The organism is Mycobacterium bourgelatii (genome assembly GCF_010723575.1).
Taxonomy (GTDB): domain Bacteria; phylum Actinomycetota; class Actinomycetes; order Mycobacteriales; family Mycobacteriaceae; genus Mycobacterium; species Mycobacterium bourgelatii.
The window spans coordinates 974,269-1,029,492 of the sequence record NZ_BLKZ01000002.1 but is presented as its reverse complement, the minus strand read 5'-3'; the positions used below and the strand labels follow the sequence as shown (position 1 = coordinate 1,029,492).

At 65.3% G+C, this 55,224-nt stretch carries 56 protein-coding genes (2 of these 56 cut by a window edge); 15 read left to right on the top strand and 41 right to left on the bottom strand.

All coding sequences use genetic code 11. The features are described 5' to 3' along the window. The 10 genes from G6N68_RS29770 to fadD5 form a co-directional block, all read right to left on the bottom strand. Positions 1-409 carry the 5' portion of an Rv1363c family protein gene (locus tag G6N68_RS29770; protein ID WP_163719797.1) on the bottom strand. Its footprint begins 374 nt before the window's first position, so 409 of the gene's 783 nt are visible here — the first part of the coding sequence; it begins with the start codon at positions 407-409; its stop codon lies off the left edge, out of view. Further along, positions 379-1,968, bottom strand: coding sequence for a virulence factor Mce family protein (locus G6N68_RS29765; protein ID WP_163719796.1), 1,590 nt, complete (start codon positions 1,966-1,968; stop codon positions 379-381). The genes G6N68_RS29770 and G6N68_RS29765 overlap by 31 nt, the downstream gene beginning before the upstream one ends. Beyond that, a complete protein-coding gene (locus G6N68_RS29760) occupies positions 1,962-3,128 on the bottom strand; it encodes a virulence factor Mce family protein (RefSeq protein WP_163719794.1) in 1,167 nt (388 codons plus the stop codon). The genes G6N68_RS29765 and G6N68_RS29760 overlap by 7 nt, the downstream gene beginning before the upstream one ends. Continuing rightward, complete coding sequence (locus G6N68_RS29755) at positions 3,128-4,741, bottom strand: virulence factor Mce family protein (protein WP_163719792.1); 1,614 nt, start codon at positions 4,739-4,741, stop codon at positions 3,128-3,130. Before G6N68_RS29755 ends, G6N68_RS29760 begins: the two co-directional genes overlap by 1 nt. After that, positions 4,738-6,303, bottom strand: coding sequence for a virulence factor Mce family protein (locus G6N68_RS29750; RefSeq protein ID WP_163719790.1), 1,566 nt, complete (start codon positions 6,301-6,303; stop codon positions 4,738-4,740). The genes G6N68_RS29755 and G6N68_RS29750 overlap by 4 nt, the downstream gene beginning before the upstream one ends. Next, positions 6,300-7,340, bottom strand: a complete 1,041-nt coding sequence (locus tag G6N68_RS29745; RefSeq protein ID WP_163719788.1) for a virulence factor Mce family protein — start codon at positions 7,338-7,340, stop codon at positions 6,300-6,302. Before G6N68_RS29745 ends, G6N68_RS29750 begins: the two co-directional genes overlap by 4 nt. Then, positions 7,337-8,662 (bottom strand): MCE family protein, encoded by a 1,326-nt coding sequence (locus tag G6N68_RS29740; RefSeq protein ID WP_163719786.1) that lies wholly within the window; start codon positions 8,660-8,662, stop codon positions 7,337-7,339. The genes G6N68_RS29745 and G6N68_RS29740 overlap by 4 nt, the downstream gene beginning before the upstream one ends. A gap of 4 nt (positions 8,663-8,666) precedes the next feature. Further along, a complete protein-coding gene (locus G6N68_RS29735) occupies positions 8,667-9,536 on the bottom strand; it encodes an MlaE family ABC transporter permease (RefSeq protein ID WP_163719784.1) in 870 nt (289 codons plus the stop codon). Between the two features lies 1 nt (position 9,537). Then, entirely contained in the window at positions 9,538-10,275 is a 738-nt protein-coding gene (locus G6N68_RS29730; RefSeq protein ID WP_276014398.1) for an MlaE family ABC transporter permease, read from the bottom strand. A gap of 287 nt (positions 10,276-10,562) precedes the next feature. Next, complete coding sequence (gene fadD5 / locus G6N68_RS29725) at positions 10,563-12,209, bottom strand: fatty-acid--CoA ligase FadD5 (protein WP_163719783.1); 1,647 nt, start codon at positions 12,207-12,209, stop codon at positions 10,563-10,565. A gap of 147 nt (positions 12,210-12,356) precedes the next feature. On the opposite strand from fadD5, the gene G6N68_RS29720 reads away from it, so the two are divergent. After that, positions 12,357-13,049, top strand: a complete 693-nt coding sequence (locus G6N68_RS29720; protein WP_205351554.1) for a GntR family transcriptional regulator — start codon at positions 12,357-12,359, stop codon at positions 13,047-13,049. 26 nt (positions 13,050-13,075) lie between these two features. Here the strand turns inward: G6N68_RS29720 and G6N68_RS29715 are convergent, their stop codons facing one another. Both G6N68_RS29715 and G6N68_RS29710 read right to left on the bottom strand, forming a co-directional pair. Further along, positions 13,076-13,516, bottom strand: coding sequence for an SRPBCC family protein (locus G6N68_RS29715; protein WP_163719781.1), 441 nt, complete (start codon positions 13,514-13,516; stop codon positions 13,076-13,078). 55 nt (positions 13,517-13,571) lie between these two features. After that, positions 13,572-14,042 (bottom strand): acyl-CoA thioesterase, encoded by a 471-nt coding sequence (locus G6N68_RS29710; protein WP_163719778.1) that lies wholly within the window; start codon positions 14,040-14,042, stop codon positions 13,572-13,574. A 14-nt stretch (positions 14,043-14,056) separates the two neighbouring features. On the opposite strand from G6N68_RS29710, the gene G6N68_RS29705 reads away from it, so the two are divergent. Further along, a complete protein-coding gene (locus G6N68_RS29705) occupies positions 14,057-15,190 on the top strand; it encodes an alcohol dehydrogenase catalytic domain-containing protein (protein ID WP_163719776.1) in 1,134 nt (377 codons plus the stop codon). On the opposite strand, the gene G6N68_RS29700 is transcribed toward G6N68_RS29705, so the two are convergent. The 10 genes from G6N68_RS29700 to G6N68_RS29655 all read right to left on the bottom strand — a co-directional run bounded on the left by G6N68_RS29700 (position 15,177) and on the right by G6N68_RS29655 (position 23,077). Further along, positions 15,177-16,109 carry an alpha/beta hydrolase gene (locus tag G6N68_RS29700; protein ID WP_163719774.1) on the bottom strand — a complete coding sequence of 311 codons (933 nt, stop codon included), beginning with the start codon at positions 16,107-16,109 and terminating at the stop codon, positions 15,177-15,179. The two genes, G6N68_RS29705 and G6N68_RS29700, sit on opposite strands and share 14 nt — an antisense overlap. Beyond that, the gene (locus G6N68_RS29695) at positions 16,106-16,822 is read right to left on the bottom strand and encodes an SDR family NAD(P)-dependent oxidoreductase (RefSeq protein WP_163719772.1); all 717 of its coding nucleotides are present in this window, start codon (positions 16,820-16,822) and stop codon (positions 16,106-16,108) included. The genes G6N68_RS29700 and G6N68_RS29695 overlap by 4 nt, the downstream gene beginning before the upstream one ends. Then, positions 16,822-17,217, bottom strand: coding sequence for a nuclear transport factor 2 family protein (locus tag G6N68_RS29690; RefSeq protein ID WP_163719770.1), 396 nt, complete (start codon positions 17,215-17,217; stop codon positions 16,822-16,824). The genes G6N68_RS29695 and G6N68_RS29690 overlap by 1 nt, the downstream gene beginning before the upstream one ends. Beyond that, positions 17,214-17,954, bottom strand: coding sequence for an HpcH/HpaI aldolase family protein (locus G6N68_RS29685; RefSeq protein ID WP_163719768.1), 741 nt, complete (start codon positions 17,952-17,954; stop codon positions 17,214-17,216). Before G6N68_RS29685 ends, G6N68_RS29690 begins: the two co-directional genes overlap by 4 nt. Beyond that, positions 17,951-18,919 (bottom strand): zinc-binding dehydrogenase, encoded by a 969-nt coding sequence (locus G6N68_RS29680; RefSeq protein WP_163719767.1) that lies wholly within the window; start codon positions 18,917-18,919, stop codon positions 17,951-17,953. The genes G6N68_RS29685 and G6N68_RS29680 overlap by 4 nt, the downstream gene beginning before the upstream one ends. 1 nt (position 18,920) lies before the next feature. Further along, on the bottom strand, positions 18,921-20,093 hold the full coding sequence (locus G6N68_RS29675; protein ID WP_163720083.1) for a cytochrome P450: 1,173 nt from the start codon (positions 20,091-20,093) through the stop codon (positions 18,921-18,923). A 56-nt stretch (positions 20,094-20,149) separates the two neighbouring features. Beyond that, positions 20,150-20,854, bottom strand: a complete 705-nt coding sequence (locus tag G6N68_RS29670; RefSeq protein ID WP_163719765.1) for an NIPSNAP family protein — start codon at positions 20,852-20,854, stop codon at positions 20,150-20,152. Beyond that, a complete protein-coding gene (locus G6N68_RS29665) occupies positions 20,851-21,375 on the bottom strand; it encodes a hypothetical protein (protein ID WP_163719763.1) in 525 nt (174 codons plus the stop codon). Before G6N68_RS29665 ends, G6N68_RS29670 begins: the two co-directional genes overlap by 4 nt. Positions 21,376-21,473: 98 nt before the next feature. Further along, on the bottom strand, positions 21,474-22,643 hold the full coding sequence (locus tag G6N68_RS29660) for a CaiB/BaiF CoA transferase family protein (protein WP_163719761.1): 1,170 nt from the start codon (positions 22,641-22,643) through the stop codon (positions 21,474-21,476). Continuing rightward, complete coding sequence (locus G6N68_RS29655) at positions 22,643-23,077, bottom strand: DUF2834 domain-containing protein (protein ID WP_240355996.1); 435 nt, start codon at positions 23,075-23,077, stop codon at positions 22,643-22,645. The genes G6N68_RS29660 and G6N68_RS29655 overlap by 1 nt, the downstream gene beginning before the upstream one ends. Positions 23,078-23,538: 461 nt before the next feature. Between G6N68_RS29655 and G6N68_RS29650 the strand changes: the two genes are divergently transcribed. Both G6N68_RS29650 and G6N68_RS29645 read left to right on the top strand, forming a co-directional pair. Continuing rightward, positions 23,539-24,192 (top strand): hypothetical protein, encoded by a 654-nt coding sequence (locus tag G6N68_RS29650; protein ID WP_163719759.1) that lies wholly within the window; start codon positions 23,539-23,541, stop codon positions 24,190-24,192. A 105-nt stretch (positions 24,193-24,297) separates the two neighbouring features. Next, a complete protein-coding gene (locus G6N68_RS29645; RefSeq protein ID WP_163719757.1) occupies positions 24,298-24,957 on the top strand; it encodes a DUF427 domain-containing protein in 660 nt (219 codons plus the stop codon). Here the strand turns inward: G6N68_RS29645 and G6N68_RS29640 are convergent. The 3 genes from G6N68_RS29640 to G6N68_RS29630 are packed head-to-tail and all read right to left on the bottom strand — an operon-like array spanning position 24,933 to position 27,910. After that, positions 24,933-26,093 carry an acyl-CoA dehydrogenase family protein gene (locus G6N68_RS29640; RefSeq protein ID WP_163719755.1) on the bottom strand — a complete coding sequence of 387 codons (1,161 nt, stop codon included), beginning with the start codon at positions 26,091-26,093 and terminating at the stop codon, positions 24,933-24,935. The two genes, G6N68_RS29645 and G6N68_RS29640, sit on opposite strands and share 25 nt — an antisense overlap. Next, positions 26,094-27,014, bottom strand: coding sequence for an LLM class F420-dependent oxidoreductase (locus G6N68_RS29635; RefSeq protein ID WP_163719753.1), 921 nt, complete (start codon positions 27,012-27,014; stop codon positions 26,094-26,096). Between the two features lie 5 nt (positions 27,015-27,019). Continuing rightward, entirely contained in the window at positions 27,020-27,910 is an 891-nt protein-coding gene (locus tag G6N68_RS29630) for an acyl-CoA thioesterase (RefSeq protein ID WP_163720079.1), read from the bottom strand. A gap of 130 nt (positions 27,911-28,040) precedes the next feature. On the opposite strand from G6N68_RS29630, the gene G6N68_RS29625 reads away from it, so the two are divergent. From G6N68_RS29625 to G6N68_RS29615, 3 genes are read left to right on the top strand one after another with little or no spacing between them, the layout of a single operon-like run. Then, a complete protein-coding gene (locus G6N68_RS29625; protein WP_163720077.1) occupies positions 28,041-28,871 on the top strand; it encodes an SMP-30/gluconolactonase/LRE family protein in 831 nt (276 codons plus the stop codon). Positions 28,872-28,891: 20 nt separating this feature from the next. After that, complete coding sequence (locus G6N68_RS29620) at positions 28,892-29,716, top strand: thioesterase family protein (protein ID WP_163719751.1); 825 nt, start codon at positions 28,892-28,894, stop codon at positions 29,714-29,716. After that, entirely contained in the window at positions 29,713-30,261 is a 549-nt protein-coding gene (locus G6N68_RS29615) for a TetR/AcrR family transcriptional regulator (RefSeq protein WP_163719749.1), read from the top strand. The genes G6N68_RS29620 and G6N68_RS29615 overlap by 4 nt, the downstream gene beginning before the upstream one ends. A 7-nt stretch (positions 30,262-30,268) precedes the next feature. Here G6N68_RS29615 and G6N68_RS29610 read toward each other — a convergent pair whose 3' ends face one another. The 3 genes from G6N68_RS29610 to G6N68_RS29600 are packed head-to-tail and all read right to left on the bottom strand — an operon-like array spanning position 30,269 to position 33,504. Next, positions 30,269-31,594: an FAD-binding oxidoreductase gene (locus tag G6N68_RS29610; RefSeq protein WP_163719747.1), complete on the bottom strand. Its 1,326-nt coding sequence runs from the start codon at positions 31,592-31,594 to the stop codon at positions 30,269-30,271. Between the two features lie 24 nt (positions 31,595-31,618). Next, entirely contained in the window at positions 31,619-32,368 is a 750-nt protein-coding gene (locus G6N68_RS29605; RefSeq protein WP_163719745.1) for a glucose 1-dehydrogenase, read from the bottom strand. 35 nt (positions 32,369-32,403) lie between these two features. After that, positions 32,404-33,504 (bottom strand): NAD(P)H-dependent amine dehydrogenase family protein, encoded by a 1,101-nt coding sequence (locus G6N68_RS29600; protein ID WP_163719743.1) that lies wholly within the window; start codon positions 33,502-33,504, stop codon positions 32,404-32,406. Between the two features lie 89 nt (positions 33,505-33,593). Here G6N68_RS29600 and G6N68_RS29595 point away from each other — a divergent pair, with 89 nt between their 5' ends. Together G6N68_RS29595 and G6N68_RS29590 are read left to right on the top strand one after the other, a co-directional pair. Continuing rightward, positions 33,594-34,505 carry an alpha/beta hydrolase gene (locus G6N68_RS29595; RefSeq protein ID WP_163719742.1) on the top strand — a complete coding sequence of 304 codons (912 nt, stop codon included), beginning with the start codon at positions 33,594-33,596 and terminating at the stop codon, positions 34,503-34,505. Between the two features lie 102 nt (positions 34,506-34,607). Then, entirely contained in the window at positions 34,608-36,122 is a 1,515-nt protein-coding gene (locus tag G6N68_RS29590) for a PE family protein (RefSeq protein ID WP_163719740.1), read from the top strand. 11 nt (positions 36,123-36,133) lie between these two features. Here the strand turns inward: G6N68_RS29590 and G6N68_RS29585 are convergent, their stop codons facing one another. Further along, positions 36,134-36,757: a TetR/AcrR family transcriptional regulator gene (locus G6N68_RS29585; RefSeq protein WP_163719738.1), complete on the bottom strand. Its 624-nt coding sequence runs from the start codon at positions 36,755-36,757 to the stop codon at positions 36,134-36,136. 145 nt (positions 36,758-36,902) lie between these two features. Here G6N68_RS29585 and G6N68_RS29580 point away from each other — a divergent pair, with 145 nt between their 5' ends. Beyond that, positions 36,903-37,028 (top strand): hypothetical protein, encoded by a 126-nt coding sequence (locus G6N68_RS29580; protein WP_163719736.1) that lies wholly within the window; start codon positions 36,903-36,905, stop codon positions 37,026-37,028. Positions 37,029-37,076: 48 nt separating this feature from the next. On the opposite strand, the gene G6N68_RS29575 is transcribed toward G6N68_RS29580, so the two are convergent. The 4 genes from G6N68_RS29575 to G6N68_RS29560 are packed head-to-tail and all read right to left on the bottom strand — an operon-like array spanning position 37,077 to position 40,443. After that, positions 37,077-38,501: an NAD(P)(+) transhydrogenase (Re/Si-specific) subunit beta gene (locus tag G6N68_RS29575; protein WP_163719734.1), complete on the bottom strand. Its 1,425-nt coding sequence runs from the start codon at positions 38,499-38,501 to the stop codon at positions 37,077-37,079. Next, positions 38,498-38,836, bottom strand: coding sequence for an NAD(P) transhydrogenase subunit alpha part 2 (locus tag G6N68_RS29570; protein ID WP_163719732.1), 339 nt, complete (start codon positions 38,834-38,836; stop codon positions 38,498-38,500). Before G6N68_RS29570 ends, G6N68_RS29575 begins: the two co-directional genes overlap by 4 nt. A gap of 2 nt (positions 38,837-38,838) precedes the next feature. Next, a complete protein-coding gene (locus G6N68_RS29565) occupies positions 38,839-39,948 on the bottom strand; it encodes a Re/Si-specific NAD(P)(+) transhydrogenase subunit alpha (RefSeq protein ID WP_163719731.1) in 1,110 nt (369 codons plus the stop codon). A gap of 33 nt (positions 39,949-39,981) precedes the next feature. Then, on the bottom strand, positions 39,982-40,443 hold the full coding sequence (locus G6N68_RS29560) for a nuclear transport factor 2 family protein (RefSeq protein ID WP_163719729.1): 462 nt from the start codon (positions 40,441-40,443) through the stop codon (positions 39,982-39,984). A gap of 133 nt (positions 40,444-40,576) precedes the next feature. Between G6N68_RS29560 and G6N68_RS29555 the strand changes: the two genes are divergently transcribed. The 4 genes from G6N68_RS29555 to G6N68_RS29540 all read left to right on the top strand — a co-directional run bounded on the left by G6N68_RS29555 (position 40,577) and on the right by G6N68_RS29540 (position 46,326). Continuing rightward, a complete protein-coding gene (locus G6N68_RS29555; RefSeq protein WP_163720075.1) occupies positions 40,577-41,788 on the top strand; it encodes an acyl-CoA dehydrogenase family protein in 1,212 nt (403 codons plus the stop codon). 1 nt (position 41,789) lies between these two features. Further along, the gene (locus tag G6N68_RS29550; protein ID WP_163719727.1) at positions 41,790-42,623 is read left to right on the top strand and encodes a tyrosine-protein phosphatase; all 834 of its coding nucleotides are present in this window, start codon (positions 41,790-41,792) and stop codon (positions 42,621-42,623) included. Positions 42,624-42,756: 133 nt separating this feature from the next. After that, the gene (locus tag G6N68_RS29545; protein ID WP_205351553.1) at positions 42,757-44,421 is read left to right on the top strand and encodes a PE family protein; all 1,665 of its coding nucleotides are present in this window, start codon (positions 42,757-42,759) and stop codon (positions 44,419-44,421) included. A 177-nt stretch (positions 44,422-44,598) separates the two neighbouring features. Next, the gene (locus G6N68_RS29540) at positions 44,599-46,326 is read left to right on the top strand and encodes a PE-PPE domain-containing protein (RefSeq protein ID WP_163719725.1); all 1,728 of its coding nucleotides are present in this window, start codon (positions 44,599-44,601) and stop codon (positions 46,324-46,326) included. 22 nt (positions 46,327-46,348) lie between these two features. Here G6N68_RS29540 and G6N68_RS29535 read toward each other — a convergent pair whose 3' ends face one another. From G6N68_RS29535 to G6N68_RS29500, 8 genes are all read right to left on the bottom strand, one after another. After that, positions 46,349-47,317, bottom strand: coding sequence for an NADPH:quinone oxidoreductase family protein (locus G6N68_RS29535; RefSeq protein WP_163719723.1), 969 nt, complete (start codon positions 47,315-47,317; stop codon positions 46,349-46,351). A gap of 27 nt (positions 47,318-47,344) precedes the next feature. Next, complete coding sequence (locus G6N68_RS29530; protein ID WP_163719721.1) at positions 47,345-48,205, bottom strand: SDR family oxidoreductase; 861 nt, start codon at positions 48,203-48,205, stop codon at positions 47,345-47,347. A gap of 93 nt (positions 48,206-48,298) precedes the next feature. Next, positions 48,299-49,744, bottom strand: a complete 1,446-nt coding sequence (locus G6N68_RS29525) for an aldehyde dehydrogenase family protein (protein ID WP_163719719.1) — start codon at positions 49,742-49,744, stop codon at positions 48,299-48,301. A 120-nt stretch (positions 49,745-49,864) separates the two neighbouring features. Continuing rightward, on the bottom strand, positions 49,865-50,737 hold the full coding sequence (locus G6N68_RS29520) for an SAM-dependent methyltransferase (protein ID WP_240356039.1): 873 nt from the start codon (positions 50,735-50,737) through the stop codon (positions 49,865-49,867). A 59-nt stretch (positions 50,738-50,796) separates the two neighbouring features. Next, positions 50,797-51,738, bottom strand: a complete 942-nt coding sequence (locus tag G6N68_RS29515) for a class I SAM-dependent methyltransferase (protein ID WP_163719714.1) — start codon at positions 51,736-51,738, stop codon at positions 50,797-50,799. Between the two features lie 41 nt (positions 51,739-51,779). Next, positions 51,780-52,754, bottom strand: coding sequence for a class I SAM-dependent methyltransferase (locus G6N68_RS29510; protein ID WP_163719712.1), 975 nt, complete (start codon positions 52,752-52,754; stop codon positions 51,780-51,782). Between the two features lie 78 nt (positions 52,755-52,832). Beyond that, positions 52,833-53,468, bottom strand: a complete 636-nt coding sequence (locus G6N68_RS29505) for a TetR/AcrR family transcriptional regulator (protein WP_163719710.1) — start codon at positions 53,466-53,468, stop codon at positions 52,833-52,835. Further along, positions 53,468-54,433, bottom strand: a complete 966-nt coding sequence (locus G6N68_RS29500; RefSeq protein ID WP_163719708.1) for a pirin family protein — start codon at positions 54,431-54,433, stop codon at positions 53,468-53,470. The genes G6N68_RS29505 and G6N68_RS29500 overlap by 1 nt, the downstream gene beginning before the upstream one ends. Before the next feature lie 77 nt (positions 54,434-54,510). Here G6N68_RS29500 and G6N68_RS29495 point away from each other — a divergent pair, with 77 nt between their 5' ends. Next, on the top strand, positions 54,511-55,224 hold the 5' portion of the coding sequence (locus G6N68_RS29495; protein ID WP_240355994.1) for a chloride channel protein. Its footprint extends 705 nt past the window's final position; 714 of the gene's 1,419 nt are visible here — the first part of the coding sequence; its start codon is at positions 54,511-54,513; its stop codon lies beyond the right edge, outside the window.

The window sequence follows — 55,224 nt, the reverse complement described above, 5'->3', positions numbered from 1 at the left end:
TACGCGCAATCTCCTGGCTCTCCAGGTGGTACCGCAGCGCCAGGTAGCCGCCCGCGCTGATGCCGCCGGCAATCAGGAAGAGCGCGATGCAGACGGCGACCAACCACCCCCGGCCCAGCCGCGACGGCGGACGCTGCACACCGTCGTCGCGAGCTTCGGTCTCGACCTCGGTTTCAGAGTCGGTTTCGGGTCCAGAACTTTCGGCGTCTTCGGTCGATGCCTCGGACTCGTCAGCAGCCACCGCATCGGCCTCAGACTCGGTCGAATCTGAGGCCGTCGTGGCCTCTGCCTCAGTGCTGGTCTGCTCGGTTTGCGCCTCAGATTCGGTGGAATCCTCAGCGTTCACCTGGTCGCGCAACGAATCATCGGCGATGGGGTTCAGCCGGCCGGTGCCAGCATCTCCTTCCATCCATCGTCTCCTGTTTTGGTCGAGTTTTCGACGGAGTACTTAATTCCGTCGGGCCCTACCAGTTCACCGCTTTGGGGACTGTAGACGGCCGTGGGCGGTCCCGGAGTGTAGACACACGGGTTGGGCTGTTGGCCGTTGCACTGCACGCTACCTGACCCGGGTCGCTGTAGTGGGTCACTGATGGGCGGTGGCGTCGTTCCGCCGGGCGGCAGTTTGTCTGCCGGCAGCGGGTTCAGGCCATTGTTGACCGACGGCGCCGGGATCACCGAGCCCGGGCGCACCGACTGGTCACACCGCGCCGCAGGTGCGGGGCAGGTCAGGAGCTGGTTGGGGTCGCCGAACCAGGGGTTGGTGCCGGCGGGCACGTACGGGTTGGGGTCACGGCACTCCCGCGGTGTCGCCGCACGCTTGCCCGGCACATCGACACACGGGATGTTGCGCGACCCACGCACGCTGTTGGCCGGTGTGTCCATCGGAATCTTGCAGTACGTGCCCTTGGGCAGTGGCTGCATCGTGGTGTCGGCAAATGATCGCCACTGCTCTGCCGGGATGAAGCCGGTCAGACACGGCGGCGGTTGGTTGATCGCCAGTGCCATGTCGAGCGCGGCCTGGTTCGGGAACGGCGCGGCCACCGTCTGCGCGATCGCGGCACCCTGCGGGAGGAACACCAGCACCTGCTCGAGACCCGCGTTGTACTTCTTGAGCAGGTCGAACACGATGGCCAGGTTCGCCAACGTCTGGGGCAGCGAGTCCCGCACGTCGTTGAAGACCTCGTTGACCTGGTCGGCGGTCGGTGCGGCCTGCTGCAGGATGCTCCGCAGGTTCTGGTCGCGCTCCGCGGTCTGTGCGGCCAACACGTTCAGGTTGCGGGCCCAGCGCGAGATCGCGTCACCCGAGTCGACCTGGCTCTGCAGGACCGGCCCGGAGTGCTGGATGATGTCGTTGATGTCGTTGATCTGGTTGTGGAAGTCGCCCACGATCGCCTGAGTGGCGTCCGTCAGCCGTTGCAGGGCGGGCCCCAATCCGCCGACGGCTTGGGCGGTTTCGTCGAGCAGCTGGGGGATCTTCTCCTTGGGCAGTACCCGAAGACCCTCGTTCGCCGTGTCCAGTGCGGGACCGATTTCACTCGGCACCGTGTTGCGGCACGATTTTCCATCGCCGCAGCCGATGTTCGAGCCCGCTCTGTAGTACTGCTTCGGGTTTCCGCGTGAGACAAGGTCCAGGTACTGCTCACCGACCGCCGACACGGAGTGCACGTTGGCCGTGGCATCGATCGGAATCTTGTACCGGCTGTCGATGCTCAACGTCGCCCGAGCACCCTGCCGGGTGGGCTCCACGTTGGTGACCTTGCCAATCGTGACACCGCGATAGGTCACGTTGGCCGTCGGGTACAGACCGCCCGAGGCGGGCAGGTCAGCGGTGAGTTCGTACCGGCCAATGGTCAACGGCTCGGGCAACAGCGTCGGGATCTGCAGGTAGTAGACGCCCAGCACCAGCAGCGAGATCACGGTCAAGCCGCCGAACATAAGCAGCTGCCGTTTGATAAAGGGAGTTAGCAATTCCTGTCGCCCCTCTCGACAAACGGCCCGCCTGGCGCGTTCGCCGGGCTAGACGTGTACCGGACGTCCGGGATCATCGTCTCGGGGTCGCGGCCGAACGATTGCTCGATCGCACGCAGGGCGCCCTGGAAGCCGGTGCCGGTCAGCACCGCGTTGTCCATGGCACTGAGCGTGACGTCAAGCGTTGCGGAGACGTTCTGGTAGTCGCCACGGAAGATTTTCGGAACCGCGTCGATGTCGAACGGCTGGGTAAGGATCAGCTTCAGCGCACCAATCAGGTATGGCGAACCCTTGCTGAGCTCCTTCAGCGGGCACTGCAGCGCCGCGAGGGAGGTGTGCAGGCCGGACTGCGCCTCACCCAGGTACTGTGCGGTCACCTGGCTCAGGTCTCCGACCGCGTTGGCGGCGTTGACCAGCAGGTTCTGCGTGTCGGCGAAGTGCTTGAGCAGCGGCGGGAAGTCGGTCAGGACCCGGTCCAGCACGTCCGCCCGCTGGCCGACGTAGACCAGCAATCGGTTGGTGGAGTCGATCGCGTGGGTGATGTCATCGCGTTGCTGGTTGAGCTGGTCGGTGAAGGTGTCCAGCCTCCGGAGGAAGCCGCGGATCTGGTCACCCCGCTTGTAGAAGATGTTGTAGACCTCGTTCTGCAGCACCTCCAAGTTGGGGACGCCGCCACCGCGCAGAATCAGGGCGACACTCGCCAACGTCTGCTCGGTGTTGGGGTAGGCGGACGAGTTCTTCAGCGGGATGGTGTCGCCGTTCTTGAGCGCTGGGCCCTCGGCCGGCGAAATCAGCTCGATGTGCTGCGAACCCAGCAAACTGGTCTGCCCGATCTTGGCGAGGGTGTCCTTCTTCAACACCACGCCCTTGTCGATGCCCAGCGTCAGGGTCGCAACCCAGTTCTTCAGCTCGATGTGGCGGATGGAGCCGACCGGGACGTCGGCGACCATCACCTTGCTGTTGCCGTTGATGGCGAGGGTGTCGGGAACCTGCACATAAAGGATGTAGGAACCCTCGCCACTGCCCGGACCGCCCGGAATCGTCACGTTGGAGATGCCGCGCCAGCCACACGAGCTCGACAGGATCGCGACCATCAGCAGCACCAGCGCCTGCCAACTGCGGCGACGCAGCGCACCACCTATCACGTTCAGCACGCCCATCACTGGCCTCCTGCCTCAGCGGGCAACGGTGCGCCCACTGCCGCGGGCGGCGGGGGACCCGGAGCTGCGGGCGTCGGGGGGACGGGACCCGGGAGCACGCCCGGCCCGGGCGGCGGTGGCGGGATCGGAACCTGCGGAGCGTTCAGACCAATCGGCGGCAACACCGGGTATTGGTCGTAGGCGTTCGGCGGCCCGGGCGGCGTCTGCAGCGTCGACTGCACCGGCTCGATGTCGGGCCCGCCCATCAACTCGTCCAACGACTCGGGAGTCAACAGACCCGCCGTGATCGGACCGACCTGGACGCCCTGCATACCCGGGGCCACGATCCAGCCGGTCTGGGTGTTCTTGTGCGACAACGGAGTGTCCGGCACCCAGATACCCGGCACGGTCGTGTCCTTGTATCCGGGCGGCGGCTGCAACCGCGGCTCGGAGTAGGCAACGTCCTTCGGCAACACCGACGCCAGGTTGAAGGTGTTCAGACCGAACGGGAAGTAGTTGAACTTGATCGCGTCCAGGATCGGCGCCAGGTATTGGGCGCAGAGCTCGGCGGACTCTTGATACCCCAGTCGGCTAGCGGCCTGAATCGAGCTGCAGACGAACTGCATCGGGTTCGCGAACGCGGTGATCTCCGGAACGGCGACCACCGATCCGTGCGCGGGGTGGTAGATCTGGTTCACGTTGGCCGCGGCGGTCGGAAGAACGTGCAGGGCAGTCTCGATGCCGTTCAACGGCTCGGGCTGCAGCAACGTGTTGGTGACCTCGGCCAGGTTGTTCACGTCGTGCGCGAGCACCTCGCGGTTCTTGTCGAGGAACGGCCGCACGGTCGTCAGCAGGCTGTCGATCTGCTGCAGCGCGTTGGACAGGTCGCGGTCGTTGCTCGCGAGCCGGCCGGTGAGCTCGGCCAGGTTCGAGTTCAGCGCCACGAACTGCTGGTCGTCCTGATGTAGCGCATTGACGAACAGCGCCAGGCTCTTCACCACCGCAAAGAAGTCACCGCGTCCCTCGTTGAGCGCGGTCAACGCGCTCGACAAAGACTCCAGCGTGGCGTTGAGCTGCTTGCCCTTGCCCTGCAGTCCGTTCGCGAAGGACTCGATGACCTCGCCGAAGGGGCCGGTCGGCTGTTCCTTGGTTGGACCGAGCTTGTCGATGATGTCGGTGATGCTGTTGCGCAGCTCGTCCCACTCCACCGGAACCCTGGTGCGGCTGATGTCGATCACCGCGCCGTCCTGCAGTGTCGGGCCACCTTTATATGGGGGCTCGAGTTGCAGGGTGCGGGATGCAACCAGGGTCGGGTTGAGAATCCACGCCTCGGCGTTGGCCGGCACCTTGTACTTGTTCTCGTAGTGGAAGGTGACCTTCATCTTGTCGCCGGCGGGCTCGATCTTGTCGACGCGGCCCACCTGCAGCCCCATGATCAGGACCTTGTCACCCGGGTACAGGGCGTTGGCGGCCGAGAAGTACGCCGTAACGGTGTTGTTGGTCAGCTTCTTGTACAGGGTGAAGCCAGCCCACGCTGCGACGAGCCCGACGATCACCAGCAGGATGCCGATGACCACCGTTGCCCGTGACAACCTCGGCATGCGGATGTTGCGAACGTCAAAGATGGTGCTCAATTCTGGCTACCTCCCGCCGCACCACTGCCGCCCGTGCCGCCGGGCGTAATGAACGGTGCCGGTAACTGATTGCCGGGCCCAGGGGGCGCCGGCGGTCCCGGCGGCAGGCCCGGTGCGAACGTCGACGGTGGCGGAACCGGACCCGCCGGTCCCAACGGCTCCGTGCGGGCACCCGGTGGCGCGTCCGGCGGCAGCGGCACCGGTGTACCCGGTACGTCCGGAGCCGGTTCGCCCGGCCGCCCGGCGATCGGGATACCCGGTGTCGGCGGCAGGCCGTTCGGGTTGGGTGGCGAGACCTCCATGTTGTCCAGCGGTGCCGGGAAGAACGGACCACCGAAGGGGCCTTGCAGCGCCCCGGCGCAGGGCAGTGGGTCGCCCGGCCGTGGCAACGCACCGGCCGCTGGGGTGTAGGAGCACGGCGATCCGGGCGGGATGGCCGGTCCCGGGTGATCCGGGGTGCCTTCCAGCACGCGCGGCGCAGGCGGCGGCGCGCCATTGGGGAACCGGGTGCCGTTGGGGTCGGGGAAGCGGTATTCCGGCAGGCCGGCGCTACGCCAGAACTGCTCCGGGTCCAGGCCGCGCTTCTTGAACGCCGCGTCGATGAACGGCTGCATGACCTGTCCCGGGGCGAGGTTGTGAATGACGACCTTGAAGAAGGGCCCGGAGCTGATGGCCTCGTTCAGCGACGGCAGGAACCCGCCGACCATGACGAGCCCGTTGGCCAGGTCGTCCTTGCGCTCGACCAGCAGGTCACTGACGGTGCGCAGCTGTTCCAGCACGTGGTTGAGGTTCGGGTTGTCGTTGATCAGGCCCTGCACCTGCTGTGAGAACGAGGCGATGTTGCCCAGCAGTGCGTTGATTGCCTGTCCGCGCTCGTTGAACGCGGCGATCAGTGTTTTCGCGTTGACCAACAGCCGGTCCACCTGGCTGGCACGGTCGCCGAGGACGCTGGCCACCTGGTTGGCCTGGGCCAGCAGGTGCTTGATCTCCTCGTCGCGCTTGCCGATGGTGTCGGAGAACCTCTCGACACCACGCAGCGCATCGCTCAGGTGCGGGTAGGTCTGATCGATCGTCTCGGACAGCACGTGCAGCGACCGCTTCACGGCGTCGATGTCCCAGCCGGTGGCCGCCTTGGTGACGTCGAAGAAGGCGTCGTAGATCTGGTACGGAGTGGTGCTCTGCCCCAGCGGCAACATGCCGTTCGGTCGCAACGGCTGGTTGCCGCGGGTGTCGATCTCAAGGACCTTTTTGCCCAGGATCGTGTCCGTGCGGATCGCCAACCGACTTTCGGTGCCGATGGTGTTGCCACCGATCGAGAACTTGACCACGATGTGGTCGCCTTCGATCGACATTGCCTCGACCTTGCCGACCTCGAAGCCGGCGATCCGGACCTTGTCGCCCTTGTTGAGGCCACCGGTGTCTTTGAACTGCCCGTAGTAGTACGGCTTGGCGAACAGCATCGGAACACTGGTGAAGCTCTGGCCGACCCCGACGACCAACAGGGTCACCAGGATGCCCATCAGACCGATGTGGAGCCGATTTGGGGGTTCTAGCGTTCTCATTGCGGTGCGCACCTACCCGTGGGCTGAGAGAAGAGCCGGACCGTTCGCACCGGACCGCCGGGTTGCAATCCGTTGATCTTGAGGCTGATGTCGCAGGAGTAGAAGTTGACGAAGTCCCCGTAGGAGCCGATCGCCCGCCCGATCATGTTCAAGGCGGTCGGCACCTTGTGCAGGAAGTCGTTCAGTTGTTCACTCTGGTCGATCAGCGGCTGCTGGATGGGGTCCAGGTAGTTGATCGCCTTGTGCAGCAGCGCACGGTCCTCGGCCAGCAGATCCGCCACTGTTCCCGCGGCATTGCTGATGTGAGCCGTACCCCCCGCCAACTCGTTGTCGTGGTTCTTCAATCCCGTGATCAGCACCTCGAGGTTGTTGACCGTTTGGTCGAATTCCTTGCGGTGCCGCACGGTGGTGTCCAGGACGGTGTTCAGATTCTTGATCACGTCGCCGATCGCGGCGTCCCGCTCGGCAAGCTGTGAGGTCAGCTGGGCGGTCTGGTCGAGGATGTCGTTGATGGTGCCGCCCTGACCCTGGAACACGGTGATGATCGCCGACGCGATGGTGTTGACCTTGTCCGGGTCCAACGCCTTGAACACCGGCTTGAAACCACCGATCAGCGCATCCAAGTCCAGCGCCGGGGAGGTCCGCGCGAGCGGAATCAGTCCACCGGCCGGCAGGATCTTGTCGAATCCATCGCCCTGGCCGCGCTTGAGCTCCACGTAGCGGTTGCCGATCAGGTCCAGGTAGCGGATCTGAGCGGTCGTCGACTGGTACACGGGTATCGAGCGGTCGACGTCGAACTCCACCCGGACCCGCTTGCCGCCGTCGATCAGCTGTATGTCACTGACCTTGCCGATCTCCACGCCGGAAGCGCGAACGAACTGGCCCTTGCGCAGGCCACTCACATTGCTGAACTCAGCGGCGTAGGTGTTCGTCCGGTCGAAGCGGATCTGCCCGAACACGATGATGATCATCACGCTGAACAGGAGCAGCACCACTGCGAAGATGCTGAGTTTGATTACAGTCCCGGTGATTTTCATGGGTTGATCGTGTTATCCCCTACTTGACGGCCCCAGACGTACTCGATGACGTAGGGCGAACCGACCTCCAAGTGGTTGTACGGAGCGAGGCTGTTCCCGGTGTCCATGACGAGTTCGGGCGCCGGCCAGAAGTCCCGGGTGATCGGCTGCCAACAACCGGGCGCACCACCGGGTCCACCGTGGGCGTTGACGCGGGGCAGGTTCTCCGGCCACACGTACGGGTTCGGCGCGCCGCCGATCAGGCCGGCCGCCAAGCCACCAACCTGCGAAAGCAGGAGGGGCACCAGCGATATCGGGTTGAGCATCATGCCCAGTGCCGACAGCGGCACGGTGTGGCTGTTCAGCGAATAGCCGTTGCCGCCGAGGAATTGGTAGGCCTTGGGTTCGATGTCGTGGTAGTTGCGCAGCGTGCAGAACAACTCGGGGCTGTAGGTGTCCAACAGCTGTGCGGTGGGCACCAGGTCGTTGGCGCCTCGGGCCAGGTACGGCCCGCCGCGCCGGAAGACATCCGCGCCGGTGTTACCGAAGCCAGCGGCCGCCAACAGCGCCTGGTCCAGTTCGTGTTGGTGTTCGTTGAAGGTGCGCGCCGTGGGCACGGAGTTGTTGAGGAACTCGAACAAGTCCGGCGCGGCGTCGGCGTACACGTCGCCGAGAGCGGCCAACTGTTGAATGTCGCGACGCGCCTGCGGCATCTGCGGGTTTATGTCGTCCAGGATCTTGTTGCCGTTGACGATCGATTCCCCGAACCGGTCGCCGAGGCCGGACAGCGCTTGCGCTGCCGCGCTCAGCGTCAAGTTCAGCTTGACCGGGTCGACCTTCTCCGAGATCTCGGTGAGGGTCTGGAACAGCGTATTGATTTCGGTGGTGATGCCCGTGGCGTTGATCGTGCTGTGCGCCTTGAGATGTCCGCGGGAGATGTCCTCGCCCTGCTCATTTCTGGGCGTCGTCAGGGACACGTACTTGCCGCCGAACACCGTGGTCGCCTTGATCTGAGCGTCGACATTCTCCGGGATGATGTCGAGGTATCGCGGATACACGTCGAGGCTGAATTTGGCGGCCGGCTTGCCGTCGGGTCCGGGCACCTCGCTGATGCTGTCGACGCGGCCGATCTGCACCCCGTTGTAGGTGACCTTGGATCCGGGATCCATGACCAGCCCGGCCCGCGGCGACAGCATCGTCAGCTGGGTTTTCGGGGTGAAATCCCCTTTGAACTGGAAATACACCAGCGTCAGGATGAGGAGCAGGATCAGGATTGCCGCGACACCCGCCGTCTTGTACGGCGGGTTCTTGACCTTGTTGACTTTTCCAACCGGCGACGTCATAGCGCTACACCGTCAATGCGAAGTTGGGGTTGACGCCATACAGCGCCAACGCGGCGGACAGGACGACAACTTGCACCGAGACCAGGGATAACCGCATCGATCTACCCACCGCCTCGCCGACGCCCACGGGCCCACCGCCGGCGTTGTATCCGTAGTAGCAATGGGTGACCATCACGATCAGCGCGATGAGGATCGCCTCGAGGAAAGACCAGAACACGTCGTCGGGACGCAGGAACGTCCGGAAGTAGTGCTGGTAGGTGCCGGGTGACTGTCCGTACAGCGCGGTCGTGACGATCTGCGGCGACAGGAACGACATGATCATGGCCAACGCGTAGAGGGGGATGATCACTACCAACCCGGCGACGATGCGGGTGGACGCCAGGTAGGAGACGGACTTGATGCCCATGACCTCCAGGGCGTCGATTTCCTCGCTGATTCGCATTGCGCCCAGTTCAGCGGTGGCACCGGCGCCGACCGTCGCCGCCAGCGCGATGCCGGTGACGACCGGGCCGGCGATACGGACGTTGATCAGCGCGGAGAAAAAGCCGGTGAATGCTTCGACGCCGATGTTGCCCAGAGATGCGAAACCCTGGATGGCCACCAGGGAGCTACCGGAGAGGGTGACGAAGCCGACGATTGCGGCGGTGCCGCCGACGACGGCCATTGCGCCGGTCCCCATCCCGATCTGTGCAATCAGCCGCAGCGTTTCCTTGCGGTAGTGGCGCAGTGCGTGCGGGATCTGCCCGATGGCGACCAACACGAACCATGCGATCTGGCCCGTCTCGTCCAGTCCGCGCACGGCAGCGCCGGCGTAACGATTGACATTGGCCACCGCCCGCGGGAAGCGGGCGCGAACTACGGCGCCGGTCGACATGTCAGTGCCCCGTCCCGAATCGAACACCGATGGTGGTCAAGATGACGTTGACCGCATACAGGGCAACCACGCACAGCACCACCGTTTCGTTCACGGCGGTGCCCAAGCCCTTGGAACCGCCGCGGACGGTCAGCCCGCGGTAGCAGCCGACCAGGCCGGCGATCAGGCCGAAGGTCGCGGCCTTGATCATGGCGATGATCACCTCGGGCAGGCCGGTGATGGTGGTGAGGGTGGCGAGGTAGGCCCCGCCCGACACGTTCTGCAGATAGACGCCGAACAGGTAGCCGCCGACCAGACCGACGGTGATCACCAGAGCATTGAGCAGGGTGGCGACGACGGTCGCGGCGATGACCCTTGGCACCACCAGTCGGTGGATGGGGTCGATCCCGAGCACCTCCATGGCGTCGATCTCTTCGCGGATCGTGCGGGCACCGAGGTCGGCGCAGATAGCCGTCGAGCCGGCGCCCGCCACCACAAGCACGGTGGTCAGCGGCCCGAGCTGGGTAACGGCCCCGATCGCAGCACCGGCCCCGGAAAGGTCAGCGGCACCGAACTGGGCCAGCAGCACGTTCAGCGTGAAGATCAGCAGCACGGTCAGCGGGATCGACACCATGATCGTCGGCAAGATGGCGACCCGCATGATGAACCAGCACTGCAGGATGAGCTCGCGCCACTGGAATGGCCTGCGGAATAACGCCCTTCCGGTCAACACGCACATGCGGAAAAAGCCGCCGATCATTGTCAGCGGCGTCTCAAGCTGGTCCCTGAGGTAGCCGACCAAGTGTGGACGAGACGATGTCGTCACCACTGCCCCCTCACGGCGCCTTTGCAGGCATCGCGTCTTGTGTGGCGTACCGGCCGATCATGTCGCACGCCTCCTCCTTGCCCCATTCCGGTGTGTGACCATCGGCTCTTTACTCGCAGGTAGTAACGCAGACCACAGGAATGTACCTGATGGCCCGCCACCTGTGAACCGCTGCCTCACAATTAACCTTTCGTCAACACCGAGCGAACGGCGCAGTGCTCCTATCCGTCCCTTTCTTCTGCCAAATCGCTTGAGGCAGAATGTTTTTCAGAACCGTGTGATCGTCCGTAGCGAAGGCGCAACTCAGTCTTGAGCACCTTCCCGGCGGGGTTGCGAGGCAGTGCCTCCACGACCTCGAGCGCCTTGGGGTGCTTGTACCGCGCGAGCCGCTCGGTCAGGTACTCATTTAGCTCTTCGATCCGGAGGTCGGGTTTCGTTACAACAGCAATTGCGATCGGAATTTCGCCCCATTTTTCATCGGACCTACCGATCACCGCGACTTCAACGAAGTCGGGATGACTCGCCAGTACGTTCTCAACCTCGGCGCAGTAGATGTTCTCGCCGCCGGAGATGATCATGTCCTTCTTGCGGTCGACCACCCAGACGTAGCCGTCCTCGTCCATCCGGACCAGATCACCCGAATGGAACCAGCCGCCCGCGAACGCCTCCGCGGTGGCTTCCGGGTTGTTCCAGTAGCCACTCATCAATGTCGGTGCCCGGTAGACAATCTCGCCGACTTCGCCGACGGGTACGTCGTTCATGTCGTCATCGACGACGCGGGCCCAGACCGTCGGGATCACCTTGCCGACGGATCCGCGCTTTCGGATCGCGTCCTCGCCCAGCAGCATGCACGTCACCGGCGACATCTCGGTTTGGCCGAACGCGGCCAAGATCTGGGCGCCGGGAAAGACCTCCGACATCTGTCGCAGCAAAGCATCCGGCGCGGGCGCGGCCCCCCACGAGATAACCCGCAATCGCAAGTCTCGGGGACGGGCCAGCTGTTCGGCGCACACCGCCTGCCACTGGGCCGGAACCAGGAAGATGCTGGTGACCCGTTCCGCCTCAAGCACATCGAGCAGTTGCCCCGGATTGAATGCGCCGAGCGGATAGATCACCGTCGGGGTGCCGAGCAGCGAACCGACCAACAAATTGCCGATTCCCGCGATGTGGAATAGGGGGACACCGATGAAGCCGACATCGCTGTTGATGTCGGCGCCGCTGGTGTAGAGCATGGTCATGGTCTGACCGGTCAGGTTGGCGTGCGTCAGCACGGCCCCCTTGGGACGACCGGTGGTACCCGAGGTGTACATGATCAGCGCGGGCGAGTCGTTCGGGATGTCGACGGGCTCGGGGACATCGCCCGCCTCGTCGACGAGCTCCTCATAACCGAGCAGACCGGATGAGTCGTCGGACGAGCCGCCGGCCACCACGATCATGTCCAGCAGGGGCTGCATGTCGCGAACGTTCGTCGCCACGGGCGCCAGCGCCGATTCGGTGATGACCGCCCGGCACGCGCAGTCCTCGACCAGAAACGCGATTTCGGTAGGCGTCAAACGGAAGTTCAGCGGCACCGCGATACCGCCGAGCATGTTGACCGCCAGCACCGATTCGACGAATTCCGGGCGGTTGAGCATCAGGACCATGACCCGGTCGCCGAAGCCGATACCTCGCCGACTCAGCGCACCCGCCAGCGCGGCGACGCGACGTTCCAGCTCCGCCCAGGTGAACGTGCGACCAAGAAACCTGAGCGCGGTGGCCTGCGGCTGCATCATGGCGTGCCGCTCCAGCTGGTTGACCCAGTTCTGCCGCCGAGCGAGCTGAAGCTGCGTCTCTGCAGCCACTCGGGCGTGCGCCAATTGCGCGGTCAACCGTCCCTCCCCTTCACTTACGCACCGCTTGCGTCACATTGATATTTGATAAAACATGGTGTTGCCTGGGTCACATTAGTGGTCTGGGCGGCCCATATACAAGACCTCGCCGGTACCAGACAAGCCACGAAAGCCCTGGCAGAGCATGTGAACGCACCGCTATCCGCCAAGCCGCGCGGTCGGCGTCCGCTGCGTCGGTCGCAGCTGTCCGACGAGGTTGCGGGCCACCTACGGGCGGCGATCATGACCGGGACATTGCGCCCAGGGACGTTCATCCGACTGGACGAAACCGCCGCCGCACTCGGCGTGAGCATCACGCCGGTCCGCGAGGCCCTGCTGAAGTTGCGCGGCGAAGGCATGGTGCAACTGGAACCGCACCGCGGACATGTCGTGCTGCCGTTGACCCGGCAGGACATCGACGACATCTTCTGGCTGCAGGCGACCATCGCCCGGGAACTGGCAGTCGCCGCCACCGAGCGCATCACCGAACCCGAGATCGGCGAACTAGAGCGGATCAACGAAAGCCTGGCTCTGGCGGTGAGTTCTGGCGACATCGAGACCACCGCCGCAGTGGAGTTCGCGTTTCACCGCGTCTTCAACCAGGCAAGCCGGCGGATCAAGCTGGCGTGGTTCCTTCTCAACGCCGCGCGCTACATGCCGGCGCAGATGTTCGCGGCCGATCCCGAATGGGGTGCGGCCGCAATCGACAACCATCGGCAGTTGATCGCCGCGCTGCGTCGTCGCGACACCGCGGCGGTTACCGAGTTGACCGTTTGGCAGTTCACCGACGGGGCCCGCCGGTTGACGGACATGCTGGAGAAGACGGGAATCTTCGCGTGAATTCGCCGGGGCCCCGATGCGCCCGGCTACGCCACGCCTAATTCCTCGGCGCGCTTCTTGAGGTTGTCGGCGAGCTGGTCCAGCACGTTGCCCAGCAGCATCTTCACCATCGGAGGAGGCACCGGCATGGTGACCTCCACGTCGATGTCCACCGTCAACAAGGTGGTGGGGCCGGTTTCCACCCAACTGAACAGCTGGTCCTGCTTGGAGAAGAACTCGCCCTGCTGCATGACCGTCTGAATCTGGTTCGCCGCGGGGTAGTACACGGCCGTGATGTAGGTGCCTTCGAAGCCTTGGATGGACATGTCGAGCCGCAACTGGCTGGCCCGCCCGTCGTCGTAGCGCGCGAGCACCCAGCAGCCCTTGACCCCTTCGTTCCATTCGGGGTAGCGCTCGAAATCGGAAACGATCGACAAGAGGGCGGCGGCGGGCGCATCGACCTCGACAGTCTTACTCAAAACTGGCATTGGCGAAGCATACTGAGGCCATTCTGAGGCCATTTTAAGGGCCGGTTCGGGGAGTTCAGCTCACGCAGGCCGTCTCGAGCAGCGACCGGATCCCGTCGGGGATCGGCACCGATTTGCGGGTGGTCCGATCCACGTAGACGTGCACCCAGTGCCCGAGGGCGGTGATCGGCTGCGGCCCCTCGGTGTCGGCCTTGAAGACGCCCAGCCGGTAGGTGACGCTGCTGCGGCCCAGGCTGGTCACCGCCAGGCCGACCGTCAGGCTTTGCGGGAAGTGCAGTTCCGAGAAGTAGCGGCAACCTGATTCTGCGACGATGCCCAGCGCCGGTGTGCTCATCGGGTCGACGCCGGCCTTGGTGTTGATCCACGCGTTGATCGCCGTGTCGAACAGTTGGTAATAGACCGCGTTGTTGAGGTGGCCGAACATGTCGTTGTCGGCCCAGCGGGTGAGCACCGGCCACAACACCGGGAAGTCGCTGCTGGTCAGGTTATCCGGGCCGGACGGGACGGTCGGCGGTACGGAACTCATGGTTGTATTCCAACATGATTCAGATTCAGGGCGCGGTGCTCGAGCGGATCGGCGCGCCTCGCCCGTATTCCGAATCGCGGCCGATCAGCGTTGTCGATGTGGAACTGGACGACCCGCGCGACGACGAGCTGCTAGTTCGCATCGAAGCCGCCGGCGTATGCCACTCCGATCTGTCGGTGGTCGACGGCAACCGGGTGCGGCCGGTGCCGATGCTGCTGGGGCACGAGGCCGCAGGGATCGTCGAGCGGATCGGCGACGGCAGCGCGACCGAACGGGATGGGGTCAGCGTCGGCGACCGCGTTGTGCTGGTGTTTCTGCCTCGATGCGGTCACTGCGCGGCCTGCGCGACGGAGGGACTCACGCCGTGCGAACCCGCGAGTGCGGCCAACAGCGCGGGAACTCTGCTGGGCGGCGGGATCCGGCTGCACCGGCGCAGGAGCGGGCAACGGGATCCGGTCTACCACCATTTGGGCGTCTCGGGGTTTGCGACGCATGCCGTGGTCAACCGGGCCAGCGCGGTGCCGGTGCCGCGCGACGTTCCGCCCAACGTTGCCGCACTCCTTGGTTGTGCGGTGCTGACCGGCGGTGGCGCGGTGCTCAATGTGGGCGATCCGCGGCCGGGACAGGCGGTTGCCGTCGTCGGACTCGGTGGTGTCGGCATGGCCGCCGTGATCACCGCCCGGACGTATCCCGACGTTCGGGTCATCGGCGTGGATCGACTCCCGGAAAAGCTAGCGGCCGCACAGGCTTTGGGCGCCCACGAGACCTACACCCCGGCGCAGGCCGTCGCTGCCGGAATCAAGGCCCCAGTGGTCATCGAGGCGGTGGGGCATCCAGCCGCACTGGATACCGCCGTCGCCCTGACCGCCCCGGGCGGTCGCACCATCACGGTCGGTCTGCCGCCGCCTACGGCACGGATCAGCCTGTCGCCGTTGGGTTTTGTCGCCGAAGGGCGATCATTGATCGGCAGCTATCTGGGTTCGGCGGTCCCCAGCCGCGACATCCCCCGGTTCGTTTCGCTGTGGCGGGACGGCCGACTTCCGGTGGAAGCGCTGGTGTCGTCGTCGATTCGGCTGGGCGACATCAACGAGGCGATGGATCATTTGGCCGACGGCACGGCGGTGCGTCAGCTGATCAACCTTGCCTGAAGGCCGCGCTCAGCGCACTGCCCTGCAGCGCGAAAAGTCGTTGCGAGACCGACCATTCGGGAAGCAGCGAATCGAACCCGTGACAGACGCGCGGAAAGACATGCAACTCGGTGGCTACCCCGGCACGCAGGAGCCGAGTCGCGTACTCGATCGCTTCGTCGCGAAACGGATCGATCTCCGCGCAGGTGATCAGCGCCGGGGGCAACCCCTCGAGTTGGCCTCGCCGGGCCGGGACTGCGTCGGGTGAGCCGGGTCGGCCGGCCAGGTAATGGCTCCACATCAGATCCGCTCCCTCGCCGTCGAACGCGGGGGTCGCCCGAAACTCGAGTCTCGATGCAGTAGGCCGGTCGTCCAGCACGGGCTGGTGCAGCAACTGGAACGCTACCGGCGGTAACACACCGTCGGCGGCACGGTGCGCCAAGCCTGCCGCCAACGCCGCCCCGGCGCTACTACCCGCGACCGCCAGGCGCGTCGAATCGACGCCCAGGGTTGCCGCGTTCGCCACCACCCACTTCAGCACCGCGGCGGCATCGTCGAGCGCGGCCGGATAGGGATGTTCCGGTGCCAGCCGGTATTCGACCGACACCACCGTGCATCCCGCGCGATGGGCGAGTTCCAGGCATTGCCGGTGGTCGGTATCGAGATTTCCCAGCGCGAATCCACCCGCGTGGCAATAGATCACCACCGGCGCCGGCGTGGCGCCGCCTCGATAGATGCGTACCGGCACCGAACCGGCCGCAGACTCTTCGACAGTGACGTCGGCCCCGGCGCCCTCCTGCTCGACGGTGTTCCGCCGCCGCTCATCCATCGACGCGCGGATCAACGGAATCGCTTCCAGCGAAAAGTCGGTACGCGCGATGGCTACCGGACGTAATGCGGGATCGAGCCGTTCAGTGGCTTCGGGCGCGTCGGCGCTCATCGGATCTGCAGGCATTGACCGCCGTCGACGACCAGCTCCGAGCCGGTGATGAACGACGCCTCGTCGGACACCAAAAACGCGACCGCATCGGCGATTTCGGTCGGCCGGCCGAGGCGGCCGAACATCGCGGTCGCCGCGAGCCGGGTCTGGGTGACGTCGTCGAGCATGGGGGTCGCGACGGGGCCTGGGAACACCGCGTTCACCCGGATTCCGGACGGACCGAGCTCAGCCGCAGCGGTCTGAGTCAAACCCCGCAGCGCCCACTTCGCCGACCCGTAGCCGCAGTGCTGCGGGAACGGGCGGATCGCCCCGGTGCTGCAGATGTTGACGATGGCGGCGTTCTCGGCCTCGCGCAGTGGGTCCAACGCGGCGCGGATGCCGAGAAATGCGCCCAGACAGTTGACCCGCCAGAGCTTTTCGAAACCTTCCACCGTCTCGTCCTGCAGCGCCGCCCGGTGCAGGACTCCGGCGTTGTTGACCAGCGTGGTCAGGCCGCCGAACCGACTCGTCACCTGATCAATGGCTGCCGTCCACTGCTCCGGGTCGGTGACGTCCAGCCGGAGCGAGATCACCTCGTCGTCGTCGAAATCGCCGGAGCCGGTCCGTACGTCGCAGGCGGCCACCGAATAACCTTCAGCCCGAAGTTTTTTCACGATGGCGCTGCCTTGCCCGCCGGCTGCACCCGTGACCAGGGCGACACGTCGTGCGCCCATCACGGCCCCACCTCGGGACTGTCACTGAGCCCGTGTGTGGTGATGAATCGACAGCGCCGCCGCCGGAAAAGCCAACGACCGCCTTCCTGGACCAGTTCGTCGTCGTACAGCGCGGGCCGCAGTTGCTGGTCACCCGCCCGGACGAACAGCACCTGCGATCGCGACGTTGCCGTGTCGCCCTGCACATCGATGCGGGACACACCGGTCAGATGCAACCCGTGCGGAGCCATGCGGAACATTCTGCTGAGGCCCTCATGTCCGGTGAAGGTCCGGCCGTACACCCGAAACTCCGCGTCCGGGGTGAACAGTTGCACGCAGGCGTCGTCATCACCCGCGTCCAGGGCGAGCGCGTAATCGGCCAATAGTGAACGGATCAAGGCTTCTGCGTCGCTCATGACGAGGTGGCTTCCCGCAGATGCTCTGCCGCGCCCCGCCGCAGCGATTGAGCCTCCGACGCGAGGGTGATCATCCGATAACCGATCTCGGCCATTGCCCGGCCCCCCTTGCCGTTTCCGGCGTGAATTCCGGTGACCAGCCCGGCATCCGACGCAACCCGGTGAATGCGGACGACGGCGTCAAGCACCTCGGGATTGTTCAGGGCCCCGGCCACGTCCGCCCCCATCGAGATCGCCAGATCGGCTGGGCCGACGTAGATTCCGGTCAGCCCGTCGACGGCGCAGATTTCACCGACACTCGACAAGGCCGCGGCGGTCTCGATCATCGCGAACACGCTCGCGCGGGATTGGAGGACGGCCGGGTCGCTGCCCAGGCTGGCCCGCAGCGGTCCGTAGCTGCGGATGCCGTGCGGCGGATAGCGGGTGGCCGCCACCGCCGCGGCCGCTTGGTCGGCCGACTCGACCATGGCGATGACGACGGCGTCGGCCCCGGCATCGAGTAACCGCCCGATCGGCGCGGGGTCGGCGTTGGGTAGCCGCACCGCGGTGGCGATCGGCACGTGCTCGAGGGGCCGCAGCATGCCGGCGACATCGGCGTCGTCGAGATAGCCGTGCTGGGTGTCGAAGCCCACGTAGTCGTAGCCCGCCCGGGCGAATTCCTCGGCTCCCAGCAGGGTATGGCCGGTGATCCAGCCGCCCCAGATCGGCGCCTGCGGTTTGCTCGCGAAGACACTCATCGGGCGATCGCGATCTTGACTCGCTCGGGAACCGGACGGCAGGCGAGCTCGAAGGCCGCCTGCACGTCGTCGACGGCGAAGGTGTGGGTGAGATAGGTGCCGAGCAGTTCGGGATGTTCGGCGGCGAACTTTCCGGCCAGGTCCAGCATTCGCCGACGCTCCAGCGTCACACCGGACTTCAAGGTCAAGTTGTTGCGCAGCATGGTGCGCATGCTGATCGGGTACACGTCGTCGTCGGCGACGCCGAAGTACAAGACCGTCCCGCCGAAGGCGGCCGCGTCGATGGCATGGCCCAGGGTGGCCACCTGATGGCCGACGGCCTCGATGACGACGTCTGCCCGGTCGGCCGGCGACAGCTGGCTCACCCAGCGGTCGCTGGTGGCACGTACGGCATCATCGACTCCGAAGGAACGCGAAAGACTCTCCCGGGCAACGGGATCGACGCCGGTGACCCGTCGGGCCCCCATAACCTTGGCAACGTAGGAGAACAACAGGCCGATCGAGCCTTGCCCGATGATCGCCACATGTCGACCCGACAGATCCGGTAACTGCTCGCATGCGTACAGCACACAGGCCAGGGGTTGCAGGCCCACCGCCTCCGCGGGTGTCAACGCCGGATCGTATGGCGCCAACCCGTCGCCGTCGCTGACCACCCGCTCCATCAGTCCGTCGAATCCGGATGCCCAGCCCACCACTTGGTCACCGGCGCGGTGCTCGGGGTGTCGGCTGGCGATGACCTCACCGGCCACCTCGTGGATCGGGTAGCCGTCTTTCTCCGCGGCGCTGCGGCCGTCGTCGCCTGGCAGGCGCCCCTTGGCACCACGGAACGCCGGCAGATCACTGCCACACACTCCCGCGGCGCTAAACCGAAGCAGCACTTGACCATCCGCGAGGTCCTCGGGCGCACGGTCGGCGATCGAGGTTCGCTCGAACAGGTAAGGTGCGACGATCCGGTAAGACCACACGTCACACCTGCACCAAGATGTTGTTCCAACCCCACTGGAAGCTGGACGGCAGCCGGGTGGCTTGCTCGCCGCGAATCGCGAAGTCCGGCACGCGCCGAAGCCATTCCTGCAGCAGCACAGCGACTTCCAGCCGCGCCAGATGATATCCGATGCAGAAGTGCTGACCGCGGCCGAAAGCCAGTGATCGACGGATCGGCCGGTCCCAGATGAACTCGTCCGGATTCGGATACTCCCGCTCGTCGCGGTTGGCCGAGGCGAGCAACGTGATGATGCGCTGGCCCGGCTGGATGGCCTGACCGTGAATAGTGAAGGGCTTCCGCGCCGTTCGGGCAAACCATTGGGCCGGCGCGCAGTAGCGGATCATTTCCTCGCGCGCGACCATCACATTGGCGGCAAGGTCGGCGCGCACCGCGGCCAGCTGGTCGGGTCGTTGGCTCAGCTCCCACAGGCCATGGGCCACGATCTTGGGCACCGTTTCGGTGCCGCCGATGAAGATGCAGAGCATCTGGGTGGCTACCTCGACGTCGTCGAGCGCACTGCCGTCGGGCAGTCGGTAGCCCAGCAGCCCGTCGACCACCGGAAGCTCGCCACTCGGGTTGGATCTGCGGCTGGTCACCACCGGCACCAGGAACTGCAGATAGTTCGGCCGGGCTTCGGCGGTGTCCACCCCTTCGCCGGGTTCGGCCAGGCTGCCGGCGTTGACGGCGGCGAGTACCTGCGGCGCTAAATCGGTTGATATGCCCAGCAATTCACATACGATGGTGGCAACCACAATGCCGCCGTAGTCCTGGGTCAGGTCGAACCCGCCTCGCGGCAGCAGCAGGTCGAGTCGTTCGTTGGCCAACGCGCGGATCCGCGACTCCAGCGCCGCGACCGACCGCGGGCGCAACGGCGCGGAATGAGCGCGACGAATCTCACTGTAGAGGTCGGTGTCGAACACCGCGTGAAATGGCAACGGATGCAAGGGCGGATCGTCAACCGGCCCGTCGTTGTGCCGAGCCAGGACCGACGCCGGTGGCAAAGTCCCTTCGGAGGCAACGAAGGTCCCGTCGTTGACTTCAAGTACCTGCCAGATGTCCTCGAATCGGGACAACGCGAAGGTATCCCACTGGGGCATGTAGTAGACCGGATGCTCGTCCCGCAGGACGCGGTAGTAGGGCAGCGGGTTGGCCATGACCGCAGCGTCGAAGGGGTCGTAGCGAAAGTCGGTCGGAGCGGCTGTGCTGGCGTTCACTGCAGCGGTGACGGCGGTAGGGCCTGCAGGATGGAGTCTTCCCACCCGTCGCGCAGTGCCGGGGCCACACTCATCCAGGTGACGATCTCCGCGGGTGGGCTGTCCTTCCAGGATGGGTAGTGGTTGGCAAAGCACTCCCAGCCGCCGTCCAGGGCCCAGTAGTGGATGACCTCGTTGAAACGGAAGGTGGTGGTGAAGGAACCCAGCCAGCGTTTGCCGGTGCGCTCCGACCACGGGACGTAGAGGCGTTCCAGTTCGCGGATGTAGTCGTCCTGGCGACCGGGCTTGGTCTGCATGATCTCCTGGATCACCAGCGGCGCAGTGAAACTGGCTTCTTGCAGCTGGGCCAGTGTCTTGTTGCTGGGTCCGGCGTACATGATGCGACCCTCACCCGAGGCACCGATGTCGGCCAGAAATGCGGCCCACTTCTCGGCCGCGGCCTGATGACTGCCGCCCCGCGCTTGGGCCGCCCCGATCCTCGCATAATCGGCGAACCCATCGATTTCCCAAATGATGGTCGCCTGCGGCCAATGGCCGTTGTATGGGGTGGTCTCCCAGATGGCGAAGAGACGCGCGCCGAGCTCGGCCATCATCGGCTGGTAGGTGTCGACGAACACCTCGGTGAAGCGATCGCTACGGCCGGACCCCAGCGCGATCGTCTCGTGCAGATAGAGCAGCGTGTGACCGTAGTACTTCTTCATGCGGTCAGCATGGCCTCACAGGGATCAATTGCACGGTAAGGGATTCCGGCTGCGATCAAAGCCTGCCCCTTGAATGCCCGCGCCGCGGCGCTGAGCACGTGCTCCACCCGGCGCATCCCACGATTCACGCCGAGCGGCCAACCCTCACCCCACAGCGCCACCTCAACCATGCGCCGGTCCAGCGCCTCGCGCACGAGGGCACGAACGCAATCATTCGTAGTGAAGGCCTCGGCGCTGATCGCCAAATTGTGGCTTCCAGCTTCCGGGTAGGCGTCGAGGGCCGCCACGTGCACGCCCAGGATCTCCAGTGGCCGACTGCCGCCCAGGTCGGGCAGTAACACGGTGACCTCCCAGCCGGCCATGACCCGGTCGCACAGCCACCCCCCGGCCGCCTGCACAACGTCCGAAGCGCTAGCGGCAATCACGTCGAGTCGGTAGCGCAGCGATTCGCCGTCCGGGCGGGGTCGGCGGGTGGTGCTGCGTTCCTGCTGATTGCTGATGTCGAAAGTCGGAGTGACCATACATATCCCCCGGCGGATCGGCGCGTCATGGGCTGTACCCCGACAGCGTGACATTTTCGCGCGAATTTGTAAAGGTCTGCGGGTGGCTCGCGCGACGTCTATCCGCGGCGCCGTTCGGATAGTTCGGCCAGAATTTCGTCGGTGTGCTGGCCGAGTTTCGGTGCCGCGGATCGCGGCGCCCACGGGGTCCCGTGGAAATCCGCGGGGGTGGCGACCATCGGCACGCTCGACTGTTCGTCCGGCACGTCGACGATCCCACCCGCGGCGTGAAACTGCTCGTCGGCGACCACATCTTCGAGGCTGTTGATCGGCGACCAGAAGAAGTCCGGCTCCTCGGCGAAGATGTCCGCCCATTCCGCCAGCGACTTGGTGGCGAAGATTTCGTCGAGTTGGGCGATGAGTTGTACGGCGTTGGCCGCGCGGTTGCGCGGGTCGCGGTATTGGGGGTCGTCCAGCCACTCCGGCCGGTCGACGGCCCGGCACAGGGCGGGCCAGTGGCGATCGACCTCCAAGCCGACTATCCAGAACCCGCGTCCGTCGCTGGCGGTGTAGTTGTTCATGCAGGGATTGCGCATCGTCTCGCGTTGTCCGACCGCGATCGGTTGGCCGGTGAGCAGATAGGTGTTGAGGTCGAAGCTCACCGTGTAGGCGCCCTGCCGGTACAGCGAGGTCGTCACCAGCTGACCGGTGCCGGTTCGCTCGCGGGCGAGCAGCGCCGCGCACACGGCCGCGGCCAGCGTCATCCCGGCCGAGTGATCGCCCATGCCGCCGCGCTGAAACGGCGGCGTGGCGCCCGGCTGGGTGAGCAGGTGAGCGACGCCGGCGCGAGCCCAGAAGGCCGCGACGTCGTACGCGGCCCGATCGGCATCGGGCCCGGTTTCGCCGTATCCGGTGATCAGCCCGTACACCAGGCGAGGGTTGTGCGCGGACAGCGATTCGAAGTCCAGCCCCAGCCGCCGCAGCGCCTCTGGCCGCACATTCGTCACGAAAACGTCTGCGTCCGAGAGTAATTCGAGTGCAGTGTCACGGCCGGTCTCGGTGGTCAGGTCCAACACGATGCTGCGCTTGGACCGGTTGTCCATCTCGAAGGGCGGATTGACACCGAGGTCGCAACCCAGCATGCGACCGAAGGTGCGGCCCGGATCACCGGTGGGCGGTTCGATCTTGACGACGTCGGCGCCCCAGTCGGCCAGGATGCCGGCGGTGGCCGGTCCCGCCACCCAGACCCCGAGTTCGACGACCCTGATGCCCTCGACTGGACCCGCCATCACCCGAGGTCTACCCAGATCGTCAGGGCCGCCACCGCGACGGCCAGAACGGTCAGCAGCACCGTGTCCAACATCGGCAAGTGGGGCGCGTCTGACTCGCCCATGCGCAGTTCACGTGCGATCAGGAACAGCGGGAACGTGACGCTGATCGCGATGGTGAACCCGCCGGCGATGTAGAGCCACACGAACTTGACGCCATGCTTCCTCGCTTCGATCACCATCAAGATGACGGCGGCAAGCAGAAACAACAGAATGTCAGCCGTCAGCGACCGGGAAGCCGGCGTGACCTTGGCGTCGTTGAGAAAGGCGCCCAGGAACTGGCCAGGCTTGTCGAAGTACGCCACATTCTGACTCCACGTGGCAATGAGCGCGGCGAGGGCGATAGCGCCGTACACGGCGCACAGGACCTTGCGGGAGGTGGGGATAGTTGTCACCAACTCACAGTAGAACGAGCATCTCTAGAAGGTGGCTCCTCGGGTGGCGGTCGCCCCGGCCGCCCCACTTACTGAGCCTGAAGATTTGCAGGAGAAGTTCGAGTGAGGACCTGCAGGATTTCAGGCTCGGCGCTGACGCTGCCACGCCTGACGACGCCGACGAGCGAAACTTGCTGACCACGATCTCGTTCTTCTGCTGCCGCTGAAGCCTGCACCGCTCATTGATCGGGCGCTGCTGACGATTATGCCTGCGTACCCGCAGAATTCGACTCCCGCTGTACCGCCCGCATCGGCGCAGCACGGTCGGCGCGGTCTAGCTCGCCGTCTTTAGGACCTGCCAATCACACTAACCGTCAATGGTTTTCACCCGATTATGGTGACTACGGAAGCAGCTGACCTCGCGATTTGTCGGGAGTGCAGATCGTTGGCGCCGTTCGCGTGCGGCGTGGGACGATTTGCTGATGGATCAGGACGATTCCAACGCGCGCAAAGCGGATTTGCGACCGGCCCAAGATGGTGCCGCAAAGGCGCCCCCACAGACACCCGGCTATCTGCGGCGGGGTCGACTAACGCTGTTAGGCCGTATAGCGATTGCTGTCACCCTCTTCGTGGGTGGACTGATTGTCGTCATCGTCGGCGTTGAGGCGAGGCTGAGCGGTGCAGAGCGGCTCGGTTTCGTGGTACTCGGAGCCGCACTCATGCTCTTGAGCGCGCTGCTTCCCGTCCGTTGGATAGTGAACTTCAAGGCGGAAACCGCCAAGGAGCAGGCGCTGCGAAAGCCCGGTACTGTCGAACTTCTCACGGCCGCATCAACTTTCAAAAGGTCCGCAGATGGAAATTCCTGGGAACTCAGGAGTGAGCTGCAGATCCTCCTGGACAGTGGCCCCACCTTTCGCGGGCCCTACCGCACGGCCGTGGAGGACTGGCGGTTGGAAGACTGGGGACGACCTCTTGACGCATGGTTTCGTGTCGGTGCGACTCTGCGGTGTCTGTACAACCCGACAAATCCCGACCAAGTGCTGGTGTTCCCGCACGCCACCCGGGGTACCGAAGTTACGTACAACGAACTCACCACTACGGGGCCGGACCATGTCTGGTTCTACTCGGCGACATAAGGCGCGTCTCGCACGACGCGGCCGTGGTGGGGATGGGGCACGACACCTCACTCGAAGTACATTGCCGACTATGACGACAAGCGCGAACGTGAGATCGTCGAATCCATGAGCCTGGTAACCGGACACGGCCCACTCAGCAGCAATCCAGCGGGGCGTTTCCATCCCCCGATTCCGCCCGGCGTTGTCTACGTCGAACCGCATCCGCGCCGCGTCCAAGCGTTCAAAGACGGCGCCCCGGTCATAGACACCGAGCGCGCGCTTCTGGTCCACCGGCCGGACCGACCGCTCAGTTACGCCTTCCCCACCGAAACAATCACAGACCTGCCCAGCGAACCAGTGGCCGAAGCGCCCGGATACGTGCAAGTCCCGTGGGACGCGGTCGACACGTGGCTCGAGGAGGGGCGCGAACTCGTCCACTACCCGCCCAACCCGTACCACCGCATCGACTGCCGCCCCACCAGGCGCCGGTTGCGCGTCACCGACGGCGACACCACGTTGGTCGACACCGACGACACGGTGATCGTCTTCGAGACCGCCCTAACACCAAGGCTTTACGTCAGCCCAAGACACGTTCGACAAGACCTGCTGACACGATCGGATACCTCGAGCTACTGCAACTACAAGGGCGTCGCGACATACTGGTCCAGCCCCACCACGAAGGACGTTGCCTGGAGCTACGAGGACCCCTACCCCGAAAGCCTGCACATCAAGGGGTTTTTCAGCTTCGATGACACCAAAGTTCAGGTGGACGCCGAACTTCCATAGGCGGGCTTGCCAAGTCTCAGTTCATGCTGGGCGATCATGTTCCGGAACACTTCCAGGGTTCCGCCGTAGATTCCGGTCGGCACTGCCAGCCGGAACAGGTACTCCGCCGCGCCATCTCCCGCCGAGCCGGCGACGTCGACCGGCAATGCCGACGCCGAACCCGCCACGTCCATCAGTTCGGCGGAGATATCCCGCATGGTCTGCGCGATCGCGACGCGCCCGTACATTCCGGGTGTGGACAACGCGGCCTCCAGTCGCGCGATGCTGCGGCCCAGTCGATGCACTACGGATTCGTCATCACGGTCCACGATCGAGGCCACCGTGTCCAGCGCCTCGGCCGCGATCGAGCCATGCTCGGACATTGCCGAAAGATTTTGCAGCCCATGGTCTTCCCGCTCGACCAGCCCGTGCTCAGAATCCAGCGCGGCCCGCATGACCGTCCACCCGGCATTGACCTCGCCGATGCGGTAGAGGTCGTCCACCCGCACATCGCTGTAGTAGACGATGTTGGTGCGGTCGTCGTCGACGGTGCGAATGGGTTGAATTTCGATGCCCGGCGAATCCAGCGGCACCAGAAACATGGTCAGATTCTTGTGCTTGGGGCCCTGGGGATCGGTATTGGTCAGCAGGAAGACATACCTGGCGTTCTGCGCGTTGGAGGTAAACATTTTGGAGCCGTTGACAATCCACGCGGAACCGTCGCGCACGGCCCTGGTCTTGCAAGTGGCGACATCCGACCCACCCTCGGGCTCGGTGTAGCCGAGGCAAAGCCGGATCTCTCCGGACAGCACCCCGGGCAGCACCAACTCCGTCAACTCCGGCGCACCGAATTGCTGCACCAGCCGCGCGACGACCGAAGTCGTTCCCCAGTGGTACCAAGGCGTGTGAGCGCGGCCGATCTCGAGGTGGAAGATGCGCCGCTGAACCGCGGTGAAGCCACCCTCAGACTCCGGCGTCCAGTCCCCGGCCAGGTAGCCCGCGGCGCCCAACGCCAAATGCACACCCTCGTCGAAGTTTTCGCCCGTTTCCCGATCACGCCGACGCACCTCGTCGGTCACGTGCTCGGTCAGGAAGGCGCGTGTCCGTTCCTGAAATGCCTTGTCCTCGTCGGAAAGCGCAACTCGTGCGAAGTCCATCTAGATCACGTCGATGACTTGGGTACGGAATTGTTCGATGCTGTCCAGCACATGCGCCATGCTGTCGCCGGGCAGGTGGACCTGCACCCAGGTGACGCCGAGCGCGGCCAGTTTGTCCAGGCCCCCAAGGTAGGCGTCGGCGTTGAAGCTTTCGCTGCCGGGGAAACCGCCCTCGAAGTTGCTGAACGTAATGTCGATCGCCGACGAGTCCTTGCCGGCCGCATCCAGGCGGCGGCGCAGATCGTCGATGCCCGCGGCGAGCTTTTCCAGCGAGTCGATGGAAGCGGTTCCGGCCGTGCGGGCCAGGCCCGCTGGAGCAGGAAACGGGCACCAACCGTCCCCGTAGTCGACGACGCGCTGCCGGGCGGCAGCGGTATTGCCGCCGATCCAGATCGGTGGGTTCGGCTGACTGACTGGCCGTGGGTGCGCCGTGATGCCGCGGGCGCTGAAATGCTTTCCCTCGTAGGAAATGTCGTCGGTGGTCCAGATCGCCCGGATGACCTGCAGCGCCTCCTCGAACAGCTCGGCGCGTTCGTCGTAGGAGACACCCAGGGCGGAGAATTCCCGCTTGAGATAGCCGACACCGACGGCGAGCGTGAACCGGCCGCCCGAGAGCAGATCCAACGTCGCACCGGATTTGGCCACCACGAACGGATTTCGGTAGGGCAACACCACGATGTTGGGAATCAGCCGCAACGTCGAAGTCCGTGCCGCCGCGAAACCCAGTGCCACGAACGGGTCTAGGGCGTCGTGACCACCGGCTTCCAGCCACCGCTGCGACGGGGCCGGGTGGTCGGTGAAGCCGAACCCGGCAAAACCGGCCGCCTCGGCCGCCGCCGCCACCGTCGCGATGCCGTCCCCGCTCGCCAATTCAGGGTTGTAGGGATGACTGTGCATCGGGTGGGTGATGGCGAAACGCATGGCACCTAGAACCGCGAACGCGCGTCGATGGACGTGTCGGTGGTGCGTAGCGGTCGAATCAACGCTTCCTGGGCAAAGGACGCCAGCAGCTCACCGGCTTCGGTGTGCACGGTGCCGCGGACATAGGACATTCCCGCGCCGACTTGGGTGCTCTCATGGGTGTAGAGCAGCCACCCGTCCCAGCGCACCGGCTCGTGGAAGGACACAAAGATCGTCATCGGCGCCGTGGACACGGTGAGGTGCGCCTGACTGGTGCCGATCCCCGGATGCGCGCGCATCGTGGTCGAGATCCCGAGGTGACCGGTGAAGTACGCGACGAGCGCCTTGGCCAGGTCGTCCCGCGCCGGCACGGGGTCGTAGTGCAGCCACGCGTACAGCTCGGGAGGCCCGACTTCGTCGGGGCTGTTGACGTCGACCACATCGACGAGCCGCAATTCCCGCCCGATCATCGGCATGTCCGAGACGTTGGCCTCAGCGGGACCCTTAACGTCGGGAAGCGGCAGTTGGTGACGGATCACGTCCTCCGTCGGGACGTCGGCAAGGATCGTCACACTCACACAGCGGCGGCCGTTCTGCATTGCGGCGACGACGGCCGTCGCCGTCGACCTGCCCTCGTTCACCACGTCGAGGACGAGTTCGATGGGGGGGCCGACGGCCACGGCCCGGGAGAACACCGCGTGCGCCGAGCGCACCGACTTGCCCTGGAACCGTTGCGCCACAGCCACAATCGCTTGCGCCACCACCTGGGTGCCCTCGACCACCTGGCGGCCGTCCTGGCCCGGGAGCCCGGTGTCGGCGACGAATCGATCGGGTCCGTCGGGCCGCACTTCGAATAGGTCCAGCAGCGCTTCGACCGTCCATTGCACCTGTTCGGAATCTGTCGTCACAGCGCACAGCGTGACATTTTGAGCCTTATTTGTAAAGGTCGCCACGGCGTCGCCAGGTTCGCCCCGTGCGGACATCTCGTTGACAGCGACACCCGAAGTGCGTGACACTTTTGCCGTGATTTGTAAAGGCTTGACGGGCCTGGTCCCGACACCGCTGACCAGCGGCTTTTGCTTCGGTGAGGGACCGCGCTGGTTCGAGGGACTGCTGTGGTTTTCGGACATGCTGGGCGAGGCGGTGCACACCTCGGACATGCGTGGTTCGCTGACCACCCTGCCGTTGCCCGGCCACACGCCGTCCGGCCTCGGATTCCGGCCCGACGGGACGCTGCTGATCACCTCGGCCGAGGACCGACTGGTGCTGGGCTACGACGGCGACACCGTCGACCTCGTCGCCAACCTGGCAGACCTGGCTCCGGCCAACCTGGGCGACATGGTCGTCGACGGCCTGGGGCGCGCCTACATCGGCGTGCAGGCCTTCACCGGTGGCGTCATCATCCGCCTCGATCCCGACAAAGATCCCGACCACAGCGCCACCGTCGTCGCGACCGACCTCGACTTTCCCAACGGAATGGTCATCACCCCCGACCACCGGAGGCTGATCGTCGCCGAATCGATGGCCCGGCGCCTGACCGAGTTCACCATTGGCGGCGACGGCGCGCTGCACGATCGCCGGGTGTTCGCCGACGGTTTGGACGGGCCACCGGACGGCATTGCCCTGGACGCCGAGGGCGGAGTATGGACGGCCATGACACTGGCGCACCAGTTCGAACGGATCGCCGCCGACGGGGAGGTGACCGACCGCATCGACATGGGCGACCGGGTCGCCATAGCCTGTGCACTCGGTGGGCCCGAGCGCCGCACGTTGTTCCTGCTGTCGAGCACGGATGCCTACCCCAAGCGGTTGGCCGGCACCCGGCTCTCCCGCTTGGACGCGGTGACGGTAGACATTCCCGGCGCCGGACTGCCCTGACCCAGGACCAAGAGGGAAAGATGACCGACTCCTACTACGAGCTGATCGACGACGCCGATCCGCTGGGCGAGAAGTTCCGGGCCACGGACCTGGCCCGAGGCACCTGGTCGGCGGCGATACAGCACGGCGCACCGGTGTCGGCGTTGCTGGTCCGTGCGCTGGAACGCGTCGCCCGACGCGACGACACCAGGCTCAGCCGCGTGGTCATCGATTTGTTGGGTGCGGTGCCCGCGGAAGGGGACCTGTGGGTTCGGTCGCAACTCGACCGCGGCGGCAAGCAGATCGAATTGGTGAGCGCCGAAATGCTGGCGCTCGGCCCCGACGGCGAGCCGCGCCCGGTCGCGCGGGCCAGCGGCTGGCGCTTGCAGCACCAAGACACCCAGGCCGTCGCGCACGCTGCGGCGCCCCCGCCCCGGCCAAGATCCGAGGCGCAGGACCGCAATCTCGCGGCCATGAAATGGGACCGCAACTACGTGCACAGCCTGGAATGGCTCTGGCTGACCGAACCGCTGCGCCCCGGTCCTGGCGAGTCCTGGATCAAGCCGATAGCCGACCTGGTCACCGGGGAGACGATGACGCCGCTGGAACGGCTGTTCGCGGTTGCCGACTGCGCCAACGGCATCGGAAGCAAGCTCGACATCACCAAATGGACGTTCCTCAACACCGATCTGGCCGTGCATGTGTTCCGGGTCCCCGAGGGCGAATGGATCGGTATTCGAGCCGAGACCAGCTACGGTCCCGACGGCATCGGGACAACGATCGGAACACTGTTCGACGAGCAAGGCGCGGTCGGGGCGATTCAACAGTCCGTGTTGGTCCGCAAGCGTCCGGAGAGGCAGTCATGAACCAGGCAGTCCCAGTGCCGGATGTCAACGGCGTCGACACCCCAACTCGCCAACGAATCCTGGCGGCCACCGCTGAGGTGCTCGGTCGCAACGGACAGACCAAGCTCAGCCTGTCGGAGGTCGCCGCTCAGGCCGGGGTATCGCGCCCCACGCTTTACCGCTGGTTCGGCTCCAAACAGGAGTTGCTGTCCGCTTTTTCAAGCTACGAGCGCCAGGTTTTCGAAACAGGTCTGGCCGAAGCGACCGCGGGACTCAAGGGGGTGGATCGGCTCGAAGCGGCGTTGCAGTTCATCGTCGATTTTCAGTACTCCTACTCGGGGGTGCGCATGGTCGACGTCGAGCCCGAGCACGTCATCGCACAGGTGTCCCGTGTCATTCCGGAAATGCGGGCCGGTCTAGAACGGCTGCTCCCCGGACCCAACGCGGCCGTCAAGGCGGCGACGGTGATCCGAATTGCCATCTCCCACTACATCGTTCGCAGCGACGATGCCGACGAGTTCCTGGCGCAGCTGCGACACGCCGTCGGGCTGAAAAACCCCGGCTGAGCACACCTCACTCGAACAACACGGCAGCATTCAGATAGCCGGTCGGGTCCAACGCGGCTTTCACCGCTCGCATCGCGGCGATGTCGGCGGCCTCCCGCGACATTCCGAGGTAGGCGCGTTTGCGGCTGCCGACCCCATGCTCGGAGCTGACATTGCCGCCGCACTCGGCGATCAGGTCCATCATGGCCGCGTACAAGCCCGGCTCCTGCTCGGGCGCACAACGAAGCACGTTGAGGTGCAGGTTGCCTTCGCCGATGTGGCCGAACAGCACCGGCATTGCCTCCGGAACTACAGCACCCACCAAATTGACTGCTTCCCTAGCGAATTCGCCGATAGCCGACAACGGCAACGAGACGTCGAACTTCACTGGCGACCCATATTTGCCCAACACGTCGGCCAGCGATTCCCGGACCCGCCACAACCGTTGTTGCGCAGCGCTATCCACCCCCACCGCCGGCTCCGCGCACACCCGCACTTCGGACAGTAACGCCGCGAGTCGTTCGGTCTGGTCGTGGTCGGCGGCCAATTCCACCAGCAACAACCAGTCACCTTCGACGGGCCGTTCCCCGCTCAACTCCGCGGCCCGGCCGTCCACCAGTTCCAGCGCGGCGATGCTTGAGACATCGCGGAATACCCGTCCGGCGTCAACGAGCGCATCCAGGTCGGCGAAGCCGCACACCGCCGTCACCCGGTGCGACGGCACCGGATGTAGCCGTAGGTCCAGGGCGGTGATGACCCCGAGAGTGCCTTCGGCGCCGACGAACAACGCGGGTAGGTCGTAGCCGGTGTTGTCGCGGCGAACCCGACTGTGCCTGCGCAGCACCGACCCGTCCGGCAGCGCCACGTCCAACCCGACCACCTGCTCGGCCATGTTCCCGTAGCGCACCGTGCGCAGACCTCCGGCGTTGGTCGACGCCATGCCACCCACCGTCGCGGTGTCGCGCGCGGAGAGGTCCACCCCGAACACGAACCCGGCGGCGCTGGCGGCCCGCTGCACCGCGGCCAGCGTGGCACCGGCTCCGACCGTCACGCGGCGTTCGACGGAGTCGATTTCGCCTACAGCGCTTAGCCTTTCGGTGGACAGCAGCACGTCATCATGCTCGGGAACGGTGCCCGCGACCAGGGAAGTGCGGCCGCCCTGGACGGTGACGTACGCCCCCGCATCCCGGCACACCCGCAAGACCGCGGCGAGCTCTTCGGCCGACGCCGGCCGCACCAGGGCGCTGGCTCGGCCGTGGTACCGGCCCGTGTAGTCGACGCTGCGACCGGCGAGCACGTCGGGATCGGTGACGACGTGGTTCGAGCCCACCACGGTGGCCAGGCTCGCGAGCATGCGCTAAGCCCCCATCTCGCGGACTTATCCGGCGCTGAAGTCTTTGTGGTTCACGTCCGTTACCAGACCGCCGTCGACGATGAACTCACTGCCCGTTGCGTAGGACGCCTCGTCGCTGGCGAGGAACACCACGAAGGTCGCGACTTCGCGTGCGTCGGCGGCGCGCCCGAGCGGGATGGTGACCATGTCCTCGGGCAGGTGGGCGGTCATCGGCGTGCGGATGAACCCCGGGTGCAGCGAGTTCACCCGGATGTTCAACGGCGCGAGTTCCAGCGCCGCCGACTTGGTGATGCCACGCACCCCCCACTTGGACGCGACATAGGGGTGCACCAGCGGCGCGCCGCGGATCCCCTCGATCGAGGACACGTTGATGATCGACCCACCGCCGGCCTCCGTCATCGGGTCGACGGCCGCCCGCATACCCAGAAAGGTGCCGGTCAGGTTGACGTCAATCACCTGCTGCCACTTGTCCATTCGGAACTCACGCAAGGGACCCGCCGCGACGATCCCGGCGTTGTTGACCAGCACATTGAGCTTGCCAAATTCCCCGACGGCCGTCGCAACCGCCGCTTCCCACTGCTCGAGTTGGGTGACGTCAAGGTGGACGTAGCGGGCCGAGTCGCCTAGCTCTGCGGCCAGGGCGCCGCCCTCGTCGTCACGCACGTCGCCAATCACCACCTTGGCGCCCTCCTGCACCAGCAGCCGCGCGTCTTCGGCACCCATGCCCCGCGCACCGCCGCTGATGAGTGCAACCTTGCCGTCTACCCGTCCCATGCAGTCGGGCTCCTTCCCGTTAATCCGTTGGTCCGTTAGGTGGTTACCAAGCCGGTTGGTGCGAATATCCCTTTGCCCGGTATCAGGGGCAGGTCGAGTGTCGTCCGGATGCCCGGCGGCGCGGCGACCACTGCGGGAACGGCGTTGACGATCCGTCCGGCGGCACCCAGGATCGCTGCGTAGTTGTGGTCACCATTACGGCTACTCGGAACGATATCGACGGTGTAGGAGGGCTCGCCGGTGATCTCCACCCGGTACGAACCCCCGCCGGCGGCCGGCTGCGGCCAGTCGGGGCGCAAGTCGGGCCGCAGCCGGGTGATGTGTTCGATGACGATCGCGGGATGTCCGTTGACCATGCCGCGGATTTCGAACTGCAGGCCGGCCAGCGTGCCCTTGGGCACCCGTCCCACCGCGATGTCGAAGTCTTCCGGCGCCGGTTCCCGTTGAATCGACTGGGTGATCTCGTCCACCTCGATGCCGAGCCCGGCGGCCAGTTGTCGGATCGCCGTTCCCCAGGCGAAGGTCAACACACCGGGCTGCAGCAGCATGGGGGCCTCGCCTGGCGGCAGATCCAGTGGCCGGCCGAACCCCATGTAGTGCATGACCTCGGCGCCGTCGTAAGACGCGTAGTCGGCGATCTCCATGCAGCGCACCTGCTCGACGCGCTGGCAGGTTCCAGTGAGCGCGAAGGGAATCAGGTCGTTGATGAACCCCGGGTCCACACCCGTGATGAATACGCTCGAATTCCCTTTCTGGGCAGCGTCTTCCACGCGTGCGATGTATTTGTCGGGCATGACGCCCCACGGGTACTGCAGCAATCCGGGCGACGATCCCACCACGTTGATGCCGGCGGCCAAGATGCGCATGATGTCGGACATCGCGTCGGGTATGCGGGTGTCGCCCATGGCGCAATAGACGACGCATTCCGGCCGCGTGGCCAACACAGCGTCAAGGTCGTCAACGGCCGCTATGCCGGTGCGCACGTCGACTCCGGCCATTTCTCCGGCGTCGCGGCCCACCTTTTCCTTCGTCGAAACGCATAGGCCCGTCAATTCGAATTGCGGGTTGGTGACGAGTTCAATCAGGGCCAGCCGACCGACATTTCCAGTGCCAACGTGGGCGACGCGAATCGCCATGACAGCCCTCCGTCCGACGTGCAGCTCTGCAACTTTCTAGACGGTAGTCCATGATTTTTCGGCCGATCGAGCCGCACTATGGTTGGCCCATGGCCGTACGTGAGGACGTCACCTTCACCGTTGGCGCCTCCGGTAAAGACCGGATCAGCGCCTGGTTCTACCGGCCGACGAGCGATGGCCCAGTCCCCGTGCTGGTGATGGCACACGGCCTGGGCGCCGTGAAAACCATGCGGTTGGACGCCTACGCCGAGAGGTTCAGCGCGGCCGGCTACGCCTGCCTGGTGTTCGACTACCGCAACTTCGGCGACAGCGAAGGGCAGCCGCGCCAGCTGCTCGACATCAAGATGCAGCTCGAGGACTGGTCCGCGGCCGTCGCCTACGCACACACCCTCCCCGGCGTCGACAAGAGCCGAATCACCTTGTGGGGAACGTCTTTTAGCGGAGGCCATGTCATCGCCACGGCGGCGCGGCTGCCTGGCATCGCCGCGGTGGTGTCGCAGTGTCCGTTCACCGACAGCGTCGCTTCCCTGCGCGCGATCAGCCCGGTGACCGTCGCGCGCATCACGGCGCGGGCGGTGCGCGACCTCATCGGGGCTCACGCCGGCAAGCCACCGGTGATGATCCCGACCGCAGCCAAGCCGGGCGACTTGGGGTTGATGACCGCACCGGATGCCTACCCCGGTTACCTGCGATTGGTGCCCGAAGGCCCGGCCGGCGCCACGATGCGCAACGAGGTCGCGGCCCGTTTCGGACTGAAACTCAGCACCTACCGTCCGGGCCGCAGCGCCAAGCAGGTCCGTTGTCCAATCCTGTTCTGGGTGTGCGAGACCGACTCGGTGGCGCCGGCCGGCCCAACGCTGCGATATGCCGCCCAAGCCCCCCGCGGCGAGGTAAAGACCTATCCCGAAGGCCATTTCGACATCTATGTCGGCGAGGCTTTCGAGCGCGTGATCGCCGACCAAATCTCCTTTCTCGACAAGCACCTCCGAACCGTTACCTAAGAAGATTGTCGAAATGCCGGACGTACCGGCGGGGCCGTTTTAGTCTCTCGGCATTACCTAATACCCGCGGTAGCGGATTAGCGGGTGGGGGAGGACGGGGAAATGTCGTACGTAGTTGCTGCCCCTGAGTTGCTGGCGTCCGCAGCCACCGACGTGCAGGGCATCGCGGCGGCCGTCAACGCGGCCAACGCTGCGGCCGCAGCCCGGACAACCGGCCTGCTGGCAGCGGCCGAAGATGAGGTATCCGCCCTGGCTGCGGCGTTTTTCAACGCCTACGCGCAGGAATACCAGGCGGTGGTCAAACAGGCCGGCCTCTTCGAGAGTCAGTTCACCCAGGCGCTGGCCGCCGCGAGCAACGCCTACGCGCAGGCCGAAGCGGCCAACGCGGCCCGGGTATCGACCGCGCTCAACTCGATCAACGCGCCCATCCAAGCGTTCTTGAACGGCGCCGCGGCCCCCGCGGCGGTCCCCGGTGGCGGTGGCGCCGTCGCCCTTGGCGCCCCGCCGCAAAGCCTGAACCTGGTGGGCAACATAACCGCGCTGATCATGGGCGGCACCAACAACCCGAAGCCGTCCAGCGGGTACATCAACGACATCAACACCCGGTTCATCCAGACGCTGTTCCCGGGCGCCATCCCGAAGGGATTGTTCACGCCCGAACAGTTCTGGCCCGTCACACCGGATCTCGGCAACATGACGTTCACCCAGTCCATCACCAAGGGCATGCAGCTGCTCGATCAGGCGGTCCACACCGAACTGCTCGCCAATAACAGCGTCGCCGTCTTCGGCTACTCGCAGAGCGCCTCGATCATCAGCAACTACATCGAAAGTCTTGCGGCGGCGGGCTTCCCCAACCCGAATGACCTCGCCTTTGTGATGGTGGCCAGCGGCAACAATCCCGTCGGCGGCCTGCTGGCACGCTTCCCGGGCTTCTACATCCCGTTCCTCGACGTTTCGTTCAACGGCGGGACCTTGGCGAACACTCCGTACGAGACGCACATCTACACGCTTCAATACGACGGCATCGGCCACACGCCGCAGTATCCGCTCAACATCCTGTCCGACATCAACGCCATCATGGGTTACTTCTTCGTGCACGGCGGCGTGACGGACCTGACGGCGGCCGACCTGGCCAACGCGGTTCCGCTACCCACGTCCCCGGGCTACGCCGGCAACACGTCGTACTACATGTTGCTGACGCAGGATCTGCCTCTGTTGCAGCCGATCCGCAACATCCCATTCGCCGGCCCGGTCGTCGCCGACATCTTCCAGCCGGTGCTCCGGGTGATGGTCGACCTGGGTTACTCCGACTACGGACCCACCGGCATGTACGCGGACATCTCGACCCCAGCCGCGCTGCTCAACATTCCCAACCCGCTCACGGTGGGCTACTACCTGCTCACCGGGAGCTTGCTGGGGCCCTACGGCGCCGCGGTGGGACTCGGCGTAGATATCGGATTGTGGGGTCCGGAGCACTTCCCGGACGTCTATCCGTGGATCCCCTCGACCAACCCAGGGCTGAACATCAACTTCGGCCAGCAACAGGTGACATTGCTGTCGCTGCTCAGCGGCAGCCTGGGCGACGCTCTGCACATCATCCCGCCCATCGACTGGTGAGCCCTGCGGGTTCAGGAACCCAGCGGCGACGTCGTTCGAATCGTCTCGTCGCGGATCAACCCGCGCAGCAGCGCCTTACTGAACTCGGCGGCAATCTCCTCGGCGGTGCGCCGTCCGTGCGGGCGCAGCCAGCGGTAGCTGCCTAACGTCATCCCGATGTAGCCCAGCGCCACCACGTGGGAGTCGCACTCATAGAACTCGCCACTGGCGATCCCGCGGTCGATCACGCCGTGCACGTGCTCGTAGACCTGGGCTTCCTTCTCCCGGACCTCTGCCACCTGTTCGGGCGTGAACCACTCGGTGATGTAGGGCTGCTCCTGGAAGTACACGGCCGCGCGCTCCGGATTGTCCGCGATACCGACCAGCAGTCGCGCCGTGTATTGGTACAGCGCCTCGCGCGCCGTCCAGGACGGGTCGTCGTGCAGGGCGGCCAGCGTGCCTTCGGCCGCCTGGCGATAAATGTCGAAGAGGATCAGCGATTTGCTGGCGTAGTAGTGGTAGACCGTCGCCTTGTTCAAGCCGACCACGTCGGCAACGTCGTCCATCCGCGTTCCGTGATACCCACGTGCCGCGAACAGCTTGGTCGCGACGGCCAGCAACTCCTCACGGCGGGAGAGCCCGGTTTCAGATGCCATCCGTTACTCGCTAACTGCCTCTACCAATCAACTGGTTGTTCAGTTTATGCAAGGCCGCCGCAGCCTGTTGCACCGACGCCGATGTGATTAGACTTGGTAACGGAGTACGTCGCGAAACGATGACGAGCGCAAAGGTGGGAGCCCCATGGACCCGAGCCCTGACTACGACGTGAGCGACGAAATCGAGTTCTTCTTCGGATACCTCACCTGGGGCCTGCGGGGCGTCGAGTCCGGCAACGGCTATCCGCCGCCGTCCTACCCGCCCGTTTAGACCTTTAGTGGCCGTGACCCGCTAGCGAGCTAGCGGGTCCAGAGATACCTAGAGAGCCTTCAACTCCTCAGCGACCTCGGTCACCGATTTCTTCGCGTCGCCGAACAGCATCGTGGTGCCCTCGCCGTAGAACAGCGGGTTGTCGATGCCCGCGAATCCCGAGTTCATCGACCGCTTGAGCACAATCACCGACTTGGCCTTGTCCACGTTGAGGATCGGCATGCCGTAGATCGGGCTGGATGAATCGTTACGGGCCGCGGGGTTGGTGACGTCGTTGGCGCCGATGACGATCGCGACGTCGGTACGCGCGAACTCGTCGTTGATGTCGTCCATGTCCTTCATGGCGTCGTAGTCGACCTCGGCCTCGGCCAGCAGCACGTTCATGTGCCCGGGCATCCGGCCGGCCACCGGGTGGATGGCGTACTTCACCGTCACACCCTTGTCCTCGAGCAGCGACGCCATGTCCTTCACCGCGTGCTGCGCCTGCGCGACGGCCAGGCCGTAGCCCGGCACCACGATCACCTGGTTGGCGTAGGCCATCTGAATCGCGGCGTCCGCCGCCGAGGTGGACTTGACGTGCTTGTCGCCGCCACCATCGCCGCTGGGGGCCACGCCGCCGCCACCGAAACCACCGGCGACGATGGCCGGGATCGAGCGGTTCATCGCCTTGGCCATCAGGTTGGTCAGGATCGAGCCGGACGCGCCGACGATCATGCCGGCCACGATCATGGCGGTGTTGTTCAACGCCAACCCGGCCGCCGCGGCCGAGAGGCCGGTCATCGCGTTCAGCAGGGAGATGACGACGGGCATGTCGGCGCCGCCGATCGGCAGCACCACCATCAGGCCCAGCACACCCGCCGCGGCCAGCAGTCCGATCATCCACCACAACGGTGCTCCCCCGGTGCCGGGATGCGCGTTCACGCCGATGTACACCGCGGCCGCCACGGCCCCGGCCAGCAGCAGCAGGTTTACCGGTTGCTGCAATTTACCGAAGCCGATCGGCGCGCCGGAGATGATCTCCTGCAGCTTGCCGAACGCGATGATCGAGCCCCAGAACGAGATCGAACCGATGATCGCGGCGAACAGCGAAGCGACCACGATGTGCACGGTCGGCGATTCACCGTGCTGGAAGTCGGAGAAGCCGGACGTCTGAATGAACTCCGACAACGCGATGAGGGCGACGGTGCCGCCACCGACACCGTTGAAGAACGCCACCAGCTGCGGCATCGCGGTCATCTTGGTCAGCCGCGCGGGCGGCACCCCGAGCACGACACCCACCACCAGGCCCGCGATGATCAGCGGCCACTGGGTGGTGTTCCTGATCATGACCAGCGTGGCCCCGACGGCGATGGCCATGCCGACCGCGGCGATCAGGTTTCCGCGCACCGCGGTCTTGGGTCCCGTCAGGCCCATCAAACCGTAGATGAACAGCGAGAAGGCGAGGATGTAGAGGCTGATCACCAAGTAGTTCATTTGGCAATCGCCTCCTTCTCGTCGGCCTTGGCGGCCGGCAGGGGCTTCTTCTTGCCCTTGAACATGCCCAGCATGCGGTCGGTGACGATGAAGCCGCCGATGACGTTCAACGTGCCGAACACCACGGCCACAAACAGGATGATCTGCACGGCCAACGAGGGGTTCTCGACCCGGCCGAATACCACCAAGGCACCGAGCACCACGATGCCGTGGATGGCGTTGGTGCCCGACATCAGCGGGGTGTGCAGCGTGTTGGGCACCTTGGAGATCACCGCAAATCCGACGAAGCCGGACAGGATGAGAATCGCCAGGTTAGCTAGAAGTTCGTCGTACATCTCTAGGAGTCCTTCTCCGACTTTTGGCGGGTCACACACGATTCCGCGATGACTTCGTCGTCGAAGTCCGGGGCCAGTTTGCCGTCCTTGATCAACAGGTCCAGCAGCGCAGTGATGTTCTTGCTGTACAGCTCGCTGGCGTGCTCCGGCATCGTCGCCGGCAGGTTCAGCGGTGAGGCGATGGTGACGTCGTGCTTGACCACCGTCTTGCCCGGTTCGGTCAGCTCGCAGTTGCCGCCGGTCTCGCCGGCCAGGTCGACCACCACGCTGCCGGGCTTCATGGCCTCTACCGCCGCAGCGGTCACCAGCCTCGGTGCCGGCCGGCCCGGCACCAGCGCGGTGGTGATCACCACGTCGAAGCCGCTGATCGCCTTTTCCAGCGCCTGCTGCTGCTGGGCGCGCTCTTCTTCGGTGAGCTCTCGGGCGTACCCGCCCTCACCGGCGGCGTCTATGCCGACATCGAGCCACTGCGCGCCCACCGAGCGCACCTGGTCGGCCACCTCGGGCCGCACGTCGTAGCCGGTGGTCCGGGCGCCCAGCCGCTTGGCCGTCGCCAACGCCTGCAGCCCGGCCACGCCGACGCCGAGCACCAGCACCGTGGCGGGCTTCACCGTGCCCGCCGCCGTCGTCAACATCGGGAAGAACCGGGTCAGCTCCGACGCCGCCAGGAGTACCGCCTTATAGCCGGCCACGTTGGCTTGCGACGACAAAGCGTCCATCACCTGGGCCCGGGAGATACGCGGGATGGCCTCCAGGGCGAAGGCCTGCACGCCGGCCTGCTTCAGTGCGCCGATGGAGTTCTCGGCGTTGCGCGGTGCGAGGAAGCCGATCAGCGTCTGCCCGCTGCGCAGCCGGCCGACTTCTTCGGCGTTGGGCGGGGCGACCTTGACGACGATGTCGGCGCTCCATGCGTCCCCGATCGTGGCACCCGCGTCGGTGTAGAGCGCGTCGGGAAGCAGCGCCCCCTCCCCTGCACCGGCCTCGACAACGACCGCGACACCACTGCTGACCAGCGACGCGACCGCCTTCGGTACCAGCGCAACGCGCCGCTCGTCCGGTCCGGATTCGGCCACCACCCCGACCCGCAAGGCGTTGTTTTGCGCATCTGTCATGGCGCGTATGTCTACTTTCTGTACACTGCTGCACTACCAAAGAGATATTTCTCGGCCATGCTCCGCTGCAGGTCGAGCTCCGAAGTACCGCCGCTCGGTCTCAGCGATCGGCACATCGTTGATACTTGCTTCGCGGCGTGACATTAACCCGCTTGGGGTGAATTCCCAAAGTTCATTGCCGTAGCTGCGGTACCACTGGCCGTTCTGGTCGTGGCTTTCGTACTGAAACCGCACCGCGATGCGGTTGTCGTGGAAGCACCACAAACTCTTGCGTAGCGAGTAGTCGAGCTCGCGTTGCCACTTGCGAGTCAGGAACGCCACTATCTCTTCTCTACCGACGACGTGCTCGTCGCGGTTTCGCCATTCCGAGTCGACCGTGTAGGCCAGGCTGACGCGCTCGGGATCGCAGGTATTCCACGCGTCCTCCGCGGCCTGGACCTTCTGCAGCGCGGTCTCAAGGGTGAACGGAGGAAATGGCGGGCGAGACTCGGTCATGACCCGAACCTACGGCGAGCAGACACAAAATCGTATAAATCGACCCTCTCGCATACGAGTTTGCGTCTGCTCGTGCGCGCTCGCCCGTGGGGCGCCCAAGCGGGTGTCATATCGTGGCGGAATGGACTTTGCGATGTCGCCCAAGGCCATCGACTATCAGCAGCGGTTGACCGACTTCATGACGGAATACGTCTTTCCGGCCGAAGCCGAATACGAAAAGTACCGCCGGCAGGCGGGCCACGACGACCACACCGTTCCGCCGGTCGTCGAGGAGTTGAAGACCAAAGCCAAGGCGGCCGGACTGTGGAACCTGTTCCTGCCCGCGGTGTCGGGGCTGACCAACCTGGAATACGCCCCGCTGGCCGAGCTGACCGGCTGGAGCCTCGAGATCGCGCCCGAGGCGATCAACTGCGCGGCCCCGGACACCGGCAACATGGAAACGCTGCACCTGTTCGCCACCGAGGAGCAGCGCAAGCAGTGGCTGGAGCCGCTGCTGAACGGTGAGATCCGCAGCGCCTTCTCCATGACCGAACCGGCCGTTGCCAGCAGCGACGCCCGCAACATCGAGACGTCGATCGTGCGTGACGGCGGCGACTACGTCATCAACGGCCGCAAGTGGTGGACCTCCGGCGCGGCGGACCCGCGCTGCAAGATCCTCATCGTCATGGGCCGCACCAATCCCGATGCGGCGAGTCACCAGCAGCAGTCGATGGTCCTGGTTCCGATCGACACCCCCGGGGTCACGGTCGTGCGGTCGACAACGGTGTTCGGCTGGCAGGACCAGCACGGGCACTGCGAGATCATCTACGACAACGTCCGGGTACCGGTGACCAACCTGCTCGGCGAGGAGGGCAGTGGCTTCGCGATCGCCCAGGCCCGGCTGGGCCCGGGCCGCATCCACCACTGCATGCGCGCCCTCGGTGGGGCCGAACGCGCGCTGGCGATGATGGTGGACCGGGCGCAGAACCGGGTCGCCTTCGGCCGGCCGCTCTCCGAGCAGGGCGTGGTCCGCGAGGCGATTGCCAAGAGCCGCAACGAGATTGACCAGGCCAGGTTGCTGTGCGAGAAGGCCGCCTGGACGATCGACCAGCACGGCAACAAGGCGGCGCACCTGCTGGTGTCCCAGATCAAGGCGGTCGCACCGAAGGTGGCCTGCGACGTCATCGACCGCGCCATCCAGCTGCACGGGGCCGCCGGCGTCAGCGACGACACCGTGCTGGCCCGGCTGTACGGCTGGCATCGAGCCATGCGGATTTTCGACGGCCCCGACGAGGTGCACATGCGAACCATCGCCCGCGCCGAGCTCGGCCGCGAGAAGTCTCCGTTCGCCGCGGCGGTCACCTGACATGGCCGCCCGAAACCTGGCCGGAGCGTGGAACTTTCGTGACGTTGCCGACGGCACCGGCGCGTTACGGCCCGGGCGGCTGTTCCGGTCCAGCGAACTGAGCAGCCTGGACGACGACGGTCGCGAGACCCTGCGTCGGCTGGGCATCACCGACGTCGCCGACCTGCGCGCGGCCCGCGAGGTTGCCCGGCGCGGACCGGGACGGGTGCCCGACGGCATTGAAATCCATCGGTTGCCGTTCCCCGATCTCGGCGAGAGCGACAGCGGCACCGATGAGGAAGCACCGCACGAATCGGCGTTCAAGAAGCTGATGATGGAGGGCGCCAACGGCGAGGCCGACCAGTCGGAAGAGGCCATCAACGCGACCGCCGTCCGCTACATGACCGACGAATATCGCGAATTCCCCACGCGCAACGGAGCGCAACGCGCGGTGCATCGAGTGTTCACCTTGCTGGCGGCTGGGCGCCCGGTGCTCACGCACTGCTTCGCGGGTAAGGATCGCACCGGCTTCGTTGTCGCGACGGTGCTGGAAGCCGTCGGGGTGGACCGCGACCTGATCATCGCCGACTACCTGCGCAGCAATGAGGCCGTGCCGCAACTGCGCGCCCGGCTCACCGAGATGATTCAGCAGCGCGCCGATGTGGAATTGACCGAAGAGGTGGAGACGTTCACCAAGGCTCGGTTGTCCGACGGGGTGCTCGGCGTGCGTGCGGAATACCTCGAAGCCTCTTGGCAAACCATCGACCAGCACTACGGATCGCTCGACGGTTACCTGCGCGACGCGGGTGTCACGGAGGACGCCGTCGACAGGCTCCGCAGCACACTGCTGGATTGACAAATCGGGGCCGTTGTTCAGATAACGCGCCTTCTCGCGGGTCTACCGAGACAGCGGGGCCACCCCCGATTTACGCTTGCGCAAACTGCCAAGACGGGGCCCGTCCCCCCAGCGGTCCGAGAGGATTGTGTCGATGTCGTTTTTGATCGCCGAGCCCCAAGCGCTTGCCGGTGTCGCCACGAACATCGAAGGAATTGGTTCGGCGCTCGCCACCGCCAATTCCGCTGCGGCAAGCGAGATATCGGGTATCGCTTCGGCGGCCGCCGACGAGGTGTCCACCGCCATCGCGGAAGCGTTCGGTCGCTACGGCCAAGAGTTCCAGTCGGCGTTCGCGCAGGTGCACGCATATCACACCCAATTCCAGCAGTCGCTCACCAGTGCGGCGAACGCCTACGCGAGCGCCGAGGCCAACATCGCCACCAGCCTGCAACAGTTGCTGGGCTTGACGTCCTATACGCCGCCGAACTTGCAGCCCGGCGTCGTCCCGCCGTTCCCCGCAAACGATGTTTCGATCTTCATCGGCGGCACAGGAGTCCCCATACCGTCGCAATCGTTCGTCACAAAGGCGAACAACCTCTATGTCCGTTCCGCGATGACGCTGCAGTCGCTGGTGACGCCCGAGCAGTTGTACCCGATCACCGGTGTGCGCAGCATGCCGCTGGACACCTCGGTGCAAGAGGGCATAACGATTTTGGAGAACACCCTCTACGACCAGATCGTCACCCAGGGCAATTCGGTGACCGTCTTCGGCATTTCGCAGAGTGCCATCATCTCGTCGCTGTTGATGCGCAACATCGCCGCCGGCACCTCGATCTTCGGTGCGACGCCACCCGATCCCAGCATGCTCAACTTTGTGCTCACCGGCAACGAGATGAACCCCAACGGTGGCATGCTCTCCCGCTTCCCCGGTTTGTCTCTGGCGAGCCTGGGGCTGACGTTCTACGGTGCGACGCCTGCAGACACGATCTACCCGGTAGCCAACTACACGCTGGAGTACGACGGCTTCGCCGACTTCCCGCGCTACCCGATCAACCTGCTCGCCGATCTCAACGCAATCATGGGCATCGTTTACGTCCACACCACCTACCTGGACCTGACCCCGGCCCAAATCGATGGCGCACTGCAGCTGCCTACCTCTCCGGGCTACACCGGCAACACCACCTATTACGTGATTCGCACCGAGAACCTGCCACTGTTGGAGCCGCTGCGGGCCGTCCCCGTCATCGGCAATCCCCTGGCCAACCTGTTCCAGCCGACCGCCAAGGTGCTCGTCAACCTCGGCTACGGCGACCCCAATTACGGCTTCTCAACCAGCTACGCCGACGTGCCGACGCCGTTCGGTTTCCTTCCGGACATTCCCCCGCAGGTCATCGGCGATGCTTTGGTCGCCGCGGGCCAGCAGGGGGTCGCGGACTTCACCCGGGACATGCAAGCGCTGGCCTCGCAACCGGTCACCCTGCCGACCTTCGCCCTGCCGTCGCAGACGGGCTTTGCGAACACTGCGGTGCAGCTCCCCACTCCGGAAAAGATCGTCAATACTGCGGCGTCGATCATCTCGACCGACTACGGCGTGCTCCTGCCCACCGCGGATATCCTGCTCTCCCTGGTGACCACGCTGCCGCTGTACAACACGCAGCTCTTCCTGACGCAACTCGCCGCGGGCAACCTGGTCAACGCCTTCGCATATCCCCTGGTGGCCGACCTGGGGCTGGCCTCGATCGCGGGCGGGGTCGAGTTCCTCGTTCTCGTCGAGGCTTTAGCGAACAACGTCCAAGACCTCCAGGCGCTCTTTGCGTAACCGCAGCCGGACATGCGCAGGCTGCTTCGGACCTGCGCCGGAACACAGTTGGGTTATTCATCGGATTTTCACATGTTAAGCGCGACAGAGTTCTAGTCTGACTAGTGTTCGCGCTCATATTGGGCGCGAGCGGCTCAACGCGAAAACGAAATTCCCTGCCCGTGAAGGGGTTAGACGATGTCGTTCCTAGCAACCCAACCGCAGCTGATGACCCTCGCCGCCGAGAACCTGGCCGGGATCCAAACGGCGATCGCAGAAGCCAGCGCGACGGCCGCGGGTCCGACCACCGGATTGGTGGCAGCCGCCGCCGACGAGGTATCAGCCGCCATTTCGAACCTGTTCGGCGCATTCGGCCAGGAGTACCAGGGCCTCGTCCAACAGGCAGAGGCCTACCACAGCGCGTTCGTCCAGGCGCTCACCGCCGGGGCCAACGCGTACACCCAGGCCGAGGCGGCTAGCCAACAGCTGCTGGCTGGCGCATCGGGAGCCGCGGCACCGGCACAGACCGCTTTGCTTGGCGACACCTTCGCCTGGATCATCGGCGGTAGCGGTACCCCGATACCGTCGGCAACCTATGTGGACCAGGTGCTTCGCTACGTCCGCGAAGCATTCACCGTGAACCCGGGGAACTTCCTACCCCTGTTCACCCCCGAGGGGCTGCAGCCGATCTACACCGGCATCAAGAGCTTGCCGCTGAACACCTCGGTAAGTCAGGGCATCCAAATCCTCGACTTCAACATCAAGAACACACTGGCCAACCCGCCGGTCGGCGTTCAGAGCGTCGCCGTTCTCGGCTATTCGCAGAGCGCGATCATCGCATCGCTGGAAATGCGAAACCTGATGAACCCGCTGCTCAACCCCACGCCACCAGCACCAGACCAGCTCGGCTTCACGCTGCTCGGCAACCCGATGAATCCCAATGGCGGCCTGCTCGCGCGCTTCCCGGGGCTGAGTCTGCCGAGCCTGGGGTTGGACTTCTATGGCGCGACCCCGCCCGACACTCCGTACCCGACGAACATCTACACGCTGCAATACGACGGATTCGCCAGCTTCCCCCGCTACCCGCTCAACTTCCTGTCGGACCTGAACGCCTTCCTGGGCATCCAGACCATCCACGGCAAGTACCCGAGCCTCGACATCAACAACCTGCCCCCCGGCTACGACGTCGTCACCTTGCCGGGCTCCGAATCACTTACCGGCGTGGGGGAAACCAACTACTACATGATCACCCACCCGGACCTGCCGATCATGGCGCCGATCAAGGCGATTCCGATCATCGGCGGCCCGCTCAACAGCCTCCTCGAGCCCAACATGCGGATCCTGGTCAACTTGGGCTACGGCGACCCGAACTTCGGCTACCCGACCGGACCGGCCAACGAGCCCACCCCGTTCGGGTTGTTCCCGGACGTGGATTACGTTCAGGTCGCCGGCATGCTGGCCAACGGAACGCAGCAGGGCTTCACCAACATGATGGCCGACATCACCGGAATGACTCCGTCTGCCGAAAGCCTGCCCGCTACGCTCACGTCGTTCCTCGGATCGGGCAGCACGGCCGCTACCAGCGTGCTATCCGCGGCGCCGACCTCGGCGACCGACGTCATCCGTTCCATACAGTCGGCGAACACGAACATCACCAACGCGTTCACGAATGCGACGTCGAACGCCTACGCGTTGTTCCTTCCGACCCTGGACATCGGGAACGCGCTCGTGACTACGATGCCCTCCTACGACATCAACCTGTTCCTCGACGGCGTGGCGCAGATGATGGAGGGCGACATCGCGGGCGGGCTCGCCTACGCACTCGTCGCTCCCGTGGCTGCCGACACGGCGATCGTCACGCTAGCAGCCGGCTTCCAATTCATCGTCATCCTCAACACGATCGAGGCGATACTCGGAATCGGCTAACGGCGAACTAGCCGGGCTCCGCTCAGGGCTCCAGCACCAGCTTGCCCAGCACACCGCCATCGTCCAGGCTCTGCAACGCTTCCCGCGCTTCGGACAACGGATAACGTTGCGGCGGAGGCGGTCTGAGCCCGAGATACACCAATTGGTTTAGCCGCGAAGAGAATATGGCGGCCGAACCCGGGATCTTGTTGAGGTATTCACCCCAGGCGACGCCCACCACGCTGATGTTGCGCAACAGCAACCGGTTCACGGTCAGAGTGGGGATGCTGCCGGCGGCAAAACCGATCACCAACAACTTGCCGTCGATGGCCAGCACCCGGACGGCGTCATCGAAGCTGGGTCCGCCAATCGGGTCGACGACGATGTCCACTCCCCAACCGTCGGTGTGCTTGAGCACCTGGTCGGCCCAGCCGTCGGTCAGCGGCAGCACGACGTCCGCACCCAGGGACGAGACGTAGTCGACCGCGCCCTCTCGGTGCACCACCGCGATCACCTTGCCGGCGCCCATGGCCTTGGCGATCTGAATGGCCGCAGTGCCGACCCCGCCGGCGGCGCCCAGCACCAGCACCTTGTCGCCCGTCTGCATCTTCGCCCGGTGGGCCAGGCCGAAGTACATGGTGTTGTAGTTGACCAGCAACGACACCGCTTCGGCATCGTCGAGTTCCGGTGGGCTGCGGACCACATTGGACACCGGCACGGCCACCTGCTCCGCATAGCAGCCGAGCACCCCGAAGGCCGAAACCCGTTCTCCCACCCGGAATCCCGAATCCGGCGGCGCTGACCGGACGACGCCGGCGCATTCCATGCCGGGGACGAACGGCGGGGGCAACTTCAGCTGGTATTCGCCCTTGCTGAGCAGCAAATCCGGAAAGCACACCCCCGCCGCGCGCACGTTGATGACGACGTGCTCATCGTCATCGGGGACGTCGTCGATCTCGGCGTAGACGATGCCGGACGGGCCGGAAAGCTCTTGTACAACAGAAGCTTTCATTGACGCACAAGAGCTTTCTGCCGAGAACTACAGTTTGAATCCAGCTTTGGTCGCGGCCGACAGGTCGGTGATCTCGCCCCAGTGCTCCGCGACGTCCTGCACCGACGGCGGGTTGTCGAAGTTGACGCCCTCGTTCTGGAACAGGGCGGTGCGCTGCACCTTGCCGCCACCGACAATGAACACCGACCCACTGTCCGGGTTTTCCTCGGTGCACAGGTAGGCCACCACCGGTGCGACGAATTCCGGCGTCAGCTTCTCGAGCACCTCCTTGGGCATGATGTCCTCGGTCATCCGGGTGGCGGCGATCGGGGCGACGGCGTTGGAGTGAATGTTGTACTTGGCCCCTTCGAGCGCCAGCGTGTTGATCAGGCCGACCAGGCCGAGCTTGGCCGCCCCGTAGTTGGATTGGCCGAAGTTGCCGAACAGCCCACTGGTCGAGGTGGCGACGACGACGCGCCCGAAACTCTGCTCCCGGAAGTGCGGCCAGGCGGCGCGCAGGACGTTGTACCCGCCGTACAGGTGCACCTTCAACACGGCGTCCCAGTTCTCGTAGGTCATCTTGTGGAAGGTGCCGTCGCGCAAGATACCGGCGTTGCTCACCACACCGTGCACGGCACCGAACTCGTCCAGCGCCGTCTTGATGATGTTGGCCGCGCCCTCCTCGGTGGCCACGTTGTCGTAGTTAGGAGCGGCGCGACCACCGGCGTCACGGATCTCGGCGACCACCTGATCGGCCATCGCGGACCCGGCGCCCGTACCGTCGCGGGCACCGCCGAGGTCGTTGACGATGACGCTGGCGCCCTCTTTGGCGAGAGTGAGGGCGTATTCGCGGCCCAACCCTCCGCCTGCTCCGGTAACTACGATGACGCGATCCTGCACTCCGGGCATCAGGTTCCTCTCTAACTTGCAGTCTGTTGACGCGGTTGACTTACACGGTGTGGACGGCCCGGTGCTGGCCGGGCCGATGAGATAGCCGTCAGGCTAGAACAGCCGACGGGCCAGCTTGAAGGCGCGCTCGGTGTAGGGCGGGTAGATGATCTTGGAGAAGTCCGGCCGCGTCGGCTTGGTCAGCACCGACTTGCGGTGACTGAACTCCTCGAATCCCCACTTGCCGTGGTAGGCGCCAATGCCGGAGTCGCCGACGCCGCCGAACGGTAGCTTGGCCGTCGACACCTGGAAGGCCAGGTGGTTGACCAGCATGCCGCCCGCCGGGACCTCCTTGATCACCCGCTCGCGGGTCTCCTTCGACTTGGTGAACACGTAGGCCGACAACGGTTTGGGCCGCGAGTTGATGAAGTTGATTGCGTCATCGAGCGACTTGACCGTGAGCACGGGCAGGATCGGCCCGAAGATCTCGTTCTGCATCAGCGGACCGTTCACGTCCGGATCGACGACGACGGTCGGCTGTATGCGCAGGGTCTCCGGGTCGCACTGGCCGCCCACGGCGATCTTGGCTTTGCCGCCGTTCTTCACCTCGGCTTCGGCCTCCTTGAGGTAGCCGCACAACCGGTCGAACTGGCGCTGGTTGACGATGCGCAGTCCCTTCGGGTTTTCTCCGGACCGGTACCTGGCGAGGGCCTCGCCCATCTTGCTCACCAGTTCGTCACGGATCGACTCGTGCGCCAACACATAATCGGGCGCGACGCAGGTCTGACCGGCATTCATGATCTTGATCCAGGCGATCCGCTTGGCCGCGACGTCGACGTCAGCGTCGGCCGCCACGATCACCGGGCTCTTGCCGCCGAGCTCCAGCGTGACCGGAGTCAGGTGCGGGGCCGCACCTTCGTAGACCTTGCGGCCGATCTCGGTGCCGCCGGTGAACATGACCCGGTCCAGACCCTGGGCAATGAGTTCCTGGCTCACCGCGCCGTCGCCTTCGATCACCGCGACCGCGTCCTTGTCCAGGTACCGCGGAACCAGTTCGGCCATCAGGCGCGCCGAGGCGGGAGCCATCTCCGACGGCTTCAGAATGACTGCGTTCCCGGCGGCAAGCGCGCCCACAGCCGGTCCGAGCGTCAGGTAGAACGGGTAATTCCAGGCGCCGATGATCAGCACCGTGCCGTAGGGCTCGTACTCCACCCAGCCGCGACCGGGCAGCTGCGGGGCCTCGAGCAGCAGGTACTTGCGCCGCGTCCACCGCTTCACCCGCTTGGCCGCGTACTTGGCTTCGCCGGCCGTGGTGGCGATGTCGGCGATGAACGCCTCCACCCGGTTGCGGTCCAGGTCTTCGGCGAGCGCCTTGCTGATCGCGTCCTCGTTCTCCTCCATCAACTGCGCCAGCGCAAGTAGCTGCCGCTTGCGCCACTCGATGCTGCGGGTACGTCCCGACGCGAAGGTCTTGCGCAGGCGCGCGACCGTTGCCGGGACGTCTGTTGACGGAGCCTCACCGTTGGTGGGTGCGGCTTTGGGTAGGGAATCGGTGGTCATCGTTGTCCTTCCTTCCCGAGGTGCCCATCGCAGTTCGCGTGCGGCCGCCTATCGGTGTTACCGCGATCCTAGTCATCTCTAGGAATCAGCAGTAGGACGGCAACCGGAAAGATTAGGACGTCAGGCTTTGTTCGCCGTCACGAAGCTGTTCGCAAACGGCCGATCATCGGCCTGCGGCGGCCTGCCGAGCCGCACTGCCTCGTCGCGCGCACTCACCGAACGGGTGTCCCAACCGTGCGCGGCAAACCAGTCGACCGGGTCCGGGCGGCCCTCGTCGTCGAACCAGAGTTCGAACGGGTTGAACGAAGTGTCTTCGCCGCGCGCCGCGCGCTTGGCACGCAACCTGGCCCAAGTCTGTTCGGCCTCTTTGCGTCGCGCCTCGTCCACCCCGAACATTTCCACGGCCACCCGGCTGCCCGGGGCGCTGATCGTGTCGATGGAGGCGAACATGGCTTCCTGCGCCGGTCCGGGCAGAAACGGCAGCAATCCTTCGGCCAGCCACGCCGTGGACTGGGTGACATCAAAGCCGTTGTCCCGCAGCGCTTGCGGCCAATCGTGACGCAGATCGACGGCCACCGCCCGCCGGACGGCGGTCGACTTGGCCCCGTGCGCGGCAAGCGTCTGCGACTTGTACTCCAGCACTTTGGGCAGATCGATCTCGTACACCGTGGTGCCGGCCGGCCAGTCCAGCCGGTAGGCGCGCGAATCCAGCCCCGCGGCCAGGATGACCACCTGCCGCACCCCGGCCGCGGCGGCGTCGGTGAAGAAGGCGTCGAAGAAGTGCGTGCGCACGGCCTGGTAGTTGATCATCTGCTGGGCGTCGACGTGCGCGTCCAGGTCGCCATCCCCGCTGTCGGGCTCGGGCGCCCACCAAGCCGCTACCTGGTCCCGGACGCCCGCCAGTTCCGGCGTGGAAACCAGCAGCTCGGCGTACTCGTCCCGGATCAGCGGGTCGGCGCTGGCCGTTTCGGCGGCGCGGGCCAAGGCGACCATCACCGCGGTCGCTCCGACGCTGGTTGCGATGTCCCAGGAGTCGTCCGCGGTGCGCGCCACTACAGCCGCTCCGCCGTCACGAACTCGGAGAACGCGTCCTTGTCGTCGGCCATCGGGACTTCTTCGACCCAGCGGCCCAGTCGCCGCATCTCGTCTGTGGAGGTTTGCGCCGTGGCGCGCCAGCCGTGGTCGTTGAGCCAGTCGGAGACCCGGGCCCGGTTTTCGTCGCGGTACATCAGCTCGCCCACGTCGATCGTTTCTTCGTAGCCAAGTTGCTCGGCGATCTGCCGAAACCGCTCGCGCATCTGCTGACGTCGATCATCGGCCTGGTTGGCAGCGGTTTCGGCGGCGACGCGGCTGCCCGGCGCGCTCAGCTCGCCAATCTGGGTGAACAACTTGTCTTGCGCCTCAGCGGGCAGGTACATCAGCAGACCTTCGGCCAGCCATGCCGTCGGCACCGTCGGGTCGAAGCCCGCATCGCGCAGGGCGGCCGGCCAGTCCTGGCGCAGGTCGATGGCGACCTCGCGCCGGTCCGCGGATGGTGTCACACCGTGGTCGGCGAGGGTGGTCGACTTGTAGTCGAGGACTTGCGGCTGGTCGATTTCGTACACGGTGGTGCCCGCGGGCCAGTCCAGCCGATAGGCGCGCGAATCCAAACCCGAGGCCAGGATCACGATCTGCCGGATTCCGGCGTCGGCGGCGTTCCGGAAGAAGGTGTCGAAGAAGTGGGTCCGCACGGCTTGGTAGCCGCGCATGTGCCGGATCATCGCGGCGGCCTCGGCGTCCAATTCGTCGACCTTGGCCACCATGTCCGGATCGAGCATGGCCTCCCAAAGGACGCCCGCCTGGGCATTGGTGACGAGCAATTTGGCGTAGGGATCCCGGATCAGTGGGTCGGGTTGCTCAGTTTCGACGGCGCGAGCGGCCGCCACCATGACCGCAGTGGTGCCGACGCTGGTCCGGATGTCCCAGGTGTCGTCGTGGGTGCGCAGTGTGCTCATCGGGTGCTCCGCTTCTTAGTGAATCGCTGCTAAATGTCCTGCTAGATGGCTCTGCCAAACGAGGAGTTGGATCCGCCCAGGCTGGCTTGCACCAGCGTTGTGGTGACGGCCTCCTCGATGAGGTCTTCTGGTATCGGCCGACCCAGTTCGGCCATCAGGTCCCAGTTGCTGACGCTGCTCACCTGCCAGCCGTGCTGGGCCAGCCATTGCGCCGGGTCCGAACGGTCCGGCTCGTGGTAGGTCAACGCCTCGATGTTGATGTCAAGGCCCAGGCGTCGCATCCGGTTCCAGCGCTGCTCATTGCCGTTCAACTTCATCACGAACACCTCGGTCGCCATTTGGCTGCCGGGGGCGCTGAGCAGGGTGCACATTTCCAAGAGCCGGTCTTGCGCGTCGCTGGGCAGGTAGCCGAGCAGGCCTTCGGCCAGCCAGGCCGTGGGTCGATTGCGGTCAAACCCGGCGTGCGCCAGGGCGGCGGGCCAGTCGTCCCGCAGGTCGACCGCAACGGCATGTCGCTGGGCGGCGGGAAGCGCGCCGTGCGACTGAAGCACATGGGCCTTGTATTCCAGCACTTTCGGCTGGTCGAGTTCGTAAACCACGGTGCCCGTCGGCCAGTTCAGGCGGTAGGCCCGGGTGTCGAGTCCGGACGCGAGGATCACCACCTGCCGGATGCCGGCGGTGGTGACGGCGGCGCAGTACTCGTCGAAAAAGTGCGTCCGCACCGCCTGGTAATCGCAGCCCGCGCGGTGCAGGCGTTGCGCCCGCTCATCGTCGTCGAGCCAAGCGATGCTGGGGTCGGCCAGCCGTTCCCAGGCGGGACCCGCCTCGGACACGAGGATCCGGGCGAATTCGTCGCGAATCAGCGGATCGGGTCCGGCCGTTTCGACCGCTCGGGAGGCGGCGACGGCCAGCGCGGTGGCACCGACGCTTTCCGTGATGGACCAGGTGTCGCCGTCGGAGCGCAGCGAAACTTGGGAAGAAAGTGGCGGCACAACGGGCTGGTCGAACTCAGTCATTTGGCGCCATGTTACCTAATAACTTAGGCAACCTATGCTATCTGTGGGCCACGTCACTCAGCCGGTGGACGGAAAGAATCAGGCGTCGGAGTGCCACAGCGCGCCGGCCATCAGCTGCCGCAACACGCCGGTCAGGGCCGCCATCTTTTCGGCACCTTCGAGATAACCGGCGTAGAACCCGACGCCGCACAGCACCACGAGCAACGCCTCCACCAACGCCTCGACATCGATGTCGGATCTGACCTCACCGTTCTTGATGCCGTCGGTGACCACCCACGTCAAAAACTCGCGGCAGCGCACCACGGCTTCATCTTCGTCGCCGCTCAATTCCGGGTGACGTTGCGATTCCAGGACATGGGTTACCAGGAACGCCGACGCCGCCGGATGTTCGGAGTTGGCGCTCATCGCGTGCTCGATGAACACCGTCAACCGCCCCATCAAGGTCGCCTCGCGCTGGGCCCGTTCGATGGTCTCCGCCATCAGGACTTCATTGGTCTGATCGGCCACCTCGCGATAGAGCAGTCGCTTGCTGGAGAAGTAGTGATTGATCGCCGGCCGGGTCAGGTCCGCGCGCAACGCGATGGCTTGGAACGTCGCCCCGTCATAACCACGTTCGCTGAATACTTGACGCGCGGCGGCTACGATGCGCCTCCGCGTTTCGTCTGCTTTTGCCGCCGGGGGACGCCCTGGCCCCCGGCTCGCAGGTAACGCCATTAATAAAGTGTGCCACCACCACGGGCGGGCGCTAGCGCATCAGGCGGCAGAGTGCCAAATTTACCGCTGTGATAATCCTCTAGCGCTTGGATAATCTCTGCCCGGGTGTTCATCACGAACGGACCGCAGTGAAAAACCGGCTCCCGAATTGGTTGGCCACCCAGCAGCAAGACGTCGAAAGTCGAGCCACCAGCAACGACATCGATCCGGTCTCCAGCCCCAAGAACGGCCAGCTGACCCTGCTTTATCGGGTGGCCGTCCGCGCCGACTGATCCCGCTCCGGACAACACGTAAACCAGTGCGTTGAAGTCGCGGCGCCACGGAATGTTAAGTCGCGCACCGCTTTCGAGGGTGGCGTGCGCCATGGTGATCGGCGTGTGGGTGACACCGGGACCGCGATGGTTGCCAATCTCCCCAGCGATGACCCTTACCAGCGCGCCACCGTCGTCGGAGGCGAGCAAACTTACGTCGGCACCTTCGATGGCTTGGTATCGCGGTTGGGCGATCTTGTCGCGCTTGGGCAGGTTCACCCACAACTGAATTCCATGGAAAATCCCGCCGCGATTTACCATCTCGACAGGCGGTGTCTCGATATGTAAAATCCCCGATCCCGCTGTCATCCACTGCGTCGCACCGTCGGTAATCAGGCCGCCACCACCGTGGGAGTCCTGGTGCGCGAACGTTCCATCGATCATGTAAGTGACGGTTTCGAAGCCACGGTGTGGATGCCAGTCGGTGCCCCGGGGCTCACCGGGCTGGTATTCCACCTCCCCCATCTGGTCCATGTGTATGAACGGGTCCAGGGCAGCGGCGCTGACGCCGGCGAAGGCACGAACCACCGGGAAACCCAAGCCTTCATAGCCTTTGGGACCGGTGGTTATCGACCGCACTGGACGTTCGGTTTCGCCAGGACTGGGCGGGGTGACGCGCGGCAACGTGAGCGTATCGGCAGTTATGGCAGGCATATCGACCTCCTCATTCGTGGGATACCGGTATAACCGGACCGCGGTCCACTTATTCCCTGCTGTCATACGATGACTGCGTGGTTGAACCGGAGTCCGCCGGCGGTCGGATCGGCGCGTCCCTCAGGAACGCCGGCTACCTGCGCAAATGGCTGATATTGGGTGTCACGATCGGCATCCTCGCCGGTTTCGGAGCGCTCGTCTTCTACCTCGCACTGAAGTACACCGGCGAATTTCTGCTCGGCTACCTCGGCGGCTACCACATCCCGACACCCGCCGGGGAAGGCGGCAGCCGTGGATCCGACGGCTTCGCGCGGGCGTGGGCGATTCCGCTGGTGACCACAGCGGGCGCGCTGTTGTCCGCTTTCATCGTTGCCAAATTCGCCCCCGAGGCCACCGGCCACGGGACCGACGAGGCGATCGAAGCGGTGCACACCGATCCCCGCACGATCCGCATCCGGGCGGTACTGGTGAAGATGGTCGCCAGCGCGCTGACCATCGGCTCGGGCGGTTCCGGCGGACGAGAAGGTCCGACGGCGCAAATCTCGGCGGGGTTCAGTTCCTTGCTGACCCGCCGACTGGGATTGTCCGACGAAGACGGCCGGACCGCGGTGGCGTTGGGCATCGGCGCCGGCATCGGCGCAATTTTCGCGGCGCCGTTGGGCGGGGCTGTGCTGGCCGCCTCGATCACCTACCGAGACGACTTCGACTACCGCAGCCTGCTGCCCGGGTTCATCACCTCTGGTACGGCTTACGCAGTGCTGGGCTCGTTTCTGGGTTTCGACCCGCTGTTC

What these genes read in the sequence shown, in the direction of transcription:
- G6N68_RS29760 (WP_163719794.1), bottom strand. Translation starts at nt 3,128, where the DNA reads ATGGGCGTGCTGAACGTGATAGGTGGTGCGCTGCGTCGCCGCAGTTGG.
- G6N68_RS29750 (WP_163719790.1), bottom strand. Translation starts at nt 6,303, where the DNA reads ATGAGAACGCTAGAACCCCCAAATCGGCTCCACATCGGTCTGATGGGC.
- G6N68_RS29745 (WP_163719788.1), bottom strand. Translation starts at nt 7,340, where the DNA reads ATGAAAATCACCGGGACTGTAATCAAACTCAGCATCTTCGCAGTGGTG.
- G6N68_RS29740 (WP_163719786.1), bottom strand. Translation starts at nt 8,662, where the DNA reads ATGACGTCGCCGGTTGGAAAAGTCAACAAGGTCAAGAACCCGCCGTAC.
- G6N68_RS29735 (WP_163719784.1), bottom strand. Translation starts at nt 9,536, where the DNA reads ATGTCGACCGGCGCCGTAGTTCGCGCCCGCTTCCCGCGGGCGGTGGCC.
- G6N68_RS29730 (WP_276014398.1), bottom strand. Translation starts at nt 10,275, where the DNA reads ATGATCGGCGGCTTTTTCCGCATGTGCGTGTTGACCGGAAGGGCGTTA.
- G6N68_RS29715 (WP_163719781.1), bottom strand. Translation starts at nt 13,516, where the DNA reads ATGCCAGTTTTGAGTAAGACTGTCGAGGTCGATGCGCCCGCCGCCGCC.
- G6N68_RS29710 (WP_163719778.1), bottom strand. Translation starts at nt 14,042, where the DNA reads ATGAGTTCCGTACCGCCGACCGTCCCGTCCGGCCCGGATAACCTGACC.
- G6N68_RS29705 (WP_163719776.1), top strand. Translation starts at nt 14,057, where the DNA reads ATGATTCAGATTCAGGGCGCGGTGCTCGAGCGGATCGGCGCGCCTCGC.
- G6N68_RS29700 (WP_163719774.1), bottom strand. Translation starts at nt 16,109, where the DNA reads ATGAGCGCCGACGCGCCCGAAGCCACTGAACGGCTCGATCCCGCATTA.
- G6N68_RS29695 (WP_163719772.1), bottom strand. Translation starts at nt 16,822, where the DNA reads ATGGGCGCACGACGTGTCGCCCTGGTCACGGGTGCAGCCGGCGGGCAA.
- G6N68_RS29690 (WP_163719770.1), bottom strand. Translation starts at nt 17,217, where the DNA reads ATGAGCGACGCAGAAGCCTTGATCCGTTCACTATTGGCCGATTACGCG.
- G6N68_RS29685 (WP_163719768.1), bottom strand. Translation starts at nt 17,954, where the DNA reads ATGAGTGTCTTCGCGAGCAAACCGCAGGCGCCGATCTGGGGCGGCTGG.
- G6N68_RS29675 (WP_163720083.1), bottom strand. Translation starts at nt 20,093, where the DNA reads ATGGCCAACCCGCTGCCCTACTACCGCGTCCTGCGGGACGAGCATCCG.
- G6N68_RS29670 (WP_163719765.1), bottom strand. Translation starts at nt 20,854, where the DNA reads ATGAAGAAGTACTACGGTCACACGCTGCTCTATCTGCACGAGACGATC.
- G6N68_RS29665 (WP_163719763.1), bottom strand. Translation starts at nt 21,375, where the DNA reads ATGGTCACTCCGACTTTCGACATCAGCAATCAGCAGGAACGCAGCACC.
- G6N68_RS29660 (WP_163719761.1), bottom strand. Translation starts at nt 22,643, where the DNA reads ATGGCGGGTCCAGTCGAGGGCATCAGGGTCGTCGAACTCGGGGTCTGG.
- G6N68_RS29650 (WP_163719759.1), top strand. Translation starts at nt 23,539, where the DNA reads ATGGATCAGGACGATTCCAACGCGCGCAAAGCGGATTTGCGACCGGCC.
- G6N68_RS29645 (WP_163719757.1), top strand. Translation starts at nt 24,298, where the DNA reads ATGAGCCTGGTAACCGGACACGGCCCACTCAGCAGCAATCCAGCGGGG.
- G6N68_RS29640 (WP_163719755.1), bottom strand. Translation starts at nt 26,093, where the DNA reads ATGGACTTCGCACGAGTTGCGCTTTCCGACGAGGACAAGGCATTTCAG.
- G6N68_RS29635 (WP_163719753.1), bottom strand. Translation starts at nt 27,014, where the DNA reads ATGCGTTTCGCCATCACCCACCCGATGCACAGTCATCCCTACAACCCT.
- G6N68_RS29620 (WP_163719751.1), top strand. Translation starts at nt 28,892, where the DNA reads ATGACCGACTCCTACTACGAGCTGATCGACGACGCCGATCCGCTGGGC.
- G6N68_RS29615 (WP_163719749.1), top strand. Translation starts at nt 29,713, where the DNA reads ATGAACCAGGCAGTCCCAGTGCCGGATGTCAACGGCGTCGACACCCCA.
- G6N68_RS29610 (WP_163719747.1), bottom strand. Translation starts at nt 31,594, where the DNA reads ATGCTCGCGAGCCTGGCCACCGTGGTGGGCTCGAACCACGTCGTCACC.
- G6N68_RS29605 (WP_163719745.1), bottom strand. Translation starts at nt 32,368, where the DNA reads ATGGGACGGGTAGACGGCAAGGTTGCACTCATCAGCGGCGGTGCGCGG.
- G6N68_RS29600 (WP_163719743.1), bottom strand. Translation starts at nt 33,504, where the DNA reads ATGGCGATTCGCGTCGCCCACGTTGGCACTGGAAATGTCGGTCGGCTG.
- G6N68_RS29595 (WP_163719742.1), top strand. Translation starts at nt 33,594, where the DNA reads ATGGCCGTACGTGAGGACGTCACCTTCACCGTTGGCGCCTCCGGTAAA.
- G6N68_RS29590 (WP_163719740.1), top strand. Translation starts at nt 34,608, where the DNA reads ATGTCGTACGTAGTTGCTGCCCCTGAGTTGCTGGCGTCCGCAGCCACC.
- G6N68_RS29585 (WP_163719738.1), bottom strand. Translation starts at nt 36,757, where the DNA reads ATGGCATCTGAAACCGGGCTCTCCCGCCGTGAGGAGTTGCTGGCCGTC.
- G6N68_RS29580 (WP_163719736.1), top strand. Translation starts at nt 36,903, where the DNA reads ATGGACCCGAGCCCTGACTACGACGTGAGCGACGAAATCGAGTTCTTC.
- G6N68_RS29575 (WP_163719734.1), bottom strand. Translation starts at nt 38,501, where the DNA reads ATGAACTACTTGGTGATCAGCCTCTACATCCTCGCCTTCTCGCTGTTC.
- G6N68_RS29570 (WP_163719732.1), bottom strand. Translation starts at nt 38,836, where the DNA reads ATGTACGACGAACTTCTAGCTAACCTGGCGATTCTCATCCTGTCCGGC.
- G6N68_RS29565 (WP_163719731.1), bottom strand. Translation starts at nt 39,948, where the DNA reads ATGACAGATGCGCAAAACAACGCCTTGCGGGTCGGGGTGGTGGCCGAA.
- G6N68_RS29560 (WP_163719729.1), bottom strand. Translation starts at nt 40,443, where the DNA reads ATGACCGAGTCTCGCCCGCCATTTCCTCCGTTCACCCTTGAGACCGCG.
- G6N68_RS29555 (WP_163720075.1), top strand. Translation starts at nt 40,577, where the DNA reads ATGTCGCCCAAGGCCATCGACTATCAGCAGCGGTTGACCGACTTCATG.
- G6N68_RS29550 (WP_163719727.1), top strand. Translation starts at nt 41,790, where the DNA reads ATGGCCGCCCGAAACCTGGCCGGAGCGTGGAACTTTCGTGACGTTGCC.
- G6N68_RS29545 (WP_205351553.1), top strand. Translation starts at nt 42,757, where the DNA reads ATGTCGTTTTTGATCGCCGAGCCCCAAGCGCTTGCCGGTGTCGCCACG.
- G6N68_RS29540 (WP_163719725.1), top strand. Translation starts at nt 44,599, where the DNA reads ATGTCGTTCCTAGCAACCCAACCGCAGCTGATGACCCTCGCCGCCGAG.
- G6N68_RS29535 (WP_163719723.1), bottom strand. Translation starts at nt 47,317, where the DNA reads ATGAAAGCTTCTGTTGTACAAGAGCTTTCCGGCCCGTCCGGCATCGTC.
- G6N68_RS29530 (WP_163719721.1), bottom strand. Translation starts at nt 48,205, where the DNA reads ATGCCCGGAGTGCAGGATCGCGTCATCGTAGTTACCGGAGCAGGCGGA.
- G6N68_RS29525 (WP_163719719.1), bottom strand. Translation starts at nt 49,744, where the DNA reads ATGACCACCGATTCCCTACCCAAAGCCGCACCCACCAACGGTGAGGCT.
- G6N68_RS29520 (WP_240356039.1), bottom strand. Translation starts at nt 50,737, where the DNA reads ATGGTCGCCTTGGCCCGCGCCGCCGAAACGGCCAGCGCCGACCCGCTG.
- G6N68_RS29515 (WP_163719714.1), bottom strand. Translation starts at nt 51,738, where the DNA reads ATGAGCACACTGCGCACCCACGACGACACCTGGGACATCCGGACCAGC.
- G6N68_RS29510 (WP_163719712.1), bottom strand. Translation starts at nt 52,754, where the DNA reads ATGACTGAGTTCGACCAGCCCGTTGTGCCGCCACTTTCTTCCCAAGTT.
- G6N68_RS29505 (WP_163719710.1), bottom strand. Translation starts at nt 53,468, where the DNA reads ATGGCGTTACCTGCGAGCCGGGGGCCAGGGCGTCCCCCGGCGGCAAAA.
- G6N68_RS29500 (WP_163719708.1), bottom strand. Translation starts at nt 54,433, where the DNA reads ATGCCTGCCATAACTGCCGATACGCTCACGTTGCCGCGCGTCACCCCG.